Source organism: Nonomuraea spiralis (assembly GCF_014648435.1).
GTDB classification, from domain to species: Bacteria; Actinomycetota; Actinomycetes; order Streptosporangiales; family Streptosporangiaceae; genus Nonomuraea; species Nonomuraea spiralis.
The window spans coordinates 57,451-114,354 of sequence record NZ_BMRC01000009.1 but is presented as its reverse complement, the minus strand read 5'-3'; the positions used below and the strand labels follow the sequence as shown (position 1 = coordinate 114,354).

48 protein-coding genes (2 of these 48 cut by a window edge) are annotated in these 56,904 nt (G+C 72.2%); 28 read left to right on the top strand and 20 right to left on the bottom strand.

The window, feature by feature from the left end:
- Nucleotides 1-973 carry the 3' portion of an epoxide hydrolase family protein gene (locus IEZ27_RS23335; protein WP_229824256.1) on the top strand. The gene continues 296 nt to the left of window position 1, outside the view, so only the last 973 of its 1,269 coding nucleotides appear in the window; its start codon lies beyond the left edge, outside the window; it ends in the stop codon at nucleotides 971-973.
- 113 nt (nucleotides 974-1,086) lie between these two features.
- Entirely contained in the window at nucleotides 1,087-1,395 is a 309-nt protein-coding gene (locus IEZ27_RS23330; RefSeq protein ID WP_189649183.1) for a hypothetical protein, read from the top strand.
- Nucleotides 1,396-1,481: 86 nt separating this feature from the next.
- Here IEZ27_RS23330 and IEZ27_RS23325 read toward each other — a convergent pair whose 3' ends face one another.
- A complete protein-coding gene (locus IEZ27_RS23325) occupies nucleotides 1,482-1,880 on the bottom strand; it encodes a hypothetical protein (RefSeq protein ID WP_189649182.1) in 399 nt (132 codons plus the stop codon).
- Here IEZ27_RS23325 and IEZ27_RS23320 point away from each other — a divergent pair.
- Together IEZ27_RS23320 and IEZ27_RS23315 are read left to right on the top strand one after the other, a co-directional pair.
- The gene (locus IEZ27_RS23320; protein ID WP_189649181.1) at nucleotides 1,879-2,676 is read left to right on the top strand and encodes a hypothetical protein; all 798 of its coding nucleotides are present in this window, start codon (nucleotides 1,879-1,881) and stop codon (nucleotides 2,674-2,676) included. The genes IEZ27_RS23325 and IEZ27_RS23320 overlap by 2 nt on opposite strands.
- Before the next feature lie 23 nt (nucleotides 2,677-2,699).
- Nucleotides 2,700-3,068: a hypothetical protein gene (locus IEZ27_RS23315; RefSeq protein ID WP_189649180.1), complete on the top strand. Its 369-nt coding sequence runs from the start codon at nucleotides 2,700-2,702 to the stop codon at nucleotides 3,066-3,068.
- A 62-nt stretch (nucleotides 3,069-3,130) separates the two neighbouring features.
- On the opposite strand, the gene IEZ27_RS23310 is transcribed toward IEZ27_RS23315, so the two are convergent.
- The 3 genes from IEZ27_RS23310 to IEZ27_RS55015 form a co-directional block, all read right to left on the bottom strand.
- A complete protein-coding gene (locus tag IEZ27_RS23310) occupies nucleotides 3,131-3,586 on the bottom strand; it encodes a hypothetical protein (protein ID WP_189649179.1) in 456 nt (151 codons plus the stop codon).
- 112 nt (nucleotides 3,587-3,698) lie between these two features.
- Nucleotides 3,699-4,634: an ArsR/SmtB family transcription factor gene (locus tag IEZ27_RS23305; protein ID WP_189649178.1), complete on the bottom strand. Its 936-nt coding sequence runs from the start codon at nucleotides 4,632-4,634 to the stop codon at nucleotides 3,699-3,701.
- Nucleotides 4,635-4,677: 43 nt separating this feature from the next.
- Nucleotides 4,678-5,229, bottom strand: a complete 552-nt coding sequence (locus IEZ27_RS55015) for a phosphotransferase (protein WP_268246078.1) — start codon at nucleotides 5,227-5,229, stop codon at nucleotides 4,678-4,680.
- Nucleotides 5,230-5,357: 128 nt separating this feature from the next.
- Between IEZ27_RS55015 and IEZ27_RS23295 the strand changes: the two genes are divergently transcribed.
- From IEZ27_RS23295 to mgtA, 9 genes are all read left to right on the top strand, one after another.
- A complete protein-coding gene (locus IEZ27_RS23295; RefSeq protein ID WP_125636119.1) occupies nucleotides 5,358-6,197 on the top strand; it encodes an SAM-dependent methyltransferase in 840 nt (279 codons plus the stop codon).
- A gap of 325 nt (nucleotides 6,198-6,522) precedes the next feature.
- Nucleotides 6,523-6,852 carry a PadR family transcriptional regulator gene (locus IEZ27_RS23290; protein WP_189649177.1) on the top strand — a complete coding sequence of 110 codons (330 nt, stop codon included), beginning with the start codon at nucleotides 6,523-6,525 and terminating at the stop codon, nucleotides 6,850-6,852.
- Between the two features lie 2 nt (nucleotides 6,853-6,854).
- Nucleotides 6,855-7,268 carry a DUF1048 domain-containing protein gene (locus IEZ27_RS23285; RefSeq protein ID WP_189649176.1) on the top strand — a complete coding sequence of 138 codons (414 nt, stop codon included), beginning with the start codon at nucleotides 6,855-6,857 and terminating at the stop codon, nucleotides 7,266-7,268.
- Nucleotides 7,268-8,068 (top strand): ABC transporter ATP-binding protein, encoded by an 801-nt coding sequence (locus tag IEZ27_RS23280; RefSeq protein ID WP_189649175.1) that lies wholly within the window; start codon nucleotides 7,268-7,270, stop codon nucleotides 8,066-8,068. The genes IEZ27_RS23285 and IEZ27_RS23280 overlap by 1 nt, the downstream gene beginning before the upstream one ends.
- Nucleotides 8,068-8,829 (top strand): ABC transporter permease, encoded by a 762-nt coding sequence (locus IEZ27_RS23275; RefSeq protein WP_189649174.1) that lies wholly within the window; start codon nucleotides 8,068-8,070, stop codon nucleotides 8,827-8,829. The genes IEZ27_RS23280 and IEZ27_RS23275 overlap by 1 nt, the downstream gene beginning before the upstream one ends.
- Before the next feature lie 51 nt (nucleotides 8,830-8,880).
- Nucleotides 8,881-10,098 (top strand): cytochrome P450, encoded by a 1,218-nt coding sequence (locus IEZ27_RS23270; protein ID WP_189649173.1) that lies wholly within the window; start codon nucleotides 8,881-8,883, stop codon nucleotides 10,096-10,098.
- Nucleotides 10,095-10,706 (top strand): DUF1707 SHOCT-like domain-containing protein, encoded by a 612-nt coding sequence (locus IEZ27_RS23265; protein ID WP_189649172.1) that lies wholly within the window; start codon nucleotides 10,095-10,097, stop codon nucleotides 10,704-10,706. The genes IEZ27_RS23270 and IEZ27_RS23265 overlap by 4 nt, the downstream gene beginning before the upstream one ends.
- 303 nt (nucleotides 10,707-11,009) lie before the next feature.
- Nucleotides 11,010-14,171 (top strand): amidohydrolase family protein, encoded by a 3,162-nt coding sequence (locus IEZ27_RS23260; RefSeq protein ID WP_189649171.1) that lies wholly within the window; start codon nucleotides 11,010-11,012, stop codon nucleotides 14,169-14,171.
- Between the two features lie 132 nt (nucleotides 14,172-14,303).
- On the top strand, nucleotides 14,304-17,006 hold the full coding sequence (mgtA, locus tag IEZ27_RS23255) for a magnesium-translocating P-type ATPase (RefSeq protein WP_189649170.1): 2,703 nt from the start codon (nucleotides 14,304-14,306) through the stop codon (nucleotides 17,004-17,006).
- On the opposite strand, the gene IEZ27_RS23250 is transcribed toward mgtA, so the two are convergent.
- The gene (locus IEZ27_RS23250; protein ID WP_189649169.1) at nucleotides 16,963-17,838 is read right to left on the bottom strand and encodes a universal stress protein; all 876 of its coding nucleotides are present in this window, start codon (nucleotides 17,836-17,838) and stop codon (nucleotides 16,963-16,965) included. The two genes, mgtA and IEZ27_RS23250, sit on opposite strands and share 44 nt — an antisense overlap.
- Nucleotides 17,839-18,006: 168 nt before the next feature.
- On the opposite strand from IEZ27_RS23250, the gene IEZ27_RS23245 reads away from it, so the two are divergent.
- Both IEZ27_RS23245 and IEZ27_RS23240 read left to right on the top strand, forming a co-directional pair.
- Nucleotides 18,007-18,912 (top strand): universal stress protein, encoded by a 906-nt coding sequence (locus tag IEZ27_RS23245; RefSeq protein ID WP_189649168.1) that lies wholly within the window; start codon nucleotides 18,007-18,009, stop codon nucleotides 18,910-18,912.
- A gap of 29 nt (nucleotides 18,913-18,941) precedes the next feature.
- Nucleotides 18,942-19,784 (top strand): universal stress protein, encoded by an 843-nt coding sequence (locus tag IEZ27_RS23240; protein WP_189649167.1) that lies wholly within the window; start codon nucleotides 18,942-18,944, stop codon nucleotides 19,782-19,784.
- Between the two features lie 19 nt (nucleotides 19,785-19,803).
- Here IEZ27_RS23240 and IEZ27_RS23235 read toward each other — a convergent pair whose 3' ends face one another.
- Together IEZ27_RS23235 and IEZ27_RS23230 are read right to left on the bottom strand one after the other, a co-directional pair.
- Nucleotides 19,804-20,514, bottom strand: a complete 711-nt coding sequence (locus IEZ27_RS23235; protein ID WP_189649166.1) for a universal stress protein — start codon at nucleotides 20,512-20,514, stop codon at nucleotides 19,804-19,806.
- A gap of 63 nt (nucleotides 20,515-20,577) precedes the next feature.
- On the bottom strand, nucleotides 20,578-21,420 hold the full coding sequence (locus tag IEZ27_RS23230) for a hemerythrin domain-containing protein (protein WP_229824255.1): 843 nt from the start codon (nucleotides 21,418-21,420) through the stop codon (nucleotides 20,578-20,580).
- A gap of 308 nt (nucleotides 21,421-21,728) precedes the next feature.
- Here IEZ27_RS23230 and IEZ27_RS23225 point away from each other — a divergent pair, with 308 nt between their 5' ends.
- The 3 genes from IEZ27_RS23225 to IEZ27_RS23215 are packed head-to-tail and all read left to right on the top strand — an operon-like array spanning nucleotide 21,729 to nucleotide 29,013.
- Complete coding sequence (locus IEZ27_RS23225) at nucleotides 21,729-23,057, top strand: SWIM zinc finger family protein (protein WP_189649165.1); 1,329 nt, start codon at nucleotides 21,729-21,731, stop codon at nucleotides 23,055-23,057.
- The gene (locus tag IEZ27_RS55010; protein WP_189649164.1) at nucleotides 23,054-26,191 is read left to right on the top strand and encodes a DUF7824 domain-containing protein; all 3,138 of its coding nucleotides are present in this window, start codon (nucleotides 23,054-23,056) and stop codon (nucleotides 26,189-26,191) included. Before IEZ27_RS23225 ends, IEZ27_RS55010 begins: the two co-directional genes overlap by 4 nt.
- On the top strand, nucleotides 26,188-29,013 hold the full coding sequence (locus IEZ27_RS23215; protein ID WP_189649163.1) for a hypothetical protein: 2,826 nt from the start codon (nucleotides 26,188-26,190) through the stop codon (nucleotides 29,011-29,013). The genes IEZ27_RS55010 and IEZ27_RS23215 overlap by 4 nt, the downstream gene beginning before the upstream one ends.
- A 24-nt stretch (nucleotides 29,014-29,037) precedes the next feature.
- On the opposite strand, the gene IEZ27_RS23210 is transcribed toward IEZ27_RS23215, so the two are convergent.
- Both IEZ27_RS23210 and IEZ27_RS23205 read right to left on the bottom strand, forming a co-directional pair.
- Nucleotides 29,038-29,493 carry a hypothetical protein gene (locus tag IEZ27_RS23210; RefSeq protein WP_189649162.1) on the bottom strand — a complete coding sequence of 152 codons (456 nt, stop codon included), beginning with the start codon at nucleotides 29,491-29,493 and terminating at the stop codon, nucleotides 29,038-29,040.
- Nucleotides 29,494-29,589: 96 nt separating this feature from the next.
- Complete coding sequence (locus IEZ27_RS23205; protein WP_125636102.1) at nucleotides 29,590-29,913, bottom strand: cupin domain-containing protein; 324 nt, start codon at nucleotides 29,911-29,913, stop codon at nucleotides 29,590-29,592.
- A 71-nt stretch (nucleotides 29,914-29,984) separates the two neighbouring features.
- On the opposite strand from IEZ27_RS23205, the gene IEZ27_RS23200 reads away from it, so the two are divergent.
- On the top strand, nucleotides 29,985-30,962 hold the full coding sequence (locus IEZ27_RS23200) for a helix-turn-helix domain-containing protein (RefSeq protein WP_189649161.1): 978 nt from the start codon (nucleotides 29,985-29,987) through the stop codon (nucleotides 30,960-30,962).
- A gap of 32 nt (nucleotides 30,963-30,994) precedes the next feature.
- On the opposite strand, the gene IEZ27_RS23195 is transcribed toward IEZ27_RS23200, so the two are convergent.
- From IEZ27_RS23195 to IEZ27_RS23165, 7 genes are read right to left on the bottom strand one after another with little or no spacing between them, the layout of a single operon-like run.
- A complete protein-coding gene (locus IEZ27_RS23195) occupies nucleotides 30,995-32,857 on the bottom strand; it encodes a DUF5107 domain-containing protein (protein WP_189649160.1) in 1,863 nt (620 codons plus the stop codon).
- Nucleotides 32,854-36,549, bottom strand: a complete 3,696-nt coding sequence (locus IEZ27_RS23190) for a carbohydrate-binding protein (protein WP_189649159.1) — start codon at nucleotides 36,547-36,549, stop codon at nucleotides 32,854-32,856. The genes IEZ27_RS23195 and IEZ27_RS23190 overlap by 4 nt, the downstream gene beginning before the upstream one ends.
- Nucleotides 36,546-37,574 carry a Gfo/Idh/MocA family protein gene (locus IEZ27_RS23185; protein ID WP_189649158.1) on the bottom strand — a complete coding sequence of 343 codons (1,029 nt, stop codon included), beginning with the start codon at nucleotides 37,572-37,574 and terminating at the stop codon, nucleotides 36,546-36,548. Before IEZ27_RS23185 ends, IEZ27_RS23190 begins: the two co-directional genes overlap by 4 nt.
- The gene (locus IEZ27_RS23180; RefSeq protein ID WP_189649157.1) at nucleotides 37,571-38,557 is read right to left on the bottom strand and encodes a Gfo/Idh/MocA family protein; all 987 of its coding nucleotides are present in this window, start codon (nucleotides 38,555-38,557) and stop codon (nucleotides 37,571-37,573) included. The genes IEZ27_RS23185 and IEZ27_RS23180 overlap by 4 nt, the downstream gene beginning before the upstream one ends.
- Before the next feature lie 32 nt (nucleotides 38,558-38,589).
- On the bottom strand, nucleotides 38,590-39,477 hold the full coding sequence (locus IEZ27_RS23175; protein WP_125636096.1) for a carbohydrate ABC transporter permease: 888 nt from the start codon (nucleotides 39,475-39,477) through the stop codon (nucleotides 38,590-38,592).
- A complete protein-coding gene (locus IEZ27_RS23170) occupies nucleotides 39,474-40,433 on the bottom strand; it encodes a carbohydrate ABC transporter permease (RefSeq protein ID WP_189649156.1) in 960 nt (319 codons plus the stop codon). Before IEZ27_RS23170 ends, IEZ27_RS23175 begins: the two co-directional genes overlap by 4 nt.
- Nucleotides 40,433-41,731, bottom strand: coding sequence for an ABC transporter substrate-binding protein (locus IEZ27_RS23165; protein ID WP_189649155.1), 1,299 nt, complete (start codon nucleotides 41,729-41,731; stop codon nucleotides 40,433-40,435). Before IEZ27_RS23165 ends, IEZ27_RS23170 begins: the two co-directional genes overlap by 1 nt.
- A 156-nt stretch (nucleotides 41,732-41,887) precedes the next feature.
- Here IEZ27_RS23165 and IEZ27_RS23160 point away from each other — a divergent pair, with 156 nt between their 5' ends.
- The 7 genes from IEZ27_RS23160 (at nucleotide 41,888) to IEZ27_RS23135 (ending at nucleotide 51,570) form a co-directional block, all read left to right on the top strand.
- A complete protein-coding gene (locus IEZ27_RS23160) occupies nucleotides 41,888-43,108 on the top strand; it encodes an ROK family protein (RefSeq protein ID WP_189649154.1) in 1,221 nt (406 codons plus the stop codon).
- A 169-nt stretch (nucleotides 43,109-43,277) separates the two neighbouring features.
- Nucleotides 43,278-45,398: an alpha-L-fucosidase gene (locus IEZ27_RS23155; RefSeq protein WP_189649153.1), complete on the top strand. Its 2,121-nt coding sequence runs from the start codon at nucleotides 43,278-43,280 to the stop codon at nucleotides 45,396-45,398.
- A 172-nt stretch (nucleotides 45,399-45,570) separates the two neighbouring features.
- Nucleotides 45,571-48,300, top strand: coding sequence for an AfsR/SARP family transcriptional regulator (locus tag IEZ27_RS23150; RefSeq protein ID WP_189649152.1), 2,730 nt, complete (start codon nucleotides 45,571-45,573; stop codon nucleotides 48,298-48,300).
- A 141-nt stretch (nucleotides 48,301-48,441) separates the two neighbouring features.
- Entirely contained in the window at nucleotides 48,442-48,624 is a 183-nt protein-coding gene (locus IEZ27_RS23145) for a hypothetical protein (RefSeq protein WP_125636090.1), read from the top strand.
- Between the two features lie 77 nt (nucleotides 48,625-48,701).
- Nucleotides 48,702-49,256 (top strand): TlpA family protein disulfide reductase, encoded by a 555-nt coding sequence (locus IEZ27_RS54085; RefSeq protein ID WP_229824254.1) that lies wholly within the window; start codon nucleotides 48,702-48,704, stop codon nucleotides 49,254-49,256.
- Nucleotides 49,253-51,106 (top strand): ABC transporter ATP-binding protein, encoded by a 1,854-nt coding sequence (locus tag IEZ27_RS23140; protein ID WP_229824253.1) that lies wholly within the window; start codon nucleotides 49,253-49,255, stop codon nucleotides 51,104-51,106. Before IEZ27_RS54085 ends, IEZ27_RS23140 begins: the two co-directional genes overlap by 4 nt.
- Nucleotides 51,103-51,570: a S26 family signal peptidase gene (locus IEZ27_RS23135; protein WP_189649150.1), complete on the top strand. Its 468-nt coding sequence runs from the start codon at nucleotides 51,103-51,105 to the stop codon at nucleotides 51,568-51,570. The genes IEZ27_RS23140 and IEZ27_RS23135 overlap by 4 nt, the downstream gene beginning before the upstream one ends.
- A gap of 23 nt (nucleotides 51,571-51,593) precedes the next feature.
- Here IEZ27_RS23135 and IEZ27_RS23130 read toward each other — a convergent pair whose 3' ends face one another.
- Genes IEZ27_RS23130 through IEZ27_RS23115 form a run of 4 tightly spaced genes read right to left on the bottom strand, consistent with a single transcriptional unit; the run spans nucleotide 51,594 to nucleotide 55,689 of the window.
- A complete protein-coding gene (locus IEZ27_RS23130) occupies nucleotides 51,594-52,355 on the bottom strand; it encodes an SDR family NAD(P)-dependent oxidoreductase (protein WP_189649149.1) in 762 nt (253 codons plus the stop codon).
- Nucleotides 52,352-53,194: an amidohydrolase family protein gene (locus IEZ27_RS23125; protein WP_189649148.1), complete on the bottom strand. Its 843-nt coding sequence runs from the start codon at nucleotides 53,192-53,194 to the stop codon at nucleotides 52,352-52,354. Before IEZ27_RS23125 ends, IEZ27_RS23130 begins: the two co-directional genes overlap by 4 nt.
- The gene (locus tag IEZ27_RS23120) at nucleotides 53,184-54,365 is read right to left on the bottom strand and encodes a mandelate racemase/muconate lactonizing enzyme family protein (RefSeq protein WP_189649147.1); all 1,182 of its coding nucleotides are present in this window, start codon (nucleotides 54,363-54,365) and stop codon (nucleotides 53,184-53,186) included. Before IEZ27_RS23120 ends, IEZ27_RS23125 begins: the two co-directional genes overlap by 11 nt.
- Entirely contained in the window at nucleotides 54,352-55,689 is a 1,338-nt protein-coding gene (locus IEZ27_RS23115) for an aspartate aminotransferase family protein (RefSeq protein ID WP_189649146.1), read from the bottom strand. The genes IEZ27_RS23120 and IEZ27_RS23115 overlap by 14 nt, the downstream gene beginning before the upstream one ends.
- A gap of 161 nt (nucleotides 55,690-55,850) precedes the next feature.
- Here IEZ27_RS23115 and IEZ27_RS23110 point away from each other — a divergent pair, with 161 nt between their 5' ends.
- Both IEZ27_RS23110 and IEZ27_RS23105 read left to right on the top strand, forming a co-directional pair.
- On the top strand, nucleotides 55,851-56,648 hold the full coding sequence (locus IEZ27_RS23110; RefSeq protein WP_125636083.1) for an IclR family transcriptional regulator: 798 nt from the start codon (nucleotides 55,851-55,853) through the stop codon (nucleotides 56,646-56,648).
- A 176-nt stretch (nucleotides 56,649-56,824) separates the two neighbouring features.
- Nucleotides 56,825-56,904, top strand: partial view of a hypothetical protein gene (locus IEZ27_RS23105; RefSeq protein ID WP_229824252.1) — the start only. 1,870 nt of this gene lie beyond the right edge of the window; only the first 80 of its 1,950 coding nucleotides appear in the window; it begins with the start codon at nucleotides 56,825-56,827; the stop codon falls past the right edge of the window.

Below are 56,904 nucleotides of genomic sequence, written 5' to 3'. Positions count from 1 at the left end.
CATGCGCAAGCCCGGCGTCGGCCCCGACCCGGTGCCGCTGATCCTCAGCCACGGCTGGCCCTGGACGTTCTGGCACTGGTCGAAGGTCATCGACCCGCTCGCCGACCCGGCGGCCCACGGCGGGGACCCGGCGGAGGCGTTCGACGTGATCGTGCCGTCGCTGCCCGGGTTCGGCTTCTCGACCCCGTTGACGAGCAGGCCGGACATGAACTTCTGGAAGATCGCCGACGTGTGGCACGAGCTGATGACCGGCGTCCTCGGCCATGACCGGTACGCCGCCGCCGGGTGCGACGTCGGCGCGCTGATCACCGGCCAGCTCGGCCACAAGTACGCCGACGAGCTGTACGCCATCCACATCGGCTCGGCCCAGAAGCTCACGATGTTCAACGGCGACCGCGCCTGGGACCTGAGCGGCGGTATGCCCATCCCGGACGGCCTGCCGCCCGAGGTGCACGCCCGGTTCGTCGAGCTGGACCGGCGGTTCGCGGTGCATCTGGCGGCGCACGTGCTCGCACCGGCCACGCTCGGCTACGGGCTGGCCGACTCCCCCGCCGGCATGCTGGCCTGGATCCTGGAACGCTGGACGAAGTGGTCCGACAACCACGGCGACGTCGAGACCGTGTTCACCAAGGACGACCTGCTCACCCACGCGACGATCTTCTGGGCGGGCGACGCGATCGGCAGCTCGATCCGTACGTACGCCAACAACAACCGCTACCCCTGGACGCCCTCGCACGACCGCCGGCCGGTCGTCGAAGCGCCGACGGGCATCACGTTCGTCGGCTACGAGAACCCGCCGGGCGTGACGACCGGCGAGCAGCGGATCAGGGGTTTCCTCGACGGCGACCGGGCCGCCTGGTACAACCACGCCGACATCACCTGCCACGACCGTGGCGGACACTTCATCCCGTGGGAGATCCCCGGCGAATGGGTGACCGACCTGCGCCGCACCTTCCGCCCCTACCGCCACTGACCACCCGAAAGCGGCGTGACTTATGTGCCCAGCGGGACAATCATTCCTGACTCGACACGATACGTAGTGGATCGAATACTCAAGGTGACATTCGTCTCCGCGAGAGGAAGTCCATGCCCACAGCACGCATCGCCGCCGGCCGCACCGCCTCCGGACAGGGCTGGCAGGCCTACGGCACCAACGGCATCTACATCGACGTCGACACCAGCGCCGCCCACTTCTCCGGCAGCCCCATCTACGTCACCTCCGTCAGCGGCCCCGGCGGCAACCAGTGGAACCTGGTCGGCCCCAGCGCCGTCTACGACCCCACCGCCACCAAGTTCCGCGTCTACCTGCAGTGGCGGGACGCGTCACCGCTCTCCCCGGCCACCGCCCAGCAGTACGGCTGGTTCATCCAGTGGATCGGCTACGACAACCCCTGACCCCCACCGGGCGCCCCCCGTACGGCGGGCGCCCGGCCCCTCACGGCGCCCGGCGGGACGGTCGAGGGGCGGAGGCCGGTCGGGTTCTACCAGGGGCGGCCCGGGGAGCCCGTCGGTGGCGCGCAGGCGTACAGGTCGCCGCCCTGTCCCTGTGGGACCTGGCGGGCCGGCGGGCGGGCCGTCCACCTGCGCCAGATCCCGCGCGACCGCCGGGACGGGATGCCGAACGTCAGCGGCCACGACCATCTGAGCGAGGCCGGGTGCGCCGCCCGCTGCTCGCGGCCGTACTGCGGGCCGTACGGACGCGCGTGCCGCCGGTGGTTCTGCCGGCCCCCGACGGCAGGCGGCTCTGGCGCCTCCAGGTCTGGCCGGAGGGCGCGCACCTGACGGTGTCCTGCGCGACGGCCGGCCCGCCCGGCGGTCGCCCCGGACTCCACCGAGTCCGTGTCCCGGACGTGATCCGGTCGCGGCAGTATCACCTTCATGAGAAGGATGATCACGACTCTGGTGGTCTGCGGCGCCCTCCTGACGGGCGTCGCTCCCGCGCACGCAGTGATCAAGGACCCCGTCCAGGCATTGAAGGCCGTTCTGGCGCCCGGGCGAGGCATGCACGTCACCGAGACGACCACCCTGATGGAAGGCGCCGCCGAACGGACGGAACGCCGCCGTGAGGGGACCTTCGCGTTCGACGCCGAAGGCCGCATCACGGCCCTGGACGTCCGGACCACCGGCGGTGAGTACGGTCCCGAACGTGCCATCGGCTTCAACCATGACATCGGCGGCACCAGCTACCAGTCCGGCGGACGCATCGGAAAGTGGCTGAAGAAGGGCAAGACCTGGTGGAAGGACTCGCACCAGCTCCACCTCTGGCACACCGAGCTGCTCGGCTACGACGAGCAGCTCATCAACCCGGCCGAACCCGCGACCCTGGCCGCCCTGCTGAAGCACGGACAGCGCGACGGGGACACCGTCACCGGCACGCTCACCTTCAAGGAGCTCGTCCGGGTCTCCCGCTGGGCCCAGCACTCGACCCACGGCCAGTGGGACCAGGAGGCGGAGCTCTCCTACACCGTCACGCTGACCCCGGCGGGGCTGGTCGGCAGGGTGCGGAGCACGTTCACCTTCCCCGACGTCTTCGAGGAACTGACGGGCAGGACGCTCTACGTCGACACCCGCTACCACGAGTGGGGCGAGAAGGTGTCGATCAAGGCCCCGGACGCCCGGAGGACGACCACCGAGCTGTGCATCGAGGGCCTCTGCAACTGGCGCCTGCCGGGCTGACGGCGCGGGCGGCGACGGAGAGCATGGGAGACCTGCCCGGACGGGTGGGCACCGCGACCGTCGTGGACAACCTGATGGCGGCGGTCGAGACGCTGCTCACCGGCAACCTCATGGCGCTCGCGGGCCTCGTGCTGGCCAGACCCTCGCTCGTGACCCGGCTGGGCGAGGCGCTCGACGACGGCACCCTTGAGCTGGACGCGGCCGAACGCCTGTTCACCGCCTACCTGGACGCCGAACGACGACTCGGCCGCGTCGCGTCCGACGCCGACACCGCCTCACTCGCCCTCGCCCTGGTCGGCGCGGTGCACCAGCTCCTCCTGACGCGCGGTCCGCACGCCCCCGACCTGCGCGAACGCCTGCGCCGCCTGGCCACCACGCTGATCGGCCGCTGACGCCGGGCGGCACCTGGCGCTTCCCGGCGGCCGGGCGTGGTGGCGAGGCCGGACCCGGCTTCCTAGCACCACCAGGCGGTCAGGTAGGAGACGGCGCCTCCCTTGGGACGAGCGCCGGCCCGCATGCAGACGTTGGAGCTGGAGCTGGTCAGCAGCCCGTAGCCGTAGTTCACGCCACCGCTGAGCGTCCGCAGGTCGCACTGCCGCCAGTTGGCTCCGCCGTCGATCGAGTAGTCGACCCAGACGGCGTCGCCGTCCTTGGAGTTCAGGATGCGCCCCCACACGTACTCGAGGCCGCTGATCGTGCCCGATCGCAGCTCCAGGGTCTGGCTGTTGGGCATGGCCTTCTGCTTCCGGGTCACGGTGTTCGTGGCGTTGACCGGGTTGCGCATGGTCGGGCACGAGGCCGGCGGGGCCGCCGTCGTGGCCAGAGCGGTGCCGGTGGTGGCCGTGGCGGCCATCACCACCATGGCCGCCGAGAGTACGGCCGTCTTGAGAGCGGTTCCTGCGACGTTCATCGAGCGTGTCCCTTCGGTGGGGGTTTCTGCTACGACGATGGTCGGGCTGCCACCCTTGCGGCCGGTAAGGGTTTCGACCGTGGTCGAAAGCCCGCGGTGGCGGCGGTCCCGCTCAGTTCGGCCCGGAGAGGGTGCCGTTCAGCAGGGCCAGGCCGAGCGGTGTCGGCAGGTGCAGTACCGAGCCGCCCTGCCTGCGGGAGATGACGAGACCGCTGTCCCGCAGGATCGCCACATGATGGCTGGCGGTCGCGGCCGAGATGGACAGCTTCCTGGCCAGGTGCGTGGTCGTGCAGCCACGGCCCACTTCCTCCAGGACGGCCGCGCGGGTCGCGCCGAGCAGGGCGCCGAGCGCGCCCGCCCGCTGCGGCGCGCCCGCGGCCCGCTGTCCCCACAGTGCGAAGGCGTGGGCGGGGTCGCGCAGGGCGGGATAGAACAACACCGGCGCGTCGTCGGGGCGGAAGCTGTCGTAGCTGAACAGGGGCAGCCGGCAGAAGACGGAGGGGATCAGCACCAGCCCCCGCCCGTTCAGGTGCACGTCGAGCGTGAGTGAGGTGAAGCGGGTGGTCACGTCCAGCGTCATGTCCCGCCAGACCAGGTCGGGGTGGAGCGTCGAGAGCAGCCGTTCGGCGCCTCCCCGTACCATGACGCCCGCGCGGGCGGTGACCTCCGCCTCCAGGTGCGCGCGCAGCGGATCACCGTACGGGCCGAGCAGGGCGGTGTGCGTCTCCCGCAGGGCCGCCGCGAAGTGCCTGCGTGTCTCGGCGTCGTCGGGCAGGAGCTTGGACCAGGACGGCAGGTCGCCGAACTGCCCCCAGGTGTCGAGCTCCGCGCGCACCGAGTCGGCGCCTACGCCCAGGAACCGGTCCAGGCCCTCCTCGACGTGCGCCCCCGCTCCCGCGAGGGTGAACACGTCAAGCGGATGAACGCCCTGCGCCAGGCCGCCCAGCAGGCGTAGGGAGTCGCGGACCCGTACGTTCCGCCGCCACGGCTCGAACAGCGCCCCGGGCCGCCGCCTGGCCATGACGTTGAGGGCGAACCAGGACTCCATGACGGGGCCCGGCGACGCCTCGAACCGTAACCGGGCCAGATCCTTACCTGTGAAGTGAAAGCGCCACATACTCCACCTGTCGTCCAGAACAAATGTCAACAAGCAGTATCGGCTCGCCTGACCGCCTGGACCACCCCGGGCGCGACCGGTCAGCGGCGGGCCGTTTCGGTGAGGCGGCGCAGCGCGGCGTGGGCGGGCGGGCCCCAGGTGGGCTTGCCGCCCGGACGGCCGCGTACGTCGGCCGCCGTGCCGCGCGTGACGGGGCCCGGTCGGCGGGCTCGCCGGGCACCCAGGTGGTGACGATCCAGGGGCGCGGGTAGCGCGCGGAGGGCTCGCCGAGGCGCTGCGGGACGGGCACCGGCAGCGGAAGGCCCGGCGCGAGGGCGGGCAGCCAGGTGTGCTCCTTGCGCAGCAGCGCGTCCGCGTCCCGCGTCGCCCAGGGCATCCGTACGGCGAGGTCGTCGCCGAGCCTCCAGAGCTGGTTGTCCCAGCCGCGCGCGCCGAGCCGCACGGGGTGATCGGCCAGGTCGGGGTGCTGGTCGCGGAGCAGATCCCGGACCAGCCGGGCATTGATCTCGATCTCGGCGTGAGTCATGCGGAGCAACGATAACCGTACGGCGTCCGTCCGCCCGTCCGGGCCGTGTCCGAGGATGGAGGCGGAGGTTGATGTTCCAGGTGCGATTCGCCAGATCTCGACGCCTAAATCCCGATAACGTAGGGCATATGGCGGTTGATCAACACGGAGGTGCGGGGGTGGCCGAGGACCGGCAGGTCGATCTCAAGACGAACGTGCCGCACTCGGCGCGCGTCTACGACTACCTCCTCGGAGGCAAGGACAACTTCCAGGCCGACCGCACGGCCGCCGAGGACGTCATCAAGATCGCCCCGTACATGCCGACGTCCGTACGAGCCAACCGCGACTTCATGGTCAGGGTGACCCGCTACCTGGCGGCCGAGCGCGGCGTCGACCAGTTCATCGACATCGGCACCGGGCTGCCCACCTCGCCCAACCTGCACGAGGTGGCCCAGCAGGCCGATCCGGCCGCGCGCATCATCTACGTGGACAACGACCCGCTCGTCCTCGTGCACGCCCGCGCCCTGCTGACCAGCTCGCCGGAGGGCAGGACCCGCTACATCCAGGCCGACCTGAACGACCCGGACGCCATCATCGACTCGCCCGAGGTCCGCGACACCTTCGACTTCGCCCGTCCCGTCGCGCTGTGCCTGATCGCCGTGGTGCACTTCATCCCCGACGAGGACGACGTCCGCGCGATCATCGAACGCCTGATGAAGCCGCTGCCCGCGGGCAGCTTCCTGGCCCTTTCCACCATCACGCTCGACAGCGCGCCCGGCAAGCTGGTGAGCGAGGCCGTGGCCCAGTACAACCGCCGCGGCATCATGTCCAAGGCCCGCACCCGGGCGCAGATCGAGGAATTCTTCGACGGGTTCCGGCTGATCGAGCCGGGTGTGGTGCCGGTGCACCACTGGCGGCCGGACGAGCAGTTGTTCCCCGTGGAGGACTCCATGGTCTCGATGTACGGCGGACTGGCCGTCAAGGACTGACCGACTCCCCCACCCGCAGAGCCTCGTACCGAGCGACGAGCCGCGTCCTGACAACCGTCGCGGCCGTGGCAGCGCCGTGTCAGCACGGCGACAGCCCCATGTCAGCGCGACCGTCGATGGTTGACGCATGAACAGTTCAGCGATCGCGGCGCCCGGCGCCGCCGGCGGCTCCCCCGCGCCCACGTCGGCGCGCCCGAGGACCGCCCCCCGCCTCCTCTGAGTGACCGCAACCCCCTCGCTATTCACCGTTGCTAAGTACCAGTAGTCAGTGTTACTTTGTACCAGTAGTCAGCAACACCGAGTAGTAGCTCAAGGGGGGTGTTCCGTGGGCAAGCAGCTGACGGAGATGCTCAAGGGAACGCTGGAGGGCATCGTCCTGGCGATCCTGTCCGGCCGGCCCGCGTACGGCTATGAGATCACGGCGTGGCTGCGCGAGCGAGGCTTCTCCGACATCGCCGAGGGCACCGTCTACGCGCTACTGGTCCGGATCGAGCAGCGCGGATTCGTCGACGTGCGGAAGGTCCCGTCCGAGAAGGGTCCGCCGCGCAAGGTGTACTCCCTGAACACTCAGGGACGGGCGTACCTCGACGAGTTCTGGAGGAACTGGAGCTTCCTGGCCGAAAGGCTCGAACAGCTCCGCGAAGGAGGCGAGTAGACATGACCCCAGAGGCGAACGAGCCGAAGAGCCGCTACCTGCAGTACCTGGAGATCGTCACCGGGCCGCTGGAGGACAAGAGGCGCTACCGGCAGTACAAGGCACGAATCAAGCAACTTCCCGAGAACTACCGCACGGCGGCCGACGCGCTGGAGCGCTACCTGATGCTCCTCGGCCCGGCCGACGGCGCCGGCGCGATGGCGATGTACGAGGACCTCGCCGAACTGTTCGAACAGAGCGTGGCCGACGGCACCCCGGTCCGCGACATCTTCGGCGCGGACCCCGTGGAGTTCGTCGAGGCGTTCGTGGCCAACTACCCGGTCGGACAGTGGCGGGCCAAGGAGCGCAACCGCTTCACCAGCGCCATCGACCGCGCCGCCGGCGAAGACCCAGCAAGACGAGAAGGGACAGTGTGATGACGGCACAGCGTGCCCAGGTGATCCGGGTCCAGGGCCTGGAGAAGTCGTACAAGGAGCTGCGCGTGCTGCGCGGCGTGGACTTCGACGTGGCGCGGGGCAGCATCTTCGCCCTGCTCGGCTCGAACGGCGCGGGCAAGACCACGCTGGTGAAGATCCTGTCCACGCTGCTCAAGGCCGACGCCGGGACCGCCAGCGTCAACGGCCTGGACGTCGCCGGGCAGGCGGCGGACGTACGGGCGTCCATCAGCCTGACCGGGCAGTTCGCCGCCGTGGACGAGATCCTCAGCGGGCGGGAGAACCTCATGCTGGTCGCCCGGTTGCGCCACCTCAAGGACCCCGGCCGGATCGCCGACGACCTGCTCGCCCGGTTCTCGCTGACCGACGCGGGCGGGCGGAAGGCGGCGACGTACTCGGGCGGCATGCGCCGCCGCCTCGACATCGCGATGAGCCTCATCGGCGACCCGCCGGTCATCTTCCTCGACGAGCCCACGACCGGCCTCGACCCCCAGGCGCGCATCGAGGTGTGGCAGGCCGTCAAGGAGCTCGCCGCCCAGGGCACGACGGTGCTGCTCACCACGCAGTACCTGGACGAGGCCGAACAACTCGCCGACCGGATCGCGATCCTCCACGAGGGCCGGATCATCGTCAACGGCACCCTCGCCGAACTCAAGCAACTGCTCCCGCCCGCCAAGGTCGAGTACGTCGAGAAGCAGCCGACCCTGGAGGACGTCTTCCTCACGCTCGTCGGCGCCAACGGCGGCGACGCGGCGCCGGCACGAACGAATCAGGAACGATGATGAGCAAGCACTTCCTCGCCGACACCACCACCCTGCTCGGACGATCCCTGCGGCACATCAGCCGCAGCGTGGACACCATCGTCACAACCGCGGTCATGCCGATCGCCATGATGCTGATGTTCGTCTACGTCTTCGGCGGCGCGATCAAGACCGGGGCGGACTCGTACGTGAACTACCTGCTGCCCGGCATCCTGCTCATCACGGTCGCCTCGGGCATCGCCTACACCGCGTTCCGGCTGTTCACCGACATGAAGGGCGGCATCTTCGAGCGCTTCCAGTCCATGCCGATCGCGCGCTCGGCGGTGTTGTGGGCGCACGTGCTGACCTCGCTGATCGCCAACCTGATCTCGCTCGCGGTCGTCGTGCTCGTCGCCCTGCTGATGGGCTTCCGCTCGTCGGCGGGAGTGCTGGGGTGGTTGTCGGTCGCGGGCATCCTGACCCTGTTCACCCTGGCGCTGACCTGGATCGCCGTCATCCCCGGCCTGACGGCCAAGACCATGGAGGGCGCGAGCGCGTTCTCCTACCCGCTCATCTTCCTGCCGTTCCTCAGCTCGGCGTTCGTGCCCACCGACACCATGCCCACCGTGGTGCGCGTCTTCGCCGAGAACCAGCCGGTGACCTCGATCGTCAACGCCATCCGCGCCCTGTTCACCGAGCAGCCCATCGGCAACGACATCTGGATCGCCCTCGCCTGGTGCGTCGGCATCCTCGTCGTCGCGTACGCCTTCGCCATGAACACCTACCGCCGCAAGATCTCCTAGCCGGTACGGGTCCGATCCCCCGGCAAACCCCTTCGCGAGACAAGGAAGATCATGACTGAGTCCGTTCACACCGTCACCCCGATGCCGACGGCACGTGAGTCCGGCTGCCCCTTCGACCCGCCCAAGGGCCTGGTCGAGGCCCGCGAGCACGGCCCGATCAGCCGCTTCCCCTTCCCCAGCGGGCACCAGGGCTGGCTGGTCACCGGCTACGACCTGGCCCGGTCGATCCTGGCCGACCCGAGGTTCAGCTCGCGCAAGGAACTCATGCGCCACCACCCGCTGATCGACTACGGCGACATCGAGGTCCCGCCGGCACCGCCCGGCGAGTTCCTCCTCATGGACGACCCGCAGCACAGCCGCTACCGCAAGCCGCTGGTCGGCAAGTTCACCGTACGCCGGATGCGCCTGCTCACCGAGCGGGTCGAGCAGGTGACGGCCGCCCACCTGGACGCCATGGAGAAGGCCGGACCGGGCGCCGACCTGGTGACCGCGTTCGCCAAGCCCATCCCGGCCGTCATCATCTGCGAGCTGTTGGGCGTGCCGTACGAGGACCGGGGCTTCTTCCAGGAGAACATCGACAAGTTCCTCGGCGGCGAGGTGGGCGACGAGGAGCTGATCGCGGCCTACCTCGCGACCCAGCGCTACCTCGCGGAGCTCGTGGCCGCCAAGCGCGCCGCCCCGACCGACGACGTGCTCAGCGACCTGCTCGACAGCGACCTGACCGACGAGGAGTTGCAGGGCATGGCCCTGATCCTGCTGTCGGCCGGGTTCGACACCACCGCCAACATGCTGGCGCTGGGCACGTTCGCGCTGTTGCAGAACCCGGACCAGCTCGCCGCGCTGCGCGCCGAGCCCGAGCTGATCGACCAGGCGGTCGAGGAGCTGCTGCGGTACCTCAGCGTCGCCAAGCAGTTCCACCGGGTCGCGCTGGAGGACGTCGAGCTGGGCGGCCACACCATCACCGCCGGTTCGACGGTCATCCTGTCCCTCAACACCGCCAACCGCGACCCCGAACGTTTCCCCGACCCCCACACGCTCGACCTGCGCCGGCAGGACGGCGGCCACCTGGCCTTCAGCCACGGCATCCACCAGTGCCTGGGCCAGCAGCTCGCCCGCGTCGAGATGCGCGTCGCGTTCCCCGCGCTGATCGCCCGCTTCCCGTCGTTGCGCCTGGCCGTACCGGCCGGGGAGGTCGCCCTGCGCCCCGAGACCGCCGACATCTACGGGGTCAAGAGCCTCCCGGTCACCTGGGACCAGGACCTCCGTTGACCACGCGGGCGTCCGGGGGGCAGGGCCCCGGCAGGCGCGCCGTACCCGCCCTGCGCGCGTCCGACGAGGACCGCGACCGGGTCGCCGAGCTGCTGCGCACCGCCGTCGTGGACGGCCGGCTCGACCCGGTCGAGTTCGACGAGCGGCTGGGCGCGGCGCTGACCGCCCGCACCCTGGACGCGCTGGCCCCGCTCACCGCCGACCTGATCGCCGCGCCGGCCGGCGGCGCACCAGCGCGACCGGCCGCCGAACTGCTCACCATCAAGGAACGGCACGGCTCGGTGCACCGCGCCGGCCGGTGGACGCTGCCGCGCCGGCTGGCGGTGCGCACCGCGTGGTGCGAGGTGACCCTGGACCTGACGGGCGCGGTGCGCACCGCGCCCGAGCTGGTCATCGAGCTGCGGGTACGCGGCGGCGACGTGGCCCTGATCCTCGCACCGGGAATGACCGTGGACGCCGGCGACCTCTCGGTACGGCACGGCGCCCTGGCGATCGACAGGGACCCGCGCGACACCACACCCGGGACCCTGCATGTCCGTCTGACAGGCCGCATGCGGCACGCCCGGCTCGACGCCCGGTGGCACCCGGTGGCAACGCAAGGGCGGTAGGCACCGGACGCCGCAGGGTGAAAACGGTTCGGCGGCTCTTGACCAATTCTTCCGGCGGACGTATGCACATTCTTGTGCACGTATGCGGGGCGAACAGGTCCCGCTGGCCTCGATGAGCGTATGAGCCGCAGGCAGGCAGGTGGCGGCGATGGTCAACCGGAAGAGCTCCCGGCCGATAACGTAATCCGCCGCGGACCAGGAATCGTGTGTCATCACATCCAGCCGTTCGCCGACGTCGTTCTCCAAATGGCGGCGGCTCGATGACTATCTGACCATGCGTGAATATTGGAGTGAAATCCCCCGATGTCTCACTCACCGGTTCCCCCCGGCGGATTCGCCTCCCGCCCGTCCCGCCGGACCGTCCTGGCGGGTGGCGGCGCCGCCCTCGCCGCCATGCTCGCCCCGCCCCCGCCCGCGAGGGCCGGCACGGCGGGGAGCACGGACCGGACGCCCGTCGCCTCCGGCACCGACTTCGGCGTCGCGCCCTCGCCCGACGGCCGCCTGCTCGCCTTCGACCTGCTCGGCGTCCTGTGGGTCTGCTCCGCCTCCGGGGGCACCGCCCGCAGGCTCACCAGCGACCTGTACGACATCGCCCAGCCCGACTGGTCCCCGGACGGCTCCACGATCGTGTTCCAGTCCTACCGCGACGGCGTCTTCAACCTGTGGACGATCCGCCCCGACGGGTCCGCGATCAAGCAGTTGACCACCGGCCCGTACGATCACCGGGAGCCCCGCCACAGCCCGGACGGGCGTACCATCGCCTACTCCTCCGACGCCGGGGGCAGCTACGGCATCCACCTTCTCGACGTCGCCACCGGAGCGACCCACGTCCTGACCGAGACCTCCGCCGAGGAGTACGAGCCGGCCTGGTCGCCCGACGGCAGCAAGATCGCGTTCGTCGTCGCCGACACCAGGATCGACGTCGTCGAGGTCGCCACCGGCGCGCGCCGCACCGCGGTCACGGTGCCCGCCGGTCAGGTGATCCACCAGCCGTCCTGGTTGCCGAACGGCACCGACCTCGCCTACCACCACTTCCGTTCGGGCGCCAACGACCTGGCCGGCACCGCGGGCCCCCTCGTCACCGGCGAGGAGGTCTTCCCGTTCCGCGCCCGCTTCGCCGCCGACGGACGGTATTTCTACACCTCCGCGGGCACCATCAAGGTCCGCCGACTCGGCTCCGCGTCCGTCGGCACGATCGGCTTCACCGCCGCCCTGACGACGACGACCCCGGCGTACGAGAAGAAGGTGCGCGTGTTCGACGCGCCCGGGTCGTTCCCCGTCGTCGGGATCGGCAGCCCGGCCGTGTCCCCGGACGGGTCCGCCATCGCCTTCCGCGCCCTCAACGACATCTACCTGATGCGCGACGGCGGCACCCCGGAACCGCTCTTCCGCGACCGCTGGTGGAAGGCCGACCCGGACTTCTCCCCGGACGGGCGGCGGCTGGCGTTCGTCACCGACCGCACCGGGACCCTCAACGTCTGGGTGCGCGACCTGGCCACCGGCGCCGACCGCCAGGTGACCCGGCTGACCGACTCCGCCGCCCTGTCGGTCCGGTGGTCCCCTGACGGGAAGGAGATCGCCTACCTGGACCAGGACGGCGCCCTGTGGGTCGTGGACGTCGCCACCGGCGACCTGCGGAAGATCTTCGACGCCACCTTCGAGCCGGGCCGCCCGACCTGGTCGCCCGACGGCAGGACCCTCGCGCTGGCCGCGGTGGTGCCGTACTCGCGGCGCTACCGCGAGGGGCTGTCGAAGATCCTGCTCGTCGACCGGGCCACGGGCGCCGGCACGTACGTCGATCCAGCGCCCCACCGTTCCCTGCAGACCCGCGGTGACGACGGCCCCGTCTGGTCGCCCGACGGCACCATGCTCGCCTTCGCCATGGAGTCGGTCCTGTGGGTCCTGCCCGTCGACCGGTCCGGACGGCCCACCGGCAGCGCCCGCCAGGTCACCCGGGACGTCTCCGACGCGCCCGTCTGGGCAGGCGGCTCGTCCGCCCTCCTCCACCTGAACGAGGGACGCCTCAGGATCGCGCGCCTCGACGGCAAACCCGCCCGGTCGATCCCGGTACGGCTGACCTGGCGCAACGACCCCGGCCCCGATCAGCTCGTCATCCACGCCGGTCGTATGTGGGACGGCGTCTCCGGCGGCGTCCTCCGCGACGTCGACATCGTCGTACGAGGCCAGCGCATCGCCGCGATCGAACCGCACCGGGAGGGAAGGCCCGGCACGCGGATCGACGCCCGCGACAGGTTCGTCATGCCGGGGCTGATCGACATCCACCACCACCGCGAGATGCAGGGCTACGCCTACGGCTCGCGGCAGGGTCCGCTGTGGCTCGCCCTGGGCGTCACGACGACGCGTTCACCCGGCTCGCCCGCGTACCACATGGTCGAGGAGCGGGAGTCGGTGCAGTCGGGCGCCCGGCTGGCGCCGCGCTACCTGGGCACCGGCGAGGCCGTCGACGGGGCGCGCATCTACTACAACTTCATGCGCCCGACGTACTCCCACGACCAGTTGCGGCTCGAACTGCGGCGGGCCGCCGCCCTCGACTACGACCTGATGAAGTGTTACGTACGGCTGCCGGTCGCCTGGCACAAGGAGGTCATCGACTGGGCCCACCGCCAGGGCAAACCGGTCAGCTCGCACTACCACTACCCGGCGATCGCCATGGGCGGCGACCAGACCGAGCACGTCGGCGCCACCAACCGGTTCGGCTACTCCCGCACCGTCACGAACGTCGGCTCCGCCTACTCCGACGTCATCTCCATGTTCAACGCCGCGAAGATGGCCAGGACGCCCACGCTGTTCAACTCCTCGACCCTCTACCGGGAGGACACCTCGCTGGTCACCGACGAACGGGTCCGCCGTCTCTACCCGAACTGGCGCACGGCGGCGCTCCAGGCGACGGTCACCGCGGCGCGGACCGCCGACCCGGCGGCGGTCCAGGTGGTCCGGACGAACCTCGCCAACCAGGTCGCGCAGCTCACGGCGATGATCCGGGGTGGCGGCGTGGTCACCGCCGGCACCGACGCGCCCATCGATCACCTCGGGATCAGCCTGCACATGAACCTGCGCGCCATGGTCAAGTACGGCCTGACCCCACGGGAGACGCTCACCGCCGCGACCAGCACGTCCGGGGCGTACCTCGGTCTCCCGCTGGGCCGGATCGCCAAGGGCATGTACGCCGACCTGGCCCTCATCGACGGCGACCCGCTGTCCCGCATCGAGGACGCCGCCAACGTCACCGCCGTCGTCGTCGGCGGGCGACACCACACCGTCGAGCAGCTTCTCGCGCCGTACCCGTCCGCCACCACCACCGACCAGGCCGAGTCCACGGCCGCCGCTCCGGCTTCCGGCAGGGTCAGGGAGCGCGTCCCCGTCCACCCGAGCACGGCGGCCCACTGGTGGAACGACCCCGTCCAGCTGGAGAGCGCCCGGACGTCCTGCTGCCACGGCCACTGAACGCGCGACACGTCGCGGCCACCTGGGTAGAGGTGAGGACGGGGATGCGAGCAGGCGACGGTCCGGCTGGTCCTCGGTACCGGAGCAGACCGAGCGGGGAGGCCGGGACGTGCGACGCCTCGGGCGAGCGGTGTGACCGGCGAGGACGCGCTGGACGTCACGGTCGCGGCCGGGCTGCCCGCCGCCGCCGTGACGGCCCGGCTGGACAGCGGGGACGGCGGCCTGAGCCAGGCCGAGGCCGAACGCCGCCTGTCCACGGTGGGGCCCAACTCCCTGCGCACCCACAAGGCCCGGCGGCTGGCGGTGCTGGTCCGCCAGCTCCGCTCGCCCCTGCTGATCCTGCTGGCCGTCACCGCCGCCGCCTCGTTCTTCCTCGGCGAGTCGTCGGACGCGCTGATCATCGGCGTGATCCTGACGGCGTCCGTCGGACTGGGCTTCTTCAACGAATACCGTGCGGAACGGGCCGCCGAGGCGCTGCACACCCAGATCCGGCACCGCTGCCTGGTACGGCGTGACGACCGGCCGCGCCTGGTCGACGTGGTCACGCTGGTGCCGGGCGACGTGGTCGTGCTGCGGCTGGGGGATGTCGTACCGGCCGATCTGCGGCTGGTCTCGACGGCGGGGCTGGAGTGCGAGGAGTCGGTGCTGACCGGTGAGTCGCTGCCCGTCGCCAAGACCCCCGAGGCCGTCGGCCCGGACCCGGCGCTGGCCGAGTTGTCCAGTTGCGCGCTGATGGGCACGGTGGTGCACGCCGGGTCCGGCACGGGCGTGGTGGTGGCCACCGGGGGACGCACCGAGTTCGGGCGCATCGCGCTGCAACTCGGCGAACGCCATCCGGAGACCGAGTTCCAGATCGGTCTGCGTGACTTCTCCATGCTGCTGGTCCGCGTGGCCGCCGCGCTCACCGCCGCGATCTTCGTCATCAACCTCGTCCTGCACCGCCCGGTGCTGGACGCGCTGCTGTTCTCGCTGGCGATCGCCGTGGGCATCTCCCCCCAGTTGCTGCCCGCCGTGGTCTCGACCAGCCTGGCGGCGGGCACCCGCCGGCTGGCGCAGCACAAGGTGCTGGTCAAACGGCTGGTCTGCATCGAGGACCTGGGGGACGTCGACCTGCTGTTCACCGACAAGACCGGAACCCTGACCGAGGGACGCATCAGCTTCGTACGCTCACTCGGCCCGGACGGCCACCCCGCCGACCACGTGCTGGAACTCGGCCTGCTGTGCAACGAGGCCGTCGTGGACCAGCCCGCGGACCAGCCCGCCGACCAGCCCGCCGGTCACGACGGCGGGCCGGGCCGCGCGGCGAGCGGCAATCCGCTGGACGTCGCCCTGTGGGACGCCCCGGCCGCCGCCTCGCTCCGGACCGGCCTGGCCCGCTTCCGCCGCCTGGCCGTCGTGCCCTTCGACCACGAACGGCGGGCCGCCTCGGTGCTGGTCGAGGACGGCGAAGGCCGGCTGGTCGTCACCAAGGGCGCTCCCGAGGCCGTGCTGGAGCGCTGCACCGCCGTCACCGACGAGGCCAGGGCCGTGCTGGACGCCGAGTTCGCCGCGGGCAACCGCGTGGTCGCGGTGGCCACCCGGCGGTTGTCCGGCGCGGCCGCCCTTCAGACCACCCTGACCCCCGCCGACGAACACGACCTCACCTTCGAGGGCCTGCTGGTCTTCCTCGACCCGCCCAAGGCCGGCGCCTCGCACGCGCTGGAACGCCTGGCCCGGCTGGGCGTCACCGTCAAGGTGCTCACCGGGGACAACCCGGCGGTCGCCGCCAAGTTGTGCGCCGATCTCGGCCTGCCGGGCGGGCGCGTACTGACCGGGCGGGACGTGGAGGCCGCCGACGACGTCCGGTTGGCCGCCCTCATCGAGCAGGCCACCGTGTTCGCCCGGGTCAGCCCGGAGCACAAGGCGCGCATCGTGCGGACCCAGCGGCGCGGCGGCCTGGACGTGGCCTTCCTGGGCGACGGCGTCAACGACGCGCTCGCGCTGCACGCCGCCGACGTGGGCATCTCCGTCGAGGCGGCCACCGACGTCGCCAAGGACGCCGCCGACGTGCTGCTGCTGGAGAAGAACCTCGACATCCTGGCCGACGGCGTCACCCAGGGCCGGCAGATCTTCGCCAACACGATGAAGTACGTCCTGATGGGCACCTCCAGCAACTTCGGCAACATGTTCTCCGCCGCCGCGGCGTCGGCCTTCCTGCCCTTCCTGCCGATGTTGCCCTCCCAGATCCTGCTCAACAACCTGCTCTACGACTCCAGCCAACTGGCCATCCCCACCGACCACGTCGACGCCGAGCAACTGCGGCGGCCCTCCCGCTGGGACGTGTCGTTGATCCGGCGGTTCATGTTGTTCTTCGGCCCGATCAGCTCGGTGTTCGACTTCGTCACGTTCGGGGTGATGCTCGGTGTCTTCCACGCCGGGCCGCCGTTGTTCCGCACCGGCTGGTTCGTGGAGTCCCTCGCCACGCAGGTCCTGGTGGTCTTCGCCATCCGGACCAGGCGGGTGCCCTTCCTCCGCAGCCGTCCGAGCCTGCCGCTGCTGCTGGCGGCACTCGGCGTGGTGGCCGTCGGCGCGGTCATCCCCGTGACGCCGCTCGCCCCCGTTCTGGGGTTCCAGCCGCTGCCCGGGCCCTTCTTCCTCGCGCTGGCGCTGATGGTGGTCGCCTATCTGGCCCTCATCGAGCTCGGCAAACGCCGGTTCTACCGGGCCGTTCCGGCGCGTCTGCCGGGTGGGAGGCGCAGCCCCGCCCACCGTACGCACCGCAGGGCCCACCGCTTCACCACGCGCGGCGCGCTCACCCCGGGCCGGACCGCCCTGCGGCGTCTCGTCCGTCGATGACCGGGCCGCGCGGCCGGACCACCGCCACCGGGCAGTGCGCGTGGTGCAGGACGCCGTGGCTCACCGAGCCGAGCACCGCGGAGGAGAAGCCGCCCAGGCCGCGCGAACCGAGCACGACGAGGTCCGCCATCGCCGACGCCTCGGTGAGAGCGGCCACGGGATGGCCGTGCACCTGCTCGTCGGTGATCACGATGTCGGGGTTCGCCCCGCGCCAGGGGGTCACCCGCGCGCGGGCCATCCGCTGCTCCTCCTCGTACGAGTCGGCCAGCAGCCGGCTGTAGGCCGCCCAGTACGGCGAGACCACCGGCGGCTGCCAGGCGTAGACCACGTGCAGGCGGGCGGAGCGCGTACGGGCCTGCTCGACGGCGTACGCCATGGCCGCCTGCGAGCCTTCTGAGCCGTCGTGGCCGACCACGACCAGGCCGTGCCGGGCGTCGGCGGCGCCCCGGACGATCACGACGGTGCCGGCCGCGTGCCCCGCCACGGCCATGCCCACCGAGCCGAGCACCATGCCGGCGAATCCCCCCATGCCCCTGCTGCCCAGCACCAGGCTGTCGGCGGCGGCGGACTCGTCCGCGAGCGCCTCGATCACGTTGCCGGCCAGCAGTTCGGCGCTCACCTCGACGTCCCCGCCCAGCTCGCGGGCCCGCGCGGCGGCGGCCTCCAGCGCGCCCGCGCAGTACCGCGATCCCTCCACGCCCTGGGACCACTGCTCGCACACGTGCACGATCCGCAGCGGCAGCCCTCTGCGCCGGGCGTCGGCGGCGGCCCATTCCACGGCGGCGGTCGAGGACGGGGATCCGTCCACGCCGGCCACGATCCGGCGGCGCATCGATCCCCTCCTTCACCCACGGACTCCCTCGGCGTTCCCCTTCCCGAAGCAGACAAGAAGACACAAACAGGAAAGGGCAAGAGTTTCCTCCTCTGTGGGGCTCGTCTGTACGACGGCGGGAAGGCTCATCATCGGAGGACCCGGACAATTCCTCTTCCGGAGGCGGCAGTGAGCCATCAACAAGCCGGCCGGCCCGTACTCGTCGGCTACGACGACTCCCCCGCGAGCCGGCACGCGCTGCACTGGGCGGTCGCGGACGCCCGGCTGCGAGGGGCGCCCCTGCTCGTCTGCCACGCCCTGCACTGGCCGTACGCCCCCAGGCCCGTCGCCCAGGAGATCATCGAGCAGCTCGAACCGCTCGCCCTCGGCATCGTGGACGAGGGCCTGCGCCGGGCCAGAGAGCTCGCCCCGGACCTGGACGTCCAGCCGCTCCTGGGCAGGGGGACACCCTCGGCGGTGCTCCTGGAGGCCGCGCGCGAGGCGGAGCTGACCGTGCTCGGATCTCGCGGGCAGGGCGGGTTCGACGGCCTCCAGGTGGGCTCGGCCGCCGTGCAGGTGCCCGCGCACAGCGTCACCCCCGTGGTCGTCGTACGGCCGCCCGTCCAGTCGTCCGCGGGCCAGGACGTCCGGATCGTGGTCGGCCTCGACGGCTCGCCCGCCAGCCTGGCCGCCTTCGACTTCGCCCTGGACGAGGCCGCGCTGCGCGGGGGCGTCGTGACGGCACTGTGCTGCTGGGCGGACTGCGGATCGTCCACCTGGCAGGAACCGCTTCCCTTCGTGGACTCCCACGCGCTGCGCAGAGGCGCGGAGACCCGCTTCCGCGAAGTCGTCTCCCACCTGGCCGGCCGGTGCCCCGAGGTGACGGTGATCACCGAGTTCGTCACCGAACGCCCCCAGCGCGTACTGCTCGGCGCGACCAGGGACGCCACGCTCCTCGTGCTCGGCAACCGGGGCAACGAGGCGCCTCCCTGCCTGCTCCTCGGGCCGGTGACCCAGGCCGCCCTGCTCGAGTCCTGGTGCCCGGTCGCGGTGGCCCCCGCCGCCGTACTGAACCCACGGCTGCCCCCGGGATGATCGTCGGCGAGCAGAGGGAGACGAGACAGATGGCCGGACCGATCATCGCGTGCGTGGACGGATCCCCGCCTTCGGTGGCGGCGGTGGAGTGGGCCGCGTCGGACGCCCGCAGGCGCTCGCTGGAGCTGCGCCTGGTGCACGTGTGCGAGCAGTGGGCACGCGACTCCGGATCGGTCCAGTACTGCTCGGGGATGCTGGACGCGGCGGCGGACCGGGCGCGCGGCCTCGCACCCGGGATCGAGGTCGTCACGGAGATGTTGCCCGGACAGGTGGTCGGCGACCTGATACGGGAGTCCGCCCAGGCCGACAGCCTCGTCCTGGGCAGCAGAGGATTGGGCGGCTTCGCCGGGATGGTGCTCGGCTCCACGAGCCTGGCGCTGGCCGGGCACGCCCCGGTGCCGGTCGTCGTCGTCCGCGAGGCCTCCACGGTACGGCACGGCAGGATCGTGGTCGGGTACGACGGACACCACTCCCAGGCGGCCATGGAGTACGCCGTGACGCAGGCACGGGCCCAGGACGCCGAGCTCCTGGTGCTCCACGCCTGGCAGCCCCCGATATTGTCCTCGTACGCGGCCGCCTACAGCGTCCTCACCGAGGACTTCAAGGAGAAGGCGAACGCCGTCCTCCAGGAGGTGATGCCCTGGAAGGAGCGGAACCCGGACGTGCGGATCGTGGACGACGAACGCTGCGACCACCCGGTCTCCGCCCTCAGGAACGCCTCCTCCACGGCCGACCTGGTCGTGGTGGGCTCGCGCGGGCTGGGCGGGTTCGCCTCCGCGGTGCTGGGCTCGGTCAGCCACGGCGTGCTGCACCACGCGGCGTGCCCGGTGGCCGTGGTTCCTCCCCAGAAGGCCGCCCATCGTTCCGGGTGAGACCGCGCAGTGGCCGGGGTCAGGCGCCCGCTCCCGGCACGACCGCCACGGGACCGGGCGCGTGCTGCGTGAGGGAATCCGCGATGCCGGACCGCGCGCCGCGCGACCGTCCGACGACGACGAGGGTGGCCGGCTCGTGGGCGTCGTGCGGCCGTACGTCGACCTCGGGACGGCGGGCCGCCCACTCGGTCAGGTCGGCCGAGGCGGCGAGGGGGAGCCGGCGCATCGCCGCCTCGGCGAACGCGAACTCGATCACGGCCGCGTCCGGCTCCCGCTCGGCCAGCACGATCGGCCCCGGCCGCGCGGCCTGGGGCAGCGGCCCCGGCCCGCGTACGACGATCACCGGGCAGCCGGCGTGGGCGGCGACGTACCCGGCCACCGAGCCGACCACCGCCCTGGGCAGCGCGCTCAGCCCCCGGGAACCGACCACGACGAGCGTGGCGCCGCCGGACAGCTCGACGAGACGCTGGGCGGCGGGGCCCTCGTACAGGCCGGTCTCCACCTGGACGACCGAGCCGGTGGAACGGGCGCACTCGGCGCCGTGCCACAGGACGTGCTCCGCCGCCCTGCGCAGATGGGCCTTGGCCTCCTCCTCCGCCTCGCCGTACGGCCATTGCCAGGCGTGGACGAGGGTCAGCGGCAGGTGTCTGAGCTCGGCCTCGTCGAGCGCCCAGTCCAGGGCCTGCATCGAGAAGTCCGAGCCGTCGTAGCCGAGCACGATGTGGTCCATGTCAGCGGTCCCTTCGGGTCGCCCGTCGGAGTGCCGCCCTGGAGCGTCGGCGTCCGGCCGGGGTCAGACGCGGGGTGTGAACTGGTTCAGGTCGTAGATGCCGAGCGTGCGTTCGATGTCGGCCACCTGCCCGACGACGCCCTCGAAGCCGGCCGCGCCGAACCGGCGATGCTCCTCCTCCTCGAACGTCTCGGCCAGCTCGGTGAACTCCTTCGGCGGGATCACCTCCCGCATGGCGGGGAAGACCACGGTGTCCTCGCGGGCTTCGTGGGGCTCGTACATGCGGACGAAGGCGGCCAGGTCGGCGGTGAGGCCGCGCCGGGCCTGCTGGGAAGTGGGCCTGACGGTCGCCCGCAGGATGCGGGCGGTCAGGACGCGCCCACGCTGGTGCTGCAGGACCAGGACGGGGACGAGGTCGGTCAGCTTGCCGGCCTTGACCAGGCGCGGGAAGACGTAACGCTCTTCGAGCCGCTCGTGGTACTGCTCGATGAAGGTGCTGATGATGCCGGCCCCGGCGTGCAGGGCCGCCGCGGGCACCTGCTCGCCCGCGTCGATCCGCCGGACGCCTTCCCGGTAGATCAGCAGGACACGCTTGAGGACGCCGTGCTCGCGCATGAGATCTTCCGGAGGCGTGACCGGCACCTCCCGCACCGCTCCGGGGCTGGAAGCGGGCGCGGGCGTCACGGCGCTGGGGGCGGGCGTCGCGGCGCTGGGGGCGGGCGTCGCGGCGCTGGGGGCGGGCGTCGCGGCGCCGCGGGCCTGGTCCGGGTCGGCGCCGCGGGCCTGGTCCGGGTCGGCGCAGGCGGTCAGGAGTGCCGAGCCGCAGGCCAGGGCGGCCGGCAGGCTCAGCAGCTCGCGGCGGGGCAGGCCCGGTGTCGCGCGGGCCTCCCGTGCTTCGTCCCTCATCGTCAGCCCCCGGTCCCCGAGCCGTCCGACGCGGGCCGGGGCCGGACCGCGTCCTCCCAGGGTGCTGCCCGTCTCCCGGCGATCCGACGCGATAGCACGGGTAATGCTTGAGCCGCCCTTACGCGCGACGCCGCCTTCGCCGCCCGGCGCCGCGCCCGGACGTGGCGGCTGGTCCTGGAGGAGGCCGGGCGGCCGGTCCCCGAGCCGCTGTCCGGCGACTGGTCGTCCGATCCAGCACGGCGCCACCGCCCGTCTGAGCCCGCGCTCGCCCCGATGGTTTGTCGGTGGGGAGATCTATTGTCCCGGCCATGACTTCAGCGACGCAGGCGTACACGTACGCCGCGCCCTCCTCCCTCCTCGACGGCCGGCTCGGACTGGCGACCTCCGGCGGCCGGGCCCTGTCCGGCCCGGCCGTGGCTCCCCGGTTCTTCGACGGCGTGGTGACCCGGGCGGCCCCCGCCGCGGCGGCCCTGCTCGGCGTCGCCGACGTGGCGCTGGCCCGCTACCACCAGCCGCAGTCGCGCCCCGGCTGGGTACGCGACCCGGTGGTGACGTGCGACGGAGACCGCTTACGCTTCGAGTCGTTCTCGGCCTGCGGCGGCGTGTACGCCCGGCTCGACCTGCTGAACGGCGCGCTCGACGGCGAGGTGTTCGACCGGGGCACCACCAACGTCGACGTCAACGCGCCGCTGCGGGAGGCGCTGGCGCGCATCGGCGCGCGCGACCCGCTGCACCTGGGAGTGGGCCTCGACGAGCTGGTCGTCACCACCATGGACGGCGCGGTGGTGGAGAAGAAGGTGCCGCTGCCCGAGCGCTGGTTGCGCGGGTTCGCCGAGGTGCAGGTCATCGCCTCGCGCATGGACCAGCGCGGCGAGCTGACCGGCATGGCGGCGGTGCGGTTCCTGCGCGGGTTGCCCAAGAAGGGCACGGTGTGGGTGGCGCAGGCGGGGCGCGACCTGAAGGTCAGCGACCGCCAGGTCCCGGGCTCGGTCCAGCTCGCCGGCCCCAACCGGCTCGCCACCCTCCTGCCGCTGCTCCGCTTCGCGAAGTCCATCCGGGTCTACGGCCCGGCCGACGCCTCCTCCTGCGCCTGGGAGCTGGAGTTGCCGGGCATGCGCTACACGCTCACCCTGTCGCCCGAGCGCTGGCGCGGCTTCTCCGGCGAGGGCGCGGTGCTCGACGACCTGGCCACCGACGAGGCCGAGGACGACGCCGACGTCGTCGGCATGCTGCTCAACTTCGAGCCCGAGGTCGAGATCGGCCTGCTGGCCGACCGGTCGGGCCTCCCCGCCGACCGCGTACGCGCCGCGCTGACGCAGCTCGGCGTCGCCGGCCGGGTCGGCTACGACCTGTCGGACGCCGCCCACTTCCACCGTGAGCTGCCCTACGACAGGGACAACGTGAGCCTGCTCAACCCGCGGCTGGCCAAGGCGCGCAAGCTCGTCGAGGCGGGCGCCGTGCGCCTCGACGGCGGGTCGGCCACCGTCCGCACCTCGGGGGGCCTGCGCCAGGTGTCGCTGGCCGACGGCTCGTGCACCTGCGAGTGGTGGTGGGACCATCGCGGTTCCCGCGGGCCGTGCAAGCACGTGCTGGCCGCCCGGATCGTCGCCCGCGCCGCCGTGGAGGTCTCCCGATGACCCTCTGGACGGAGATCTGCGACCTGGTCACCCGCAACCAGGTCCGCCGCCTGGCCGACCGGCTGGTCGCGCTCACCGAGGAGGAGCGGGCCGAGCTGGGCGGACGGTTGCCCGGCCTCGTCAAGGAGCTGCGCCAGGCCCGTACCGAGCGGGTGCGCGCCCGGCATCCCGGCGACTTCGAGGAGCTGTCCACCTGGGAGGTCGGCGAACTGCTCGACACGGTGGCCGGCGCGCTGCTGCTGACCGGCGTCGGCGTCATCGCCGGCCCGGCCGCCGCCGTGACCTGGATGGCCGGCCGCGACGTCAACCGCCGCTGGGCCGAGGCCCCCGACGTCGGCCTGGTGTGCCGGGTGGCGGCCGCCCGTCCCCTGGAGTGGCGTCGCGAGGTCGCGGTCCGGCTGGCCCGGCGGATACGCCGTCCCGCCGACCGCATCGCACCGCTGGCCGTGGCGCTGCTGCGCGAGTCCGGCGCGACACCGCCCGACCATGATCCGCTGGTGGCCGCCTGGTTGTCCGCGCCGGGCGTGGCCGACGACCCGCTGACCTCCGTACTGCTGCCGCGGGTCTTCAGCGCCGACGGCGCGGGCCGCGTCCTCCGTGACGAACGGCTGGAGCCCCGGCCCACCCGCTGGCTGGCCGCCGCCCGCGAGCTGCCCAGGGAGCAGGTGCTCGACGGTTGCGTGAGCCGTTTCCTGCGCGGCGGCGACGCCCAGGACCTGCGCTTCTTCGTACGGCTGCACACGCTCGTCGCGCCCACGCCGCAGGAGTCGGCCGTACGGCTGCGCGACTACCTGCGGTTGTTGCCCTCGGCTCCCGGCACGGTCGCCGAGCTGGCCGCCGGGCAGGTACGCGGGGCGATGCCGCTCGACCACGCCGACCTGGTGGAGGCGGTCGAGGCGCTCACCTTCCGCGACGAGGCCAAGCTCGCCACCGTCGGCCTGCGCTGGCTCGACCGGGCGATCCGGGCCACCCCCGAGGCCGCCGCCGACTTCGTGCCCGCGCTGACCACGGCGTACGCGCACAAGTCCTTCGACGTACGCGACCGCGCGGTCGGCCTGACCCTGAAGCACGCCGCCCTGTTCGCCGGTCACACCGAGGCGATCCGCGACGGCGTCGGCCACCTGCCCGCCGGCCTGGGCGCGAAGCTGGCCGAGCGGTTCGGCGGGGAGATCGCGGTCGAGGAGGCGCCGGCGCCCAGGGAGTTCCCGCCGCTGCCCGAGCCTCCCGAGGCGCGGCGGTTCCCCGAGCCGTCGATCTTCCCCGGCCACCACGAGCGCTGGATCGGCCAGGAACGCTGGCTGGCGGCGTTCGTCACCGGGATCACCCTCGACCGGGCGCGGCTGCGCCGCGAGCTCAAGCCCCACGCCGAGCAGGACCAGGGCTTCTGGCGGTCCAAAGAGGTGCGCATCGACCCCGACGACTGGCAGTCGGCGCTGGTCTCCGAGCTCGTCACCCCCGGCAGCGTGCCGGCACTGCCGCCGATCGAGCCGGAGAGGTTCTGGGACGACGCCCACCACTCCGTGAAGGTGCGCCGCCTCGCCCCTGGTGAGGAGCCCGGCGCCGAGCCGTCGCCCCGGCGGCTCACGATCATCGGCGGCCACCGGGCCGGCCGCTACCTCGACGACGACGCCCCGCTGCGCGCCTTCTTCATCACCTGGACCAGCGACGACGGCCCGCAGGGCGCGGTGGCCCACGAGGGCGACCACCAGATCCCCTTCTCCGAAGGCCGGATCCACCTCAACGACTCCCCCGCCGACGACGACCCGCCGGTACGGCTGAGACCCGGCGTCCGGTACGACGACTCCGTGACCGCCATGCCGGCCTTCATCCTCAGCCGCGCCTACGAGTGCATGGCCGAGCTCGGCGTGGACCATACGCGGATGGCGGCGATGCGGGCGGGCGGCCAGGTGCCCCCGCGGGGTCCGGACGAGCCGCTCGTCCAGGTGACCGTCGCGTTCGTACCGCCCCGGCTGCGTTCGTTCATGCCCAGGGAACTGCCCGAGCACGACGAGTGGCGGCGCCGCAACCAGCTCCCCCACCCCAATCGAGTCTCCCCGCCCCACGACTTCCTGCTGCACCGCTACGCGGAGCTGGCCGAGGCGCTGCGCGACGGCACCCTGCCGCCGGTGCTGCTGGCCACGCCGACCTGGATGAGCGGCCATCTCGACCCCGACGTGCTGGCCGACCGGTTGGAGACGTGCGCCGCCGCCGGCGTGGAGCCGCTCCCGGCCGACCTGGCCCAGGCGCTGCTGCGCCTGCCCCGGGGCAGCCACCCGGCCGCGGCCGACCGGGCCGCCAAGGTCGAATCGCAGGCGGCGCGCTCGGCCGCCCGCTGGCTCGCCGGTGGCGGCATGGCCGACCCCGAGTGCGGCCACGTGTGGCGCCACATGGTGGACGCGTCCATGGTCGAGTTCGGCGACGACGAGCCGGAACACTTCACCCAGGTCAGACTCCAGCCCGTGCTGCGGATGACGGCTCCGACCGGCCATCGGCTGATCGACGAGGTGCTGCTGCGCCAGCCGTTCGACTGGACGGTCGACGAGTTCGGCGGCACGGTCGGGGCGTGGCCCGCCATGCTCCCCTCCCACCGCGAGGTCGTGGCCGTCAACTTCCTGCCCTTGCTCCCGCGTGGCCATTGGGGCACGTGGGTGACCCCGGCGCAGGTCGCCGGCCTGGAGATCGCCCAGGGCCCGCTGGGCGAGTCCACGGCGGCGATCCTCGCCTTCCTCCTGGCCGACAACGCGCCCGACCTGATTCCGCTGGTCCTGAGCATGGCCGCCAGGGGCGACCTGCCCGCCGAGGCGATCGGGCGGCAGCTCGCGCTGACGCTGCGCCGCACCTGGCGGGAGACCCGGGCCGCCGTCGCGGCGCTGACCGCGCTGGCCGACGCCGGCGGGCACCACGAGGTGTGGCGCGTCCTGCGCGCCCTGCTGCCCGGGATGTTGCCGGGCGAGGGGCGGCGCGTCACCGTGACCCACACCGAACTCGTCGCCTTCGCCGCCGACGTCGCGGGCTGGACCGGCGCACGCGGGGAGCTCCCGGTCGTCGGCGAGTTCGCGCGGAGTGGCCGTAGAACCCGGTTCGTGCACGAATGCAAGCGCCTGCACGCCCAACTCACCGGAGCCACGTCATGACCTCCGACATCCGTGCCGAGATCAGGAATCTCGTGTTCGGCCGCGACGTCGAGGGGCTGGCCTCGCGGTTGCCTGCGCTCACCGACGCCGAGCGGGCCGCCGTCGCCGCCGAGCTGCCCGGCCTGCTCGCCGAGCTCCGCGAGAGCCCGCTGCCGGTCGCCGCCGTCGGCTGGGACGCCTTCGGCCGGACCGGCGACGACCAGGTCGCCGGCTGGTCCGAGCTGCTGATGATGGTGGGCGCGGCGACCGTTCCCGGCCCGGCCGGGGCGGTCACCTGGCTGATGAAGCGGGACCTCAATCCCCGCTGGGCCGGCGCGCCGGACCCGCGCCCGCTGGTGCGGGCGGTCTCCGGCCGTCCGGCGGCCTGGCGGGCCGATCTGGCGGTACGCCTCGCGCGCCGCGTCCGCCGTCCCGACGACCGGGTCGTGCCGCTGGCCCTGTCGCTGCTGCGCGCCGCCGAGGCCACCCCGCCCGACCACGAACCGCTGGTGGCGGCCTGGTTGTCGGCGACGACCGTGGACGCGGACCCGCTGACGCCCCACCTGCTCGCGAAGATCTTCGACGCGGCGGGCGCGGGCCGGGCGCTGGCCGGCGAATCGCTCACCCCGAGACCGTCCCACTGGCTGGGCCTGGCCGCCCGTACGTTGCCGCGCGAGCAGGTCATCACCGGCTGCGTGAGCCGTTTCCTGCGCGGCGGCGACACGCAGGACCTGCGCTTCTTCGTCCGGCTGCACACGCTCGTGGCGCCCACGCCGGAGGAGTCGGCCGTACGGCTGCGCGACTACCTGCGGTTGTTGCCCGTCGCGCCGGGCCCGGTGGCCGACCTGGCCTGGCGGCAGGTGTGCCGGGCGCGGCTCGACCCGGCGGACGCCGCCGAGGCCGTCGAGGCGATGACCTTCCGCCAGGAGGCCAAGCTCGCCGTGAAGGGCCTGACCTGGCTCGACCGCGACCTCGCACGCCACCCGGAACGGATCGCCGACCACGTCACCGCGCTGACCAACGCGTACGCGCACGCCTCCCACGAGGTACGCGACCGCGCGGTCACCCTCACCCTCAAGCACGCCGACCACCTGACCGACTCCGCCCCGATCCTGGAGGGGGCCGAACTGCTGCCCGCGTCCTCGGCCCGGCCGCTGCTCGAACGGTTCGCCGAGGGCTGGACCAGCGAGTTCACGCCCGGTCGCCTGCCCGACGTCACCGTACCCGGGCCGTTCCCCGTCGCCGGTCCGCAGAGCGGGCCGCCGGTGGAGACCGGCTGGATCGAGGTCGAGGCGTGGCTGGCGGCGGTCGTACGGGAGACGCACACGAACCCGGGCCTCCTGCGGGAGACGCTGGCCCGGCGGTTCGGCGAGGACCTGCGGCCGGTGCTCTACGACGCGCCGACGTGGCAGTCCCCTCGTGACTGGTGCACCGCGCTGGCCAGGGAACTTGTCAATCCCGGCGAGGATCCGGGGCCGCAGGGGCATCGCCCGTCGTACCGCGGGCCGTCCGCGGAGGAACGACGGGCCGCCCCGGGCCAGTCCGGCGACCTCGGGCAGGCCCTGTACGACGGCATGCTGAACCTCGCGGCCACGGCCTTCCGGCTGCTCCCCGGTCTCCGCACGGTCGTCCCGCTGCACGAGCTGCCCGACCACGTCCAGGAGGAGTTCCTGCGGACGGTCGACGCCCAGGCCGAGCCGTACGAACCGGACGACCCGTACGACCCCGAGGGCCGGCCCGCGTCCGCCCCCTGGAACCGGCTCCACGTACGGGGATGCGCCCGTCCCCACGCCTTCCTGCTGTCCCGCCTCGACGAGCTCCTGCGTGCGGCGAAGGCGGGAGCCCTGCCGCCGGTCCTGCTGGCCACCCCCACCCGCGCCGACGGCCACCTCGACCCCGAGGCCCTGCTCGACCGCCTGGCCGAATGCGCGGACTCCGGCCGCGAACCGCTCGCGCTGGACGTGGCCCAGGCCTTGCTGCGCCTCCCGCCCGATCCCGCTCCCGACCTGGCCGAACGCGCGAAGGCCATCGGCTCGGCGGCCGCCGCCGTGGTGGCCCGCTGGTTCGAGCGCGGCGCGCCCCCGCCCCCGGAGGTGGAGCTGACCTGGACCCTCGCCCTCGGCTCCCGGGTCGTGCCGTACGACGAGCATGTCCTCGACCAGCGCGGCATCGCGAACGTGAGCTGGAAACCCGTCGAGCCCACCGGTCTCGACGCCCTCGACGCCCTGCTGGCCCCGCCCGGGGAGCGCACGTTCCGGCACGAGTCACGGGACTTCTGGCCCGGCATGACACCCCACCATCGGGAGCTCGCGGCGGCCCATCTCGCGATCGGCCTGATCGACCGGTTCGACCCGCCCGACGTCGGGATCGACGACCTCCGCGAGCTGGCCCGGGCCAAGGGCGCGTCCGGTCCGGCGACGGCCCTGGTGCTGGCCTACTTCCTCACCGTGCAGGGCGACGACGCGGTGCCCCCGCTGCTCCGGCTGGCGGCCGGGAACGTGCTCCCCGCCGCCGAGACGGGCCGCCTGCTGGGCCTGCTGGGCCGCCGCACCCGGTACGAGGCCGACCCCGCGTTGCCCTCGCTGGAACTGGCCGCCAGGCAGGGCGCGCACGCCGAGGTGTGGACGATCCTGCGCCACTTCCTGGCCGTCTTCCTCCCGAGAACGGGCGAACGGGCCCGGCGCCCGCACACCGACGCCGTCCTGCTGGCCATCGACGTCGCCATGTGGACCGGCGCGCGGGGCGAGATCCCCGAGGTGGCAGCGCAGGCGGGGAAACCCGGTTCGACCTCGCTGACCCGGGCCTGCCGGACCCTCCACCAGCTCCTGACCGGGGAGGTCTGATCGCCCAGTGGCACGTGTGCGGCGTCAGACTCCGGCGGTGCGTCCCGCGCAGCGCAGCGTTCTGCCCTTCTTCACGTACGTGGAGTCGACGACGAGGTAGAGCTTCCGCGCGGCCGGGACCTTGACGTCGACGACGAGGTCGTAGGAGACGTCGTTGGAGGTCTCCTTCTCGTGCAGCGTCTCCTCGAAGACCTTCCTGTCACTGCCGCGCCGTTCGACCATCAGACGGAGGTGTCCGGTCCTCAGGCGGATCGGCACCTCGGAGTTCCAGCTGTAGAGGATGTCGGAGACGCGGTGATACCCGCCGGACGTCCGGTACTTCAGCTCGAAGGTCGCCTTCTGGCCGTCGCTCATCGTGCAGCTCGCCCTGACGCGATGCGGCGGAGCGGCGGCCGTGGCGTGCGCGGCGGTGGCCAGCAGGACGAGTGACAGGCCGCCCCCGCCGAGAATTGCCGCGGCCTTCGCGACGATGTGCGTCATCTCGCGGTCCCCTTTCACGTGGCTCGTGTCCCTGGGACGAGCATGGGGCGGGGGCGTTGAGGATGCGTTGAGGATCTGTTGGAGCGGCCTCGGCGGCTACGGGGTGAGGATGCTGATGCCCAGCATGCGGGCGCCGGTCTCGGTACGCGGGCGATGTGTGCTGCCCGGCGCGAACACGACGTAGCTGCCCGGCCCGAGCCGCTGTCCCCGGTCGATGAACTCGCCCGAGATCACGTAGTAGCGTTCCTCGCCCTCGTGCACGTCCACCTCGGGCCATTCGGTGCCGGGGGCGAAGTCGTACATCCAGCCGCGGGCCCAGTCGGTGGCGGGCAGGCGCCGCCTGATGATCCCGGGAACGACCTCGACCGGCTCGACCTCGTCGACGTTCAGGATCTGGACATCACTCGAATCTTGCGTCATGCCCCCATCGTCGCGGCGGACGTCGTCTCCCGCCCAGTGTCTGGATTGACGTCTACGGGTATTTTCTTGCCATGAGGGTTCAGCGAGTGGCCGCGCTGGTGTTGCCGCCACAGTCCACGTTCGAGCTGGCGTGCGCCGCCGAGGTCTTCGGGGTACGCCGTCCCGGCCTGGCCGCCCGCTACACGTTCCAGGTGTGCGCCGAACGTCCGGGAGTCGTACCGACCCTGGCGGGCTACGACATGGCGGTCAACGAGGGACTTTCCGCACTGGAGACCGCCGACACGGTGGTGATCCCCGGATGGCACAGCCGCGACGAAGCGGCGCCACGGGCCGTGCTGGACGCGGTCCGGCGGGCCCACCGGCGTGGCGCCCGCATGGTCGCGATCTGCTCGGGCGCCTTCCTGCTCGCCGAGGCGGGGCTGCTCGATCACCGCAGGGCGACCACCCATTGGCGGCTCGCCGCCGAGTTCGCGGCCCGCTTTCCCGACGTACAGGTCGAACCCGACACCCTGTACGTCGACCTGGGCGACATCGCCACCAGCGCGGGCACCGCCGCCGGCATCGACCTGTGCCTGCACCTGGCCCGTACCGACCACGGCGCCGCCTACGCCGCGCACGTCGCCCGCCACATGGTCATGCCGCCGCACCGCGAGGGCGGGCAACTGCAGTACAGCACCGCGCCCCCCGCCGAACGCCCGCCGGAGTCCCTGGCCCCGGTCCTCGACTGGGCCACCGAACGGCTGTACGCCCCCCTCACCATCGACGACCTCGCCGCACGCGCCCAGGTCTCCTCGCGGACCCTCGCCCGCCGGTTCGCCGAACAGCTCGGTGTCAGCCCGGGCCGATGGCTGCTCCAGCAGCGCGTCACGGCGGCCCGGGCGCTGCTGGAGGAGACCGATCTCCCCGTGGAGACGATCGCGGTCAAGGTCGGCCTGTCCTCGGCCGCCAACCTCCGCCGGCGCTTCCACTCTCTGGTACGCACCACACCCGCCGCCTACCGACGTTCCTTCGGCGGTGCCCCGTGGACGGCCGGGGGCGGAGAGCCCTGAGGAAGGGCCCTCCGCGAGATGCAGCCGTCGATCTAGGTGGATGACCCCGCGTCGCTCATGCGGAAGTCGTACCGGGCCGGGACGGGCTCGCCGGGATGCACCGCCAGCCAGAGCCGGTCGAGCGAGACCTCCCCCTCGCGCACGTCGTCGACCTGGACGCCCTCCGCCAGCAGGCGGCGCAGGCGGTCGTCGTCGCCGATCGCGTGCGCCGCCCTCGCCTCGGCCAGCCGGATCCGGCCGTGACCGCGGTACGGCAGCGCCTCGATCAGGGCGAGCGCCGCTTCGCACCGCCCGGACACGAGCAGCGCGTCGAGCGTCTCGACGGCCAGTTCCCGCAGGTCCGGGCGGAGCCGGTGCGCTTCGAGCATGAGGTCGGCCGCCTCCTCCGGCGACGCGGCGAGGAAGGCCAGGACCCGCAGCGCCCACGGGGTCCTGCGCGCGCCGGCGGAGAGCTCGCAGGCGGCGCGGGCGGCGTCGTCCTCACCGTCGGCCAGGCGCATCAGGCCCAGGTGGTAGTACGCGTGCCAGTCGTCGGCGCTCTTCTCCAGCGCCTCCCGCCAGCGCCGGCCGGTGATCGGCGGCGCGGGCGGGTCGCAGACCGGCAGGCGCCCAGTGGAGAGCAACTCCTGCCAGGGTGCCTGCGCGGGGCCCGGCGGCGGGAAACCGGCGTACCCCTCAAGGCCGCCCCAGCCGGAGCCCTCGGCGAGCCACTCCTCGTGCGGCCCGAAGGCCGCCGCCTCCCCTAGCGCCTCGTCCAGCCGCTCGGGCGGGACGAGCCGGTCCAGGGCCTCGGCCGTCGCCTCGCACGCCTCCCGCCAGCTCCCGTGCACGGCCGCCGGCTCGACGTCGAGCCGCCCGTACGCCTCGGTCCAGGACCAGGTCGCGCCGCCGGGCATCGGCAGGTGCTCCAGCTGGGTCCTGGCCAGCCCCGCCTGGATCTCCAGGTACGGCGAGCCGGGACCGGACAACCACTCCTGCCAGTGCCGGCCGCCGGCCGTCGATCCCCAGCAGAACAGCTTGCGGCCACGCAGCCCGCCGGTGGAGGTCTGGACGAGCCCCGACCCGGCCTCGTCCAGGGCCGCGATCCAGCGGCGTGCCCCTTCCGGCAGGTCCAGGAAGTAGTCGGCCGCCCGGACGGCCCGCGCCGGGTAACTGCGGTCGGCGCCGTCCGTGCCGGGGAAGTCCACATGCCGCAGATCGCTCACGTAGTCGAAGTGGAAGGCACGGTCGGCCGGGCTGAGCACCCGTACGCCCGCGCTCTCCGGTACGGCGATGTTGGACCACCAGTAGACCGGCGTGACCTGGTCGGAGGGGTTGTGGAGGGAGACGTGCACGTAGAGCACCGGCGACCCGGCGGGTAACCAGGCGTCGATCCGCACGATCAGCCGCCGCAGCCGCTCGAACTCGAACATCCGCAACACCGGCGTCCCGTCGGCGGCGGTCACCCGGACCGCGTGCAGCGGCTCGCAGGTCAGCGGCCAGTGCCCGGTCGTGCCCAGGTTCCACTCCACCCCGCCGGCGATCCACGCGTCCCGCAGCGCGAGGTTGGCGGGCTGGAGTATCGGGTTGCGGTGCAGCAGTTCCCTGCCGCTGGGCCGGTGGACGAGCGACCACAGGCGCCCGCCGTATCCCGGCAGGAACGTCGCGGTGAGCAGGTCGTTCTCCAGGACCACCGTGGGCAGCTCGCGCTCGGCGCGCTCGCGGTCGTACCCCCACTGCCGGGTGTAGGGCACGAGCGAGTGCGGCCGGCCGTAGGCCAGGTTCCGGCGCATCTCGTCGTCGGCGCCCACGCCGTCCCCGGTGGTGGGGCGTACGCCGGACAGGATCGGCAACACCCCGGAGACCGGGTCGGCGGCTCCCTCGATCCGGAGCGTGCCCTTCCGCAAGGAGGTCACAGCGTCACCTCGGCCGTCAGCCCGAACGACAGCGTCGTCCCGCCCGGCAACACCGGCCGTACCGTGAAGGTGTGCGTCGAGCCCGGCACGAGCGAGCCGACCGTCGCCTTGGTCTTGTTCGCCTTGACGCGGGCGACCTCGGTGTCACCGTCGAACACGGCGTAGCCGGTCGCGATCGGCGACCTGGGCCAGGTGAGCTTCACCGACGCCGGCTTCTTCCCGACGGTGAGTTCGGCGCCGTCGGCCCAGGGGCGCGGCATCTCGACGACGAACGCGTCCACGATGGCGATCCGTCCGGTGTCGGCGGCGCTCTGCTTGTTCACCACGCGGATCGTGTGCTCGCCCAGTTCGAGGCCGCTCAGCCGGAACACCCGCTGCTGCCCCTGGCGGACCGGGCCGTAGCAGTCCGCCGAGGCCCGCAGTTCGCCGTCGACGTAGAGGTCGACGACCCCCATGTCGGTGTAGCGCTCGGTGAGGAAGCTGATGCCGGTGCCGGTGAAGGTGAGCTCGGCGTGGTCGCCCTTCTCGGTGGAGTAGTGCACGTCGTCGCCGTAGTCGCCGAGCCCGCGGCCCCGGTCCACGCCGAAGGCCCCGGTGTACGTCACCCGCCGGTCGTCGTCGTTGACGTAGGTGAGGAGCAGCGTGGGGTCGGTGACGGTCAGCGGGTAGCCGTCCGACAGGCCGTCGTAGATCGCCGTGATGGTCGTCGATCCCCAGGCCACCGCCTTGACCACGCCGTGCGCGTCCACGGTGGCGACCGACGGGTCGGAGCTGACGTAGCTGACGCCGTCGGAGACCGGGGTACGGCTGCCGTCGGCGCTGACGGCCTCGGTGGTGATCGTGGCGGTGTCGCCCGCCTTGAGCGAGGCGGCGCCGGTCGCGACGAGCGCCTTGGTCGCGGCGGTGCCCGCGGTGACGGTGAACGCGTCGAGCAGCAGGCCCGTCCCCTCGGCGACGATCCGGAACGTGTGCGTGCCCGCGGTCAGCTTCACCCAGGTGCCGACGGTCGTGAAGTGGCCGTCGCCGCCGGTGTCCGGCACGTGCACCGGGTACCGGTCGCCGTCGACCTCGAAGCGGAAGGAGGTGGCCTTGCCGGAGGCGGCGGTGAACCCGACCCGGTAGAGCCCGGTGTGCGGGGCGAAGACGTTCTCGTAGCGCAGGTAGTCGCCCTCGTCGACGCGGCCGACCGCCCGTACGGGCCCGCCGGCCCCCTGGTACGTGCCCACGACGACGCCGGTGTCGGCCCCCTTCCAACCCCATTCCTGGCCCAGGTTCCACTGCATGGTGTACTGCTCCGCCTCGATCGTCTGCTCGGCGGCGCCCTGGAGGTCGAGGCGCATGCGGTTCCACACGATGTTGGAGTGGGCCTCGATCCACACCACCTTGACCGAATGGCTGCCGGCGGTCAGCGGGACGACGAAGTCCTCGGTCCGGATCCGGTTGACCCCGCCCGTGTCGCGCAGGCTCAGCTCGCCCGAGACGTCGGTCCCGTCGACCTCGACCCTGAACCTCAGCGGGTCGGCGTTGACGGTGGAGTACTGGAACTGCAGGAGGTAGTCGCCGCTCGCGGGGATCTCGACCCCGTCGTAGCGCAGCCAGTCGCCGGTGTCGACGACGGAGACGCCGGGGGTGCCGTCGTCGCTGACCGCGTCCTCCGCGGCGAGCCAGACCCCCTCCTGGGCCGTGGGCCGCTCGGCCTGGATCGTGATCGACTCGGGCCGCTCGTGCGTGAACCGCATCCAGTTCATGAAGAACCAGCGGCCGTCCTCGCGGACGATCCGGATCGTGTGGCGGCCCTCGGGCAGGGTGAGCTCGCGCTCGATCGTCCGGTAGACGTTGTAGCCGCCGGAGTCGGGCACGGTGATCGGGCCCAGCGCGTCCCGGCCGTCGACCTCGACGCGGAAGCGGTTGCCCTGCTCGGACGAGAGGCGGAACTCGGCCCGGTAGGTCCCGCTCGCGGGCACCACGACGTTGTCGTACTCGGCCCACTCGCCGGCCTCGTCCAGGTAGAGCGAGCCGAAGCCGCCCTCGGGCGGGGCTTCGACGCCGTACGCGCCCTTGGCCTCGGTGTAGTCCTCGTTCTCGATCTTGAACTGGGTGAGCGGTGCGGCGGTCGGCGCAGCCGGCGCGACCTCGGGGACGACCTTGATCGTGCCGATCGGGTACACCTTGCCCACGCCGTCCGGCATGGCCAGCTCGATGCGCGGCTTGCCGTCGTCGCCGAGCATGGCGATGCCGACGTCGTACGTCCCGGCCGGGACGCCGGCGGGCAGCGTGAACGCCGACCGCAGTTCGCGTACGTCCCCCTTGAACCACTTCGTCTGGTCGAGCGAGGCGTCGGTGCCGCGCCACACCACCTCGCCCGTGGCACGGTCGGTGAAGCGCACCTCCAGCGGGTACTTGCGCGGGCTGAAGCCGACGCCGTTGTTGGTCCAGGTGTGGGCGAGCGTGAACGCGCCGCCGGGCGCGACCTGGGAGTCGTACGTCGCCCGCGGCATGAGGAACCGGTAGCCGGAGTAGCGCCCGAGCGTCGTGAACCACTCGCCGTACGCGTCCTTCATCGCCTGCCACTGCGCGAAGCTCGTGTTGTTGATGCCCTGGAGGTTGGAGTGGTAGCCCTCCAGCGCGTTCTTGACGACGAGCCGCGGGTTGTTCAGCATGATCCCGCTGTCCCAGCCCGCTCCCTCCGAGACCTGGATGAGGTCGCGGCGGAGCTTGCGGTTGACCCACACGTTCTCGCTGCCGGTCCCGTACTGCATCCAGGGGAACGCGCTGTTCACGGTGTCGGACCGCAGGCCCCAGTTCTCGTTGCGGGCGGCCTGCTCGTAGCCGAACGCGACGTACCGTTTGGCCTGGGTGTCGGCGTCGGGGTCGGTCGTGACCACGTCCGCGCCGGGGTTCGGCATCATGACCATCGTCCGGGTGAACGCCTCGGCGTAGATGTCCATGATCGCGCGCAGCGTCTTCGAACGGGTGGCGTTGTCGGGCCACGGGAAGTTCATCGCGTCGTTCCAGCCCGACCACTCGCCGAACAGCGCGAAGGCGCGCAGGTCGACCCAGGCCATCCCCGGGTTCGCGTCGTAGCGGGCGGCGAAGGCGCCGACCGCCTCCTTGAGCTCGGCGAGGTAGATCGGGTCGTGGTAGATCGGCTGCCGCGACTTGTAGACCGTGTTGTACGGCGCGAGCCGGAACCCCGCGCCGAGCTGGTCGAAGAGCCAGGCGGGCGGGTACTCGTAGGCGAAGACGCTCGGGTCGTTCTTGATGTCGGGCGCCTCGGACATGAGGAGCTGGAACTCCACGGTCTTGCCCTGCTCGACGACGCGCTTCATGAACGCGTCCAGGCGGTCCCAGGTGAAGGCGTCGTCCTCGGGCTCGAAGTCGGCCCACGCGATCTGCAGCCGGACGATGTCCGCCTCGTCGGGGATCTTCTCCTTGCCGTCGATGAACGCGGTGATCGCCGGGTCGTCGGCGAACACCCAGCCGCGTCCGCCGGCGGGCTTGGGCGAGTTGATGTCGAAGGCGGTGCCGGTGTACGGATTGCCGTGCAGCACCTCGTACGTGTCGGTGAAGGTCACGGTCGTACGCGGGGTCGCGGTCTCGGCGGCGGTCGCAGCGGCGGCGTGGCCGGGCAGGACGGCCAGGGCGGCGGCGACCGCGACGGACAGGGCGGCGCCGAGCAGGCGGCTGCTCATCGGTTCTCCATCTCAAGGCGCACGGGGGCCGTCTCGGTCAGCGACCGGTACGCCGCCTCGACGAGCGCGACGGTGCGGTAGCCCGCCAGCGCGTCCGGCTGGCGGGCCTCGCCGGTGCGCACCGCGTCCAGGAAGGCGCGGATCAGCAGGTCGTCGAGGGGCGCGCCGTACCCGGAGGCGACCGCGCCACGGCTGTTCCAGCCGGTGAGGACGTCGGCGAAGGGCGCGATCTCGGCCACCCCCTCGGTGCCGATGACGGTCAGCGTGACCAGGTCCCCGGCGTCGGGCCGGCCGGGCGGGCGCGACCAGGAGCAGTCGATCGAGGCGATGGCGCCGTCGCGGTAGCGCAGCGAGACCAGCCCGGCCGTCTCGACCGGTACGGGGTCGCCGTTCCGGTCCGGGTTCGGGATCGTGTTGGCGATCGCGTACACCTCGGCCGGGTCCTCGTCCAGGAGGTCGGCGAGCAGGTCGGCCACGTGCACGACGTGGTCGGTCAGGGCGCCGCCGCCGCTCAGCGCCGGATCGACGAACCAGGCCCTGGTCGTGGGCACACCGCCGCAGTTCGTGGCCGCGATGGAGACGATCCGGCCGAGGTCGCCGCGTCGTACGGCCGCGCGCAGGTCGGCGTAGGCCGGGGCGAACCTGACCGGGAACGCCGTCATCAGCACGGTCCCCGCGGCGCGCGCGGCTTCGAGCATCTCGGCCGCGTCCGCGAGCGAGGTCGCCAGCGGCTTCTCGCAGAGCACGTGCACGCCCTCGGCCGCGGCGCGTACCGCGAGCTCGCGGTGCCTGACGTTCTCGGCGCAGATCACGACACCGTCCGGCCGCCACGCCCAGAGGTCCTCCTCGGTCTCGAAGTAGCCGACGCCGAGTGTGTCGGCGAGCGCGCGGCCGCCGGGCTCCCCGGCGGAGCGGGCGGCATGGCCGGCGTCGCAGGCCGCGATCTCGACGACTCCGGCGCGGCGCAGCGCGGCGGCGTACTCGGTCGCGTGCAGGTGGGCGAACGAGAGGATTCCGATTCTCATGCGGCAGAGACCTCTTCCAAGGCGGGCTGAAGGTCGACGGGCAGGCCACTGGCGGCCGAGCGGGCCACGGCGTCGGCGATGCGCATGGCCTCAAGGCCGTCGAGGGCGGTGACCCTCGGCGCGGCGCCGGTCGCGATGGAGTGGACGAAATCGCCGAGCTCGGCGCGATAGGGACTGGTCAGAGGGGAGAAGTCGGGCAGGAGGTCCCCGCCGGGCTCGGCGTGCCCCTGGTAGCGGAAGGTGCGGCGCTCGTCGGAGTCGCCGTGCAGGACGCCGTCGGAGCCCGCGACCTCGAAGTGTGTCCGGAACTCGATCGGGGCGGTGGTCCAGGTCGCGGTGAGCACCGAGATCGCGCCCCCGGCGTGCGTCAGGAACGCCTGGGTGCTCTGGCTGCCGTCCACGACGTTCGTACGGGCGAACACCCGCTCGACGTCGCCGCCGATCCAGCGGGCGACGTCGATGTCGTGGATCATGAGGTCGAGGAGCACACCGCCCGAAAGCCGCTCGTCGAGGTACCAGCCGCTGCGCGGGCTGCGTCCCTGCCGGGTGTGGCGTTGCACGCCGACCCGGCCCACGTCGCCGCGCGTCACCGCGTGCCACAGTTCCTCGTACTCGGCGAAGTACCGTACGACGTGGGCGGGGAAGAGCGGCACCCCGGCCTCGGCGAACCGCGCGACGAGATCCTCGGCCTCCCCGAGCGTACGGGTCAGGGGTTTCTCGCACACCGTGGGGAGACCGTGTTCGAGGGCGGCCAGCGCCAGCTCGCGGTGGGTGTGCGTCGGCGTGCAGATGTCGACGACGTCGGCCGCGTCGAACAGCGCCGCCAGATCGGCCACGGGCCGCCCGCCGCCGTGCCGGCCGATGAGCTGTTCCGCGTCATCGGCGACGGAGAAGACCACGACGTCGTAGCCGAGGTCCAGCCAGGCCGGGAGATGCGCGTTGGCGATGCCGCCCGCGCCGATGAGTCCGACCGTTCCGTGCATGTGGTGACCATCCGTTTCCGCGTGATTGCCGGTCATTTGCCGATGCCTTGCGTCATGCCGCTCACGATGCGGCGGCCGAACCAGAGGTAGATCACGATCATCGGGAGCACGACGATGACGACGCCGGCGAACAGACCGCCCCAGTTCGAGGTGTATTGCATGTTGGAGTAGAAGTTGAGCAGCGCGACGTTCAGCGTCTGCATGCGCTGGTTCGGCACCAGCATCAGCACGATCACGGTCTCGTTCCACAGGCTCAGCACGTTCAGCACGGCCACGGTCGTGATGCCGGGCCTGGCGAGCGGGACCATGATCTGCCAGAAGGTCCTGAACGGCGTCGCGCCGTCGAGGGCCGCGGCCTCCTCCAGCTCGCCGGGCAGCGACCGGAAGTAGCCGATGAGCACGAAGACGCTGAACGGCAGGCTCAGCACGACGTAGAAGAGCGCGACGGTGATGCGCGGATCCCACGCCCCCGTGATCCAGTCGATCATGAACCGCGACAGGCCGACGCTGATGAGCACCATCGGAACGGCGAACGCCTGGAACGGGATGCTCATCCCGACGGCGAAGAAGGTCGCGACCGGCCCGCTCGACCGTCCGCCCAGCCGGGCCACCGCGTACGCGGCCGGGATGCTGAGCCCCATGACAAGCGCGACCGAGACGGTCACGAGGATCACCGAGTTGACCGTCGCGGCCCCGAGGCCCGAGGTCGACCAGGCGGTGGCGAAGTTCTCCCACATCCAGGTGCCGGGCAGTCCCACGGGGTCGGCGAAGATCTCCCGCGAGGTCTTGACCGAGTTCAGCACGACCCAGACGACCATGGCGAGGTTGACCAGCACCCAGAGCCACAGACCGGCCCTGATCAGCAGGATCGCCGAGGCGCCGAAAGCCTCGGCCGTACGGCGGCGCGCGGGGCCGGTCATGACCACTCCAGCCGGTCGCGCCGCTGGATGCGGCGGGACGACACGATCAGCCCGACGGTGATGGCCGTCATGACCACCCCGATGGCGGCCGCCTCGCCGAGCTGGGCCATGCCGCCGACGCGTCCGCCCGTGACCCGCAGGTACTGCTCGACGGCGAGGGTGCGCGCTTCGAGCGGCGGGGTGCCCGCCGTGCCGACGAAGGCGATGACGATCTCGAACGTCTTGATGCCGGCGATCGCCCACAGGGCCGCCGCGGTCGCGATCATGTCCCGGGTCAGCGGGAGGGTGACGTACCTGAACTGCTGGATCAGGGTCGCGCCCTCGATGCGGGCCACCTCGTACAGGCTCGGCGGGATCCCGTCGACCGCGGACATCACCAGGACGACGTAGAAGCCCGCGGCGCTCCACACGACCCCGGCCATGATCACCTGGAAGATCAGCTCGGGTCCGAGCCAGGGCTGGCGCAGCGCGTCCAGCCCGGCCAGCCCGAGGAGGCTGTTCACCATGCCCTTCGGGTTGAAGAGGAACGAGACCGCGAGACCGACCGCGATCGGTGAGATCATGAACGGCAGGAAGACGGCCGATCGGATGAAGGCGCCGGCGCGGGCGGTGCGCAGCGCGACCATCGCGGCGACCGCGATGAGGAAGAGCGCCACCCCGACGATCGACGTCAGCAGGACGGTGTTCAGGAACGACGACAGGAACATCCGGCTCGACAGGAGTTCGGCGTAATTGGCCAGGCCGACCCAGGAGAACTCGGTGCCCAGCCCCGACCATTCGGCGAAACTGAGCACGACGCCGAAGATCGACGGCAGAACGAAGAAGAGCAGGTAGGCGATCAGTGCCGGCAGCAGCAGCGGGAGGTACAGCCGGCGGCGCTCGCCGTCCAGGGCGCCGCCGGCGACCTCGGCCCGCCCTCGGCGTGCCGCGGGCCGCGCCACGGTGTCCGCGACCACTACTCTCCCAGCTCGGCGGTCTGCGCCTTGCCGTCGGCCAGGAACTTCCCGGCGCCGATCGAGCCGCCGATGAGCTTGTCGTCGAGCGGGAGGAAGACGTCGTTGAACCACTTGGGCGCCACCGTGGCGACGCCGTCGAAGTCGAGGCTGACCTCCGTCGCGGCGCGGATCGACTCCTGGATCGAGGTGAGCTCCTCGGGAGCCGGGGAGTCGCCGCGCGACGGGATGTTCCCGGCGTCGGTCGCGATCCGGTCGATGTACTTCTTCTGCATCGCGAACGCCAGGAAGTCGGCGACCGCCTGCTGGTTCGTCGACTTCGGGTTCACGCCCCATCCGAGCGCGCCGATCGTGACCGCCGAACTCTTCGAGGCGTCGACCGGGGGCAACGAGATGATGCGCGGCTTGACCGCCTGGGCGCGCAGCGAGGCCGTCTCGCTGCCGAGCCAGGTGCCGTTCAGGTTGAAGGTGTGGTCGCCGGCCGCCCATGCGTTCTGGGCGTCGGGGAACTTGGTGGCCATGTAGTCGGGCTGGAAGAGCCCGGCCTTCACGAACGACTCAAGCTCGGTCACCGCCCGCTTCACCTCGGGGCGGTCCCAGGCGGCGGGGTCCTCGGCGAGCTGCCGCAGCGTGCCGGGGCCGGCCGTCGAGAGCAGCAGCTGGTAGAGCCAGAACGCGTTGTAGGAGTTGACCGTGCCGTCGAGCGCGATCGGCCGGCGCCCCGCGGCCTTCTCCTTGCCTGCGACGGCGAGGAGGTCGCCGAAGGTCTTGGGCGGGGTGGTGGCGAAGTCGGGGTAGCGGGCGGCGTCGTACCAGAGGCCCACGGAGAAGACGCTGTGGGGGACGAACCCGTAGCCCTTGTCGTCGCTGATCGCCTTCAGCACGCTCTTCGGCAGGACCTCCTCGATCGTGGTGTTCTCGCCGGGGATCTTGGCCTTGAAGACGGCCGACATGTCGCCGAGCGCGCCGGCGGCGCGGAACTCGGCGGTGTGGTCGATCGCCGTGTCGAAGAAGTCGGGCCCCTCGCCGGTCGCGATCGCGTTCTTGATCTGCTCTTCCTGGGCCTTGCCGAGCCACTGCACGTCGACCTTGACGCCGGTCTCCTTGGCGTAGTCGGCGATGACGTTCTCGAAGAGCGTGGCCTGCGGGGTGCCCTTGGCCCACTTCCCCCAGTAGACCAGCGGTTTCGCCGCCGGGCCGGACGCGGCGTCCGAGGACCCGCCGCCCTGGATCTTCGTGCCGCACGCACTCAGGGCGAGGAGCGCGCCGACGGCGGCCACTACGCGGATGCACTTGCGCATTGCTGCTTCCTTCTTGGGGCAGGCGTCCACGGAGGGCCGTGCGACGCGGAGGGGGGCTGCGATGCGCAATAATAAAGACAGTTTCTGTATTAATGGAAGAGGCTTGTTCGTACTCCGTGCGTCAACCTGGCGCCGCGGGAACCGAGAGGGTTGTGGATGAGCGTGCTGATCGGACGTGAAAAGAGCCTGCTGCACCGCGCCGGAGACCAGTCGCGGCTGCGCCGCCTGAACTCGCTGGCCGTGATCGAGGCGATCCGGCAGGAACCGCTCACCATTCCGATGGTCGCCCAGGCCACGGGGCTCTCGAAGACCGCCGCGGACTCCGTCGTCGCCAACCTCGTCACGCTCGGCTGGGCCGCCCCGGTCGAGCCGCTGGCCCCGACCGGCGCCGGAAGGCCGGCCAGCCGCTACCGCTTCCGCGCCGAGGCGGCGGTCGTGGCCGGCGTCGACATCGGCCAGCACACCACCAGGGCCGAGATCGCCGACCTGAACGGCGAGGTGCTGAGCTCGGGGTCGGTCGCCTCGTCCGTCTCCGAGACGCCCCGCGACCTCGTCGCCGCCGCGGTGAAGGTCGTCGATCGGCTGCTCGCCGAGCAGGGCCGCGGGCGTGCCGAGGCGTGGGCGATCGGCGTGGCCGTGCCCGCCGTGGTCTACCAGGACGTCATCACCAAGGGGGCGGAGGGCTGGGCCGGGTTCAGCGTGCGCGCGGCGCTGGAACCGCACTTCGAGTGCCCGATCGCGGTGGAGAACGACTCGAACCTGGCCGCGTTCGCCGAGGCGTGGAAGGGCAGCGCCACCGACGCGACCTCGATGATCTACGTGCACTCGGGCAACCGCACGGGAGCGGGGCTCGTGCTGAACGGCATGGTCGTCCGCGGCGCGAACGGCGCGGCCGGCGAGATCGGCGCGCTGCCGCAGCTCGGCTGGGAGCACGCCCAGGAGTTCCTGCACGACGTACGGCTCGCCGACGGGCGGCGGCTCAACCGCGAGGAGGTGTTCGCCGCCGCGGCCGAGGGCGAGGCGGCGGCCGTCCAGGCGGTCGACCGGTTCAGCGCGGAGATCGCGATCGGCATCGCCGCGCTCGTGCTCGCGATCGACCCCGAGATCGTGGTGGTCGGCGGCGGCAACGCGCGTGCCGGCGACACCTTCCTGGAGCCGCTCCGCCGGCACGTCGAGACCCTGTGCACGGTACGGCCGGCGCCGCCGATCGTGCCCTCGACGCTGAAGGAACACGGGTCGATCACCGGGGCGGCCGGGCTCGCGGCCAACACCGTCCTGGAGCAGTTGTACGCGGCGGCCTCCGGCGGGCAGACCCTGTCCAGCACCGACGTCCCGCCATGGCGCTGGGGCGCGGCGACGGGTGGAGCAAGCTCGTGAGCGCCCACCAGACATCGGATGAATGCTCGCACAACCCTTGCTGTCGGCTTGGAGATCGGGCTACCTTTCCTCCAACGTCTCCCCCCGCCTTGGAGTGGTCATGGCTCGCTTACGCCGACTTCTCGCCGCCTCGATGCTCACTGTCATCGGATGTATCTCTTCTCCCGCCTTGGCATCAACGGAAGGCCCGTACGAGCCGACCGTCGAATCACTGAACAGTCATCCGACCCCCAAGTGGTTCAACAACGATAAATTCGGCATCTTCCTCCATTGGGGCGCGTACTCCGTCCCAGCGTGGGGCCCGCGCGGCAGTTACGCCGAGTGGTACTGGTACTACATGAACTCCCCGGGTAACGAGACCAATCGCTACCACCGGGCCACGTACGGAGAGGACTTCTCCTACGACCGCTTCGCCGAGCAGTGGAAGGCCGAGAAGTTCAACGCGGCCGACTGGGTCAAGCTCTTCAACGACGCCGGGGCCAAGTACTTCGTCCTCACCTCCAAGCACCACGAGGGCGTCGCCCTGTGGGACAGCAAGGTGAGCGAGCGCGACACCATGGCGATGGGCCCGAAGCGGGACCTGGCGAAGGAGCTGTTCAGCGCGGCCCGCGCCGACGGGAAGCTGCGCGCGGGCTTCTACTACTCGCTCATGGAGTGGTACAACCCGCTGTTCACCGGCCAGCCGGCGACCAACCCGTACACCGGTCAGCCCGTGCCGTACACCGGGGCTCCGCAGAGCGGCGACTACGTCAAGGACTACATGCTCCCGCAGATGCGCGAGCTGATCGACGGCTACGACCCCGACATCCTGTGGTGCGACGGCCAGTGGGACCGCTCGGCCGCCCAGTGGCAGACCGCGGGCGTGATCGCCGACTACTACAACAAGGCGCTCAAGAAGGGCAAGGAGGTCGCGGTCGCCAACCGGTGCAAGATCGAGAGCGGCGCGCTGGAGAGCCACGAACTGGACTTCCAGACGCCCGAGTACTCCGTCAAGCCGGACATCGACCCGGTCAAGTGGGAGTCCAGCCGCGGCATCGCGCACTCCTACGGCTACAACCAGAACGAGCCCGTCGAGGACTACCTGAGCTCCGACCAGCTCGTGGACTCCTTCGTGGACATCGTCAGCAAGAACGGCAACCTGCTGCTGGACGTGGGCCCGAAGGCCGACGGCACCATCCCCGACGTGCAGCGGGAACGGCTGCTGGACATGGGCTCCTGGCTGAAGGTCAACGGCGAGGCCATGTACGGCACCACGTACTGGAACCGGGCCGAGGAGAAGGGCGGTCCGGACGACCTCCGGTACACCGTCAAGGACGGCGTCCTCTACGCGACCGCGCTGAAGTGGCCGGGCGAGCAGCTCACCCTGGGCGCGGACGTGCCGGTCGGCCCCGGGACGCGCATCACGCTGCTCGGCTCCGACAGCGGCCCGCTGCGGTGGCAGCGCGACGAGCAGGGCCGGGTGGTCGTCACCACCCCCGCCGAGACCGGGCAGTACGCCTACTCCTTCAAGATCGAGACGCCCGGTGTGTCGGCCCTGCCGCGCTTCGGCACCGATCTGCCCGAGTTCGTACAGGCCGGTGAGACCTTCAGCGGCAAGGTGACCGTCACCAACCCCGGCTCCAAGCCGCTGCGCGGGGCCTCGCTGGACCTCACCGCGCCCGAAGGCTGGACGGTGAGCCCGGCGAGCACCAGGATCGGCAACCTGGCGGGCGGGGCGAGCGCCGACGTGCCCGTCACCGTGACCGTCCCGGCCGGGGCCGAGCCCGCCGCGCTGCCGATGCGGGCGACGCTCAGGTCGGGCCGGTTGCGCGCGCCGTACCCGGTCCCCGTCTCGGTGGCGCTGCCCAACCTGGCCCAGGGCAAGCCGGCCACCCAGAAGAGCACCGGCTACGACGCTCCGGCCGCACGGGCCGTGGACGGCGACACGAACGGCGACTTCTGGAGCGGCTCGGTCAGCCACACCGCGGAACCGGCCAACGAAGCCTGGTGGCAGGTCGACCTCGGAGCCTCGGCCAGTCTGGACAGCGTGGAGATCTGGAACCGCACCGACTGCTGCGGTGACCGGTTGCGGGACTACTGGGTGATCTCCTCCGACCAGCCGATCATCGCGGACGGGCTGGAGGAGGCCCGCACCGCGCCGGGCGTGACCGCCGTACACGTGCAGGAGCAGGCCGGGCGGCCCAGCAGCACCAAACTGCCCGCCGGCACGTCCGGCCGGTACGTACGGATCCAGCTCGCCTCGGGCACCAACCCGCTGGTCCTCGCCGAAGTACGGGTGAGAGGCCGCTGACACAAGCGGCGATCATCAGCCGCCGATCGCCGCGCTCGTCATGGGCGCGGCGGTCGGCCTGACCGGCACGGCGGGAACCGGCAGGACTCCCGCTTCACCTTCCTCACGGCCCCCACGGCTCCCGGACGTTGGTTACGCTCGAACAAGATCCACGAGCAGGGGGTGCGCCGTCGTGCTGATCCGATTACTCGGCCCGGTGGAAGTGGAACGTCCTGGGCAGGTGCTGCCGGTGCGACCGCCACAGGTGGCGCTGGCACTGGCCGCGCTCGCGTGGGAGGTCGGCCGGGTCGTCCCGGTCGAGTCGCTGCTCGGACGGGTCTGGGGCGAACGGGTCCCGCCGGGGGCGCGGCGCACCCTGTACACGCTCATCACCCGCGTCCGCCGCGACGTCCTGGCGGACGAGGGCGCCGTCGTCCACCGGCCCGGCGGCTACCTGCTCGACCTGGACGACTCCGCCGTGGACGTGTCGCGCTTCCGCGGTCTCGCCGAACGGGCGACGACCGAACCCGATCCGGCGCGGCTGCTCGGCGAGGCCCTGGAGTTGTGGCGCGGCGACCCACTGACCGGGCTGCCCGGCGAATGGGCCGAACGCGCCCGCCACCGCCTGCACGACGAACGCAAGGAGAACCTGCTGCGGTGGGCACGCGCGGTGACCACCCGCGACGCCGCGGCCGCGGTGGCCGCGTTGTCGCCGCTGGCCGACGAGCACCCGCTGGACGAACTGGTCGCCGTCGCGCTGATCGAGGCGCTGCACACCTGGGGCCGTACGGCCGAGGCGCTGGCCCGCTTCGCCGGCGTGCGCCGGACGCTGGCCGAGGAGCTGGGCGTCGAACCCGGCGCGGCGCTGCGGCGTGCCCATCGGATGTTGCTGCGCTCCGGTGACACGGCCGACCCCGCCCGCGTGGTCCCCGCCCAGCTCCCCGGCGACCTGAGGGGCTTCGTCGGCCGGGCGGCCGAGCTGGCCCGGCTGACCGCGGCGGCGCGCGGCGACCAGCCGCCGGCCGCCGCGGTCTGCGCGATCTCCGGACCGCCCGGAGTGGGCAAGTCGTCACTCGCGCTGCACTGGGCCCACGTGAACCGCGACCGCTTCCCGGACGGCCAGCTGCACGCCGATCTCGGCACGCTCGGCCCGGCCGACGCGGCCGCGGTGCTCCCCCGGTTCCTCACCGCCCTCGGGGTCCCGGAGACGCAGGTGCCGTCGGACGTCGAGGCCCGGATCGGTCTCTACCGCAGCCTGCTGGCCAGCCGGCGGGTCCTCGTCGTGCTCGACGACGCGCGCGGCGCCGACCAGGTACGCCCACTGCTGGCCACCGCGCCGGGATGCCTGACGCTGGTCGTCAGCCGTTCCGAGTTGTCCGGTCTCGCGGTCACCACAGGGGCCTCCCTGGTACGCCTGGACGTCCTCCCCGACGACGACGCCCACCGCCTGCTGGCGGCGCGGCTGGGGGAACCCCGGCTGGCGGCCGAGCCCGAGGCCACCGCGCTGATCATCCGCCGGTGCGGCCGATTGCCGCTGGCACTGGCGATCGTCGCGGCACAACTCGCGCAGGGCGACGAACTGCCGCTGGCCAAGGCCGCCGCGGACCTCGCGCGGGCCGGCACGGACCTGGAACCGTTCGCCCACACCGATCCGGCGGTCGACCTGCGCCACGTCTTCGGGCGGTCGTGCCGGCACCTGCCCGCGCTCGCGATCCGCCTGTTCCGGCGCCTCGGGCTGCACCCCGGCCCGGCCCTGCCGCTCGCGGCCGCGGCGAGCCTGGCCGCCCTTCCGGTGGAGACCGCGGGTGAGCTGTCGGCGCAGCTCGTCCGCGCCAACCTGATCGACGTACGCGCGCGTGGCCGCCTGCGTACGCACGACCTGCTGCGGGTGTACGCGGCGGAGCTGGCACGGGCCATGGACAGCCGCGCGGCGCTGCGTGCCGCGACGCGGCGGCTGCTGGACTACTACCTGCACTCGGCGTGCGCCGCGAGCGAGCTCTGCTACCCCCACCGCGAGCGGCTGACGCCGGAGCCGCGGGCACGCGGGGCCGTGCGGGAACGGTTCGCCGGCCCGGTGGAGGCCCTGCGCTGGTACGCCGACGAGGCGGTGACGCTGCCGTCCCTGCTGGCGGAGGCGGCCGCGGCGGGGCTGGACCGGCACACGTGGCAACTGGCGTGGGCGTTCGCCGAGTTCATGCAGCGCCACGGCCCGTGGGAGCAGATCCTGAGCGTTCAGGCCGTGGCGCTGGACGCGGCCGGCCGGCTCGGCGACCGGCTGGCCCAGGCCCGTTCCCACAGCAGCATCGCGCGCGCCCACGCCAAGCTCGGCCTGGAACGGGAGGCGGTCGAGCACTTCCGGCGGGCGATCGACCTGCACGAGGACCTCGACGAGCCGGTTCTCGAAGCGCACCTGCACCTCGGCGTCTCGACCTCGCTGAACCGGCTGCGCTCCGGCGAGGCGCTGGGCCACGTGCTGCGCGCGCGGGAGCTGTTCCGGCAGGTGGGCGACGTCATCGGCGAGGCACGGGCGTTGAACAACGCGGGCTGGCTGCACGCCGAGGCCGGCGAGTACGACGAGGCGCTGGACCACTGCCGCCGGGCGCAGCGCATCCTGGCCGAGTCCGGGTACGCCCAGGGCGAAGGGCACGCCTGGGACAGCATCGCCTACGTGCTGGCGGCCATGGGCGACCTCGCGCAGGCGGTGACGTGCTACGAGCGGGCCGTCGAGCTGCTGCGCGGCTGCGGCGACCTGCACCCGGCCGCCGAGACGCTGGTCCGCCTGGGCGAGACGCACCTACGGGCGGGCGACACCGCCTCCGCGCTCGACGCCTGGCGGCGGGCGGCGGAGTGCTACGACACGCTCGGCGATACGCAGGCCGACCGGGTACGGGCCCGCATCACGGCCTGTGACCAGCGCCGATAGGCCGTTAAGAAATCATTCAGAGATCGATCAACCCCTGGGTGCAGGCTGCGACGAGCGGCGGTACGGCGGCCCTGGGCCGGCCGGACCCCGCCGCGCCGAGCGGGCGAGGGCCCGCTCGGGACTGCCGAAAGGGAGGCTTCGATGCGTGCGATGACCAGAATGGCCGACCGGCTGCTCGAAATGATCGTGCCGCACACGGTGGCCCGCGCCACCGACTGCTCCTACGAGTGCTGCAGCGGCTGGGGCATCGGCCGCTACTGCTGCTACTACCCGGACGGTCACCGTTCGTGTGGCTCCTGCCAGCGTTACGACTACTGCTACTGATCACCCGCCACGATGACCGGTGCCCGGCGGCATGACGCGGCCGGGCACGTTCATGAGCTTTCACACGGAGGTGTCCTGTGCCCTACCTGATCGCGACCGTGGTCCTCGTCGGCGCCCTGTGTCTGGTGGACCTGGTGTTGACCCTCGCCGTGGTCCGCCGGCTCAAGGAGCACACGAAACTGATCGACGCCCTGTACGAGCTCGCCGACGCGGGCGGCCCGGCCGGAGCGTCCGGCGGGGTGGCCGTCGGCGAGGTCGTCGGCGACTTCGACGCGACGACCGTGGAAGGGGGCCACGTGACGCGCGACCTCCTGCCCGAGGGGACGGTCGTCGCGTTCCTCTCGCCGGACTGCCGAGGTTGTCACGAGCAGCTTCCCGAGCTGGCCTCCTGGGCGGCGGGGCAGGACCGGTCACGGGTGCTGGCCGTGGTCGACGGCCGGTCCGGGGACCCGGCGGAGCTGGTCACGACGCTGCTGCCGGTCGCCCAGGTCGTCCTGGACGACGCGCGCCCGCACGTGGCCGACGCGTTCCGGGTCCGGTCCTTCCCGGCCTTCTTCCAGGTGTCCGCGGGCGGCAGGCTGCTCGCGACCGCGCCCAGGCTCTCCCGGCTGGCAGCCGGATCCCCGGCGTGACCGGCAGCCGGCCCGCCACGGCACCGAGTTCGCGGGTCCTGGCGGGGTGCGCGGCCCGCGCCGCCGGGACGGTGTGGCGGGCGGCGCCGGCCCACGTGCTCGCCTACCTGGCGACCACCCTCGTCGGCGCGGCCGGACCGGTCGCCCTGGCGTGGCTGGCCAAGGCCGTGCTCGACGGGGTGGCATCGGGGCGGGCCGGCGTGCTGCCCGGCCTGGCGCTGGGCATCGCCGCCGTGACGACGGCCGGCGCGGCGGCGGCGCACGCCGGGCAGTACCTGCGTGCCGAGGTGGACCGCCGGGCGGCGTTGCGGGCCAAGGACGAGCTGTTCGCGGCGGTGTCCGGCTTCCCGGGGCTGGCCCGGTTCGAGAGCCCCGCGTTCCTCGACCGGCTGCGCCTGGCCCAGCAGAGCGCGAGCAACCCCGGCAGGCTGGTGGACACGGCGCTCTCGGCCGCGCGCGGCGCGCTCACCGTCGCCGGGTTCATCGGGGCCCTGGTGGTGATCAACGTGGGGTTCACCGTGCTGGTCGTGGTGTCGGCCGTGCCTGCGTTGCTCATCGAGCTCCGGATGTCGCGGCAGCGGGTCGCGATGTTGTGGCGGATCGGTCCCGCCGAGCGCAGGGAGATGTTCTACGCGCAGCTGATGTCCACCGTGGACGCCGCCAAGGAGACCCGGCTGTTCGATCTCGGCGCGTTCCTGCGGCTGCGCATGCTGACCGAGCTGCGCTCGGCGAACGCCGCCCGCCGCCGGACGGACCGGCGGGAGTTCCTGGTACGGGCCAGCCTGGCGGGCACCTCGGCGGTCGTGGCCGGTGCGGGGCTGGTCTGGGCGATCCTCGCGGCGGGCCGCGGGCAACTCGGCGTCGGTGACGTGTCGATGTTCGTGGCCGCCGTCGCCGGGGTCCAGTCCGCGCTGAACGTCGTGGTGTCGGCGGGTGTGATGGCGTACGAGCAGTTGCTGACGTTCCATCACCATGTCGCGATCGTGACCGCCGGGCCCGGCCTGCCCGTGCCGGAGCGTCCCCGTTCCCTGCCGCCGCTGCGCCGGGGCATCGAGCTGCGTGACGTCTGGTTCCGCTACAGCGAGGACCATCCGTGGGTGCTGCGCGGCCTCGACCTGTTCATCCCGCACGGCGACTCGGTCGCCCTGGTCGGACGGAACGGCGCGGGCAAGAGCACGCTGGTGAAGCTGCTGTGCCGGTTCTACGACCCGACGCGCGGCGTCGTCCTGTGGGACGGGGTCGACCTCCGCGACGTGCCGCCGGAGACGCTGCGCGCCCGGATCGGCGCGGTCTTCCAGGACTTCGTGGCCTACGAGCTGACCGCGGCCGACAACATCGCGGTGGGCGACCTGTCCGCCGCCGGGGACCGGGCGCGGATCGAGCGGGCGGCGCGGGAGGCCGGCGTCCACGACACCGTCGAGGCCCTGCCCGCCGGGTACCGCACGCTGCTGAGCCGCGGGTTCCGCCCCGACCAGGAGGACGGAACGGCTGAGGGCGTGGCGCTGTCCGGCGGGCAGTGGCAGCGGGTCGCCCTGGCCAGGGCGTTCCTCCGGCACGACCGCGACCTGATGATCCTCGACGAGCCCAGCGCCGGGCTGGACCCCGAGGCCGAGTACGAGGTGCATCGGCAGCTCGCGCGGCTGCGCGGCGGGCGTACCAGCGTGCTCGTCTCGCATCGACTCGGGGCGGTCCGTGACGCCGGCCGGATCGTGGTGCTGGCCGACGGCGTCGTGACCGAGGAGGGCACGCACGCGGCGCTGCTGGCCGGCGGCGGCGCGTACGCGCGGCTGTTCACCCGGCAGGCCGCCGGCTACCGGGACGACGCGCAGCCGACGGGGGCGGCACGATGACCGGCCCGAATCCCGGTGCGGTGGCGCTGGTCGCGGGCGTGGCAGGGCTGGTCGCCGGGGCGGTCTGGCTGCGCCGGCGGTACGTGGTGGTGACGGTCCACGGCGAGAGCATGCTGCCCGCGTACCGGCCGGGCGAGCGTGTGCTCGTCCGGCGGACGTCGTCCCGGTCGTTGCGTACCGGCCAGGTCGTGATCCTGGGCGCGGACCCCGGCGGGGACAGGACCGTCACCGGAGCACGCTGGATCATCAAGCGGGTCGCGGCCGTCCCGGGCGACCCGATACCGCGTGACACCGTGCCCGCCCTGCGCACCGCGCCGGGCACGCGGGTGCCGACGGGCCGCCTGGTCGTCCTGGGGGACAACGCGAACCGCTCGTACGACTCCCGCCACTCGGGATACCTGACCGCGGACCGCCTGCTCGGCGTGGTCCTCCGCAAGATCGGCGGCGGGGTCCTGGACGGGTGACGCCGGGAGCACACCCGCGACCGCTAAGGGCCGGGACGCAGTGAGTTCCGGTAGGGCGGCATGAAGCGGAGCCTGGGCATCTGGTCGGCCAGCACTCCCCCGTCGACGACCAGGGTGGAGCCGGTGACGTAACGGGCCGCCTCCGACGCCAGGTAGGCCACCGCGCCGGCGACGTCGTCCGGCCGGCCGTAGCCGCCGCGCAGCGGGATCCGCTCCTCCCACGCCGCTTCGAACGCCTCGCGGTCGAAGGGGAAGTCCCCGTCGATCGGGGTGGCGATCATGCCGGGCGCGACGGCGTTGACGGTGATGCCGTGCGCGCCCAGCTCGGCGGCGAGCGAGCGGGTGATCAGTTCCAGGGCGCCCTTGGAGGCGTTGTAGTGGGCCAGGCCGGCTTCGGCCATGAGGCCGTTCTTGGAGGAGACGGAGACGATCCGCCCCCGGACCCCGTCAGCGATCATGTGCTCGGCCACCCGCTGCGACAGGAAGAACGGCGCGTCGCAGTTGACCCGCATGACGGCCTGCCAGCCGGCCACGGTGATCTCGTTGAAGTGCTCAAGACGAGCCACCCCGGCGTTGTTGACCAGGACGTGGATCGGCCCGTGGTCGCGCCGGACCGCGTCGGCGAGCCCGGCCAGGCCCTCGGTGTCGGCCAGGTCGAACCCGTACGCGCAGCCCGCGCCCGGCCGGTCGACGGTGATCACCCGGTAGCCGTCGGCCGACAGGCGTCCGGCGATGGCCTGGCCGAGGCCCCTGGCGGCGCCGGTGACGACGGCCAGTTCGGTCATGACAACCCCAGCAGGTCGAGCGACGGGCGGTGGATGAGCTTCTCGATCTCCTCCTGGTCCAGGGGCGGCAGGCCGGGGATGCCGGGGACGGCGCCGACGGCCCGCAGCCCCTCCACCGAGGCGTCCACCGTGGTGAAGGGGTAGTCGCTGCCGAACAGGAGCTTGGCCCACACCCCGTAGTCCTGGGCCAGGCGCAGGCTGTGCCAGAGCTGGAAGGGGCGGTAGTGCAGGGCGGAGACGTCGGCGTAGACGTGGCGGTGCTTGCGGATCACCGCGATGCACTCCCCCTCGTACGGGTGGCCGAGGTGGGCCAGGACCATGCGCAGCTCCGGGTGCCTGATGGCGACCTCGTCCAGGTGCACCGGCAGCGCGTACCGCAGGGGCGCGGCCGAGACGAACGTGGTCCCGGTGTGGACGAGCAGCGGCAGGCCGTGGCGGGCGGCGTAGGCGTACAGGTCGTCCAGCTCGGGGGCGGCCGGGTCGAAACCGGCGTACATCGGCATGAGTTTGATGCCGCGCAGCCCGAGGTCGCGGTGGCCGTGTTCCAGCTCGTCGCGCCAGCCTGGCTGGGTGGGGTCCAGCGACAGGTAGCCGATGAGCCGGTCGGGGTGCTCGCCCGCGTAGGCGGCCACGGCGGCGTCGTCCACCCACAGGCCCGAACGCCTGGCCTTGCCGCCCACCACGACGGTGCGGGTGCCGGGGGGCGAGGTGGCGGCGTAGTCCGCCCAGCGCACGGTCAGGTCGACGTGACCGCCGTGCGCGCGGGCGGACTCGGCCGCGAACGGGTCGCCGACGTCGTCCGGGCAGGTGAACAGGTGGGAGTGGACGTCAACGATCACGCTTCTCCCAGCCCTCCTTGAACATGTTCCAGAACCGGTGGGACGGCGGGTGCTCGGCGAAGACCTCGTCGGCCAGCTCGACGCCGAGCCCCGGCCGCTCCGGCAGCCCGATGTGGCCGTCGGTCACGGGCAGCACGCCCTTCAGCGCCTCGAAGACGTACGGCTCCAGCATGCCGTCGAACGTCTCCAGGACGAGCAGGTTCGGCATGCCGAGCACGGCGTGGACGGAGGCGGTGGTGCACAGCGGGGAGTTGGAGTTGTGCGGGGCGACGAGCATGGCGTGCACGTCGGCCTGCGCGGCCAGCTTCCTGATCTCGGTGAACCCGCCGGCCATCGACAGGTCGGGCTGGATGATGTCGACCGCGCCGGTGGCGAACAGCCGGGCGTACTCGTAGCGGTTGTGGAAGTGCTCGCCGCCGGAGATGGGCATGGCGGCGCGGGCCCGCAGCTCGGCGTAGCGCTCGATGTGCGTCCACGGCAGCGGCTCCTCGAACCAGCCGAGGTCGAACGGCTCCAGTTCGCGTACGAGCCGGACGGCGGTGGGCATCGCGAAGCGGGCGTGCCCCTCGACGAAGAGGTCCAGATCCGGCACGGCCTCGCGGACGGCCGCGACGATGTCGACCGAGAGCCGCAGCTCGGCCCGGGACAACTCACCCAGCCCGGCCCCGAACGGGTCGAACTTCAGCCCGGTGTAGCCGCGCGCGGCGACCTCCTTGGCCTTGGCCGCGAACACCTGCGGGTCGCGCTCGCCGGTGTACCAGCCGTTGGCGTAGACCCGTACGGAGTCGCGGCAGGCGCCGCCGGTCAGCCGGTAGACGGGCACGCCGAGCGCCTTGCCCATGATGTCGTGGAGCGCCTGGTCGACGCCGGAGACGACGATGCCGCCGACGTCGCCGCCGCGCAGGAAGTCGCCCTGGTACATCCGCAGCCAGATCTCCTCGACGTCGAAGGGATCGGCGCCGATCAGGTGGCGCTGTGCCATGGCCTCGGTCAGCGAGCAGGTCTCCCGGCCCCGGTAGGGGTGGGTGATCTCGCCGATGCCGGTGAGCCCTTCGTCGGTGTGGACGCGTACGTAGGAGAAGTCGCGCCAGGCGGTGCCGAGGGACAGGGTCTCGACGCGGCTGATCCGTCCGGCGGGGCCGGTCGGGCGCTTGGTGTCAACGGTGAGCATCGGCTCCGCCCATGGTGCTGGCGCCGGTCAGGTCGAGCACGTCGCCGCGGGCGAGCTCGGCGGCCGTGGCGGCCGATTCCAGCAGGTGGTCGACGTCGGCGTCGGTGTGGGCGTAGGAGACGTGGCTGCGCTTGAGGTTGAGAGGCAACTCGAAGATGCCGTGCTCCAGCAGGCGGCGGCGGTACCCGATGAACATGTTGGCATCATTGCGCAGCAGGTCGTCGTAGGTGCGGGCGGGTCCGGTCATGAAATATCCGACGAAGACCGAGCCGTACCCGCTGACCAGCGCCGGGATGTCCAGCGAGGCGAAGACCTCGGCCAGCCCGGTCCTGATCCGCTCGCCGAGGCGGAAGACGTGCTCGTGCACCGGCTCCTCGCGCAGCTTGCGCAGCGTGGCCAGGGCGGCCGCGACGACGGCCGGGTGGCCGTTGTAGGTGCCGGCGAAGAAGGCCGGGCCACCGGGCCGCGAGCTGAACAGCTCCATGAGATCGGCGCGGCCTCCGAGCGCGCCCACCGGGTAGCCGTTCGCGATCGCCTTGCCCATGGTGGTGAGGTCGGGGGTGATCCCGGAGATCGCCTGCCAGCCGCCGAGGTGGTGGCGGAAGCCGGTGATCACCTCGTCGAAGATCAGTACGCTCCCCGCCCTGGTGCACTCCTCGCGCAGCGTCCGGAGGAACTCCTGCTCGGGCAGCAGGCAGCCGACGTTGTGCGGCACCGGCTCCAGGATGACGGCGGCGATGTCGTCGCCGTGCTCGGCGAACGCCCGCCGTACGGCCTGCTCGTCGTTGAACGGCAGGACCAGCGTGGCCTCGAGCACCTCGGGCAGGATGCCGGTCGAGATCGGGTCGTGCGTGCCGACCTTCTCCGGCGCGGAGATCACGTTGAGGCTGACCGCGTCGTGCCAGCCGTGGTAGCAACCCTGGAACTTCACCACGAGCCGGCGGCCGGTCGCGGCCCTGGCCACACGCAGGGCGTGGAAGGTGGCCTCGCTGCCGGTGCTGGTCAGGAGCACCTTCTCCACGCTCGGCACGAGTTCGGCCAGGGTCTCGGCGAGCTCGACCTCGCCGGCGGTGACGCCCACGCCGCACAGGTCGACCGTTCGGCCGGCCTCGGCGACGGCCGCGCCGACGTCGGGGTCGTTGTGGCCGAGCAGCGGCGGGCCGAAGGCGGCGTGGTAGTCGACGTACTCCCGTCCTTGCGAGTCGCGGAAGCGGGCGCCGGCGGCCTCGGTGATCACCAGGTCGGTGAGCCCGGGGATGCTGCGCTGCCCGCTGTTCACGCCGCCGGGGATGACCTGGCGGGCGCGCTCGGCTAGGTGCTTCAAATCTCTCTCCTCTGACGCGCCTCCCGGCCCGGCCCGGCCTGGGGTGCGCTGGTCATCCGCCACAAATTCCGAACAGTGTTTGGCAATACCGAACAGTCGAGGGAGATTGAAACACGAGAATGGGTGGGGGTCAACGATGAATTCCGCTAAACTGTTCGGCTGTGACGAACACTGCTGCTGAGGAATCGCGATATTGGGTCCGCAGCGTCGCCCGCGCCGCCGAGGTGCTTGAGGTCCTGTCCCGCGTGGGGCAGGGCGGCGGCATGAGCGTGACCGAAGTCGCCGCGGCCTGCGGATTGAGCAAGAGCGCCGCCTTCGCCACGCTCTACACGCTGCGCGCCTACAGCCTGGTCGCCGACGACGGCGAGGGCATGAACCGCCGCTACCGGCTGGGCATGGCGCTGGCCAGGCTGGGAGCGAGGGCCCAGGACCAGCTCTCGCTGCGCGACGTGGCCCGGCCGGCGCTGGTCCAGCTCACCGAGCGCACCGGGATGAACTCCAGGCTCGCGGTGCCCGAGGCCGGACAGGCCGTCGTCGTCGACCAGGTGAGCAACGGCGAGCGCATCCAGGTCGACCTGCGGATGGGCACCAGAGAGCTGCCCCACTGCACCGGGCTGGGCAAGGCACTGCTGGCCGAGATGGACGACGACGAGGTCGCCAGGGTCGTCGGCCAGGTCGGCCAGCCGCGCAGGACCGGCCACACGATCACTGAGCTGCCGCTGCTGCTGGCCCACCTGAAGACGGTCAGGGAGCTCGGCTACGCGGTCGACGACGAGGAGGACGCCGACGGGATCTTCTGCATCGGCAGCGCGCTGCGCGACCACACCGGCGCCTGCGTGGGCGCGATCAGCATCACCTCGCTCAAGCGCGACCTGCCCGCCTGGCGCTACCAGGAGCTCGGCCGGGAGGTGCGGGAGACCGCGGCGACGATCTCCAGGAGTCTCGGGCATCCCGCGTGACGGCTTGACAGATCGGCGGCCACTGTCTAGCGTCCTCGCCAATCGTTTCGGGCGAAGAGCCGACTCCGAGCGCCGCGGCCCCGGCGCCGGAGGTCCAGGGCCGCAGCACCGCCGCCTGCCCGCCTTCGCACGCCGCCCGGCCTTCCCATCACCCCGTTCCCGAAGGCCTTCCCCCCATGAACCATGTAGCCGACGTCGCACGCCTTCTCGCGCTCGACGTCTCCCGACTCGCCGACGGCACGCTCCTGCGTGTCGC

Excerpts from the sequence above, each read along its gene's own strand:
- IEZ27_RS23260 (WP_189649171.1), top strand. The coding sequence starts at position 11,010 with ATGTCTCACTCACCGGTTCCCCCCGGCGGATTCGCCTCCCGCCCGTCC.
- IEZ27_RS23325 (WP_189649182.1), bottom strand. The coding sequence starts at position 1,880 with ATGAAGGTGATACTGCCGCGACCGGATCACGTCCGGGACACGGACTCG.
- IEZ27_RS23285 (WP_189649176.1), top strand. The coding sequence starts at position 6,855 with ATGACCCCAGAGGCGAACGAGCCGAAGAGCCGCTACCTGCAGTACCTG.
- IEZ27_RS23225 (WP_189649165.1), top strand. The coding sequence starts at position 21,729 with ATGACTTCAGCGACGCAGGCGTACACGTACGCCGCGCCCTCCTCCCTC.
- IEZ27_RS23160 (WP_189649154.1), top strand. The coding sequence starts at position 41,888 with ATGAGCGTGCTGATCGGACGTGAAAAGAGCCTGCTGCACCGCGCCGGA.
- IEZ27_RS23235 (WP_189649166.1), bottom strand. The coding sequence starts at position 20,514 with ATGGACCACATCGTGCTCGGCTACGACGGCTCGGACTTCTCGATGCAG.
- IEZ27_RS55015 (WP_268246078.1), bottom strand. The coding sequence starts at position 5,229 with ATGACTCACGCCGAGATCGAGATCAATGCCCGGCTGGTCCGGGATCTG.
- IEZ27_RS23280 (WP_189649175.1), top strand. The coding sequence starts at position 7,268 with ATGACGGCACAGCGTGCCCAGGTGATCCGGGTCCAGGGCCTGGAGAAG.
- IEZ27_RS23215 (WP_189649163.1), top strand. The coding sequence starts at position 26,188 with ATGACCTCCGACATCCGTGCCGAGATCAGGAATCTCGTGTTCGGCCGC.
- IEZ27_RS23190 (WP_189649159.1), bottom strand. The coding sequence starts at position 36,549 with ATGAGCAGCCGCCTGCTCGGCGCCGCCCTGTCCGTCGCGGTCGCCGCC.
- IEZ27_RS23305 (WP_189649178.1), bottom strand. The coding sequence starts at position 4,634 with ATGGAGTCCTGGTTCGCCCTCAACGTCATGGCCAGGCGGCGGCCCGGG.
- IEZ27_RS23240 (WP_189649167.1), top strand. The coding sequence starts at position 18,942 with ATGGCCGGACCGATCATCGCGTGCGTGGACGGATCCCCGCCTTCGGTG.
- IEZ27_RS23210 (WP_189649162.1), bottom strand. The coding sequence starts at position 29,493 with ATGACGCACATCGTCGCGAAGGCCGCGGCAATTCTCGGCGGGGGCGGC.
- IEZ27_RS23320 (WP_189649181.1), top strand. The coding sequence starts at position 1,879 with ATGAGAAGGATGATCACGACTCTGGTGGTCTGCGGCGCCCTCCTGACG.
- IEZ27_RS23135 (WP_189649150.1), top strand. The coding sequence starts at position 51,103 with ATGACCGGCCCGAATCCCGGTGCGGTGGCGCTGGTCGCGGGCGTGGCA.
- IEZ27_RS23180 (WP_189649157.1), bottom strand. The coding sequence starts at position 38,557 with ATGCACGGAACGGTCGGACTCATCGGCGCGGGCGGCATCGCCAACGCG.
- IEZ27_RS23230 (WP_229824255.1), bottom strand. The coding sequence starts at position 21,420 with ATGAGGGACGAAGCACGGGAGGCCCGCGCGACACCGGGCCTGCCCCGC.
- IEZ27_RS23200 (WP_189649161.1), top strand. The coding sequence starts at position 29,985 with ATGAGGGTTCAGCGAGTGGCCGCGCTGGTGTTGCCGCCACAGTCCACG.
- IEZ27_RS23205 (WP_125636102.1), bottom strand. The coding sequence starts at position 29,913 with ATGACGCAAGATTCGAGTGATGTCCAGATCCTGAACGTCGACGAGGTC.
- IEZ27_RS23330 (WP_189649183.1), top strand. The coding sequence starts at position 1,087 with ATGCCCACAGCACGCATCGCCGCCGGCCGCACCGCCTCCGGACAGGGC.
- IEZ27_RS23120 (WP_189649147.1), bottom strand. The coding sequence starts at position 54,365 with ATGCTCACCGTTGACACCAAGCGCCCGACCGGCCCCGCCGGACGGATC.
- IEZ27_RS23250 (WP_189649169.1), bottom strand. The coding sequence starts at position 17,838 with ATGCGCCGCCGGATCGTGGCCGGCGTGGACGGATCCCCGTCCTCGACC.
- IEZ27_RS23270 (WP_189649173.1), top strand. The coding sequence starts at position 8,881 with ATGACTGAGTCCGTTCACACCGTCACCCCGATGCCGACGGCACGTGAG.
- IEZ27_RS23310 (WP_189649179.1), bottom strand. The coding sequence starts at position 3,586 with ATGAACGTCGCAGGAACCGCTCTCAAGACGGCCGTACTCTCGGCGGCC.
- IEZ27_RS23185 (WP_189649158.1), bottom strand. The coding sequence starts at position 37,574 with ATGAGAATCGGAATCCTCTCGTTCGCCCACCTGCACGCGACCGAGTAC.
- IEZ27_RS55010 (WP_189649164.1), top strand. The coding sequence starts at position 23,054 with ATGACCCTCTGGACGGAGATCTGCGACCTGGTCACCCGCAACCAGGTC.
- IEZ27_RS23275 (WP_189649174.1), top strand. The coding sequence starts at position 8,068 with ATGAGCAAGCACTTCCTCGCCGACACCACCACCCTGCTCGGACGATCC.
- IEZ27_RS23295 (WP_125636119.1), top strand. The coding sequence starts at position 5,358 with ATGGCGGTTGATCAACACGGAGGTGCGGGGGTGGCCGAGGACCGGCAG.
- IEZ27_RS23315 (WP_189649180.1), top strand. The coding sequence starts at position 2,700 with ATGGGAGACCTGCCCGGACGGGTGGGCACCGCGACCGTCGTGGACAAC.
- IEZ27_RS23175 (WP_125636096.1), bottom strand. The coding sequence starts at position 39,477 with ATGACCGGCCCCGCGCGCCGCCGTACGGCCGAGGCTTTCGGCGCCTCG.
- IEZ27_RS23165 (WP_189649155.1), bottom strand. The coding sequence starts at position 41,731 with ATGCGCAAGTGCATCCGCGTAGTGGCCGCCGTCGGCGCGCTCCTCGCC.
- IEZ27_RS23145 (WP_125636090.1), top strand. The coding sequence starts at position 48,442 with ATGCGTGCGATGACCAGAATGGCCGACCGGCTGCTCGAAATGATCGTG.
- IEZ27_RS23130 (WP_189649149.1), bottom strand. The coding sequence starts at position 52,355 with ATGACCGAACTGGCCGTCGTCACCGGCGCCGCCAGGGGCCTCGGCCAG.